The sequence below is a fragment of the Blautia sp. HCP28S3_G10 genome, from assembly GCF_052065235.1.
Taxonomy (GTDB): Bacteria; Bacillota; Clostridia; order Lachnospirales; family Lachnospiraceae; genus Blautia_A.
In genome coordinates, this window is record NZ_JBQHUL010000025.1 from 1 (window position 1) to 54,221 (window position 54,221).

Here is a 54,221-nt window from a genome sequence, read left to right on the forward strand (position 1 = left end):
TGGAAGCGGAACTGTTCTGTATATGATTCTTGTGCAGACAATATTCAGATAGAAGTTTTAATGGAGAACCAGTATGATTACTTTAAATGATTATCTGTATTCGGGAGATACTATGGTATACCGGAAGCAATTGCGATTGTTTTTATTATTCTGATCCACAAATGGAAAAAAAGCACTTTGTTAAGTATTGGAAGCGGAACTGTTCTGTATATGATTCTTGTGCAGACAATATTCAGATAGAAGTTTTAATGGAGAACCAGTATGATTACTTTAAATGATTATCTGTATTCGGGAGATACATTGTTTCGGATACTCAGAAAGTACACAAATGATCTGCGGGAAGATGCAAAAAAAAATCATAATGAAATTGATCTTGTGCACTGCAATTTTTTGATACAGATCCGTGAGCTGCTGGAACATAATGATTTCCTTACTGCGCAGTCACAGAAAATCCGTGAATTTTATAAATATATGGCAAAAGAATATCCGTTTCTGGCTTTTACTTTTAAGGGTCGGATAAAATCACTGATACGTGCGGAAGAAAAGTTTAACGGTTATATTGTAGAATATATTTATGATTATTATATGGAACATGGAGTCTGTCCCCTGGTTTCAGAACTTAAGACAAAGCTCAGCTGTTTTCGTGATTTTATTGCATACAGGATTGTGATAGCACTTCCGAAATGCCATCTGAAACCTGACGAAAACAGGGAGGAAGAAGAACTGAAATACCTGTACAGGATCGCAAATGAACTTCCTGGATTTCTTGAAGAGAGAGGATTTACTGCAGAATCTGCACATGGAATAAAAGAAAGCACGTCCCCTCTTCTGAACAAAGATGTAAAGCCATATTACAGAGACTACATATGCAGTCAGGGTGCCCTGGGCTATCAGTCACTGCACATTACATTTTATGATAATTCTTCCAGAAGTTTTATGGAAGTACAGATTCGTACAAAGACAATGGACGATGTTGCTGAGATTGGAACTGCCAATCATCAGGGATATGAGAAACGTCAGGAAAAAGAGCGCGCAAGACGAGATGCTATTCCTGAAGGAGCGAGTGTTTATTTTGATGAGGCTTACGAGCGGGGGCTGAAACTTCTGAACCTGAATCTGGCAGATCTTGATGTAAATATGTTTGCAGCAGCAGACAACAGCCTGATCAATGATGGATGCGGACTGTACAGAGGAAGACTGATTCTTCCATATGAACATCTTTCAAGATTTCAGAACGATCTGATTGACTAATATTTGAAAATACGTATTAATAAAAAAGACGGAACTCCTTTTTTACAGGGAATTCCGTCTTTTGTTGTGCTGTATCAGCCGATTACCTTTTTGATTGCTTCGAGAAGTTCATCATAAGTTTCGTATGCCGGGATTTCCGGATGTTCTGCTTTGATTTCTTCAGTACTTTTGAAAAGAAATCCTGCTTTGCTTGCCTGGATCATACCGAGATCATTATGGCTGTCACCGCTGGCAATCGTATCATATCCAATGGACTGAAGTGCTTTTACAGTAGTATATTTGGATTTTTCACAACGCATTTTGAAGTCTGTGATTTCTCCATTATCGGCAACAACGAGAGAGTTACAGAAAATCGTAGGATATCCAAGTTTTTTCATAAGTGGTCCTGCAAACTGTGAGAAAGTGTCACTGATGATAATAACCTGAGTCATTTCCCTGAGTTTGTCAAGGAATTCTCTGGCACCAGGAATAGGATCGATCTTTGCAATTGTTTCCTGGATTTCCTTCAGTCCAAGACCGTGCTCTTTCAGAATGTTGAGACGGTATTTCATAAGTTTGTCATAGTCAGGCTCATCTCTGGTTGTTCTCTTCAGTTCCGGAATTCCTGATTCTTCTGCAAAAGCGATCCAGATTTCCGGTACCAGTACACCTTCCAGGTCTAAACAAACAATTTCCATTTTTTCCTCCGTTCTGATGCAGCTTATAGTAAGGTTACTGCTCACAATAATGTAGTCAGGCTGCGTCGTGTCAAATTATTTTCAGGTTTCATTATAACGGAAAAAGGGCAAAACTGCCAGATAAAATTTCACCACAGTGAAAAACAGTAACGAATAAGTTATTGTCTTATGGATTTTGCAGAAGAACTTTGATAAAATAAAAAGAAGCTAATTGCTACTGTGCATGGGTGAGTAGTAACGCTAAATTAGTATTGAACAAAATAACAGGAGGTCATAAAGTGGGAAAATCAACCGTTTATTTTACTGATTTCAGATGCAAACCAGGCATCAACCAGCTGGACAAACTGAAAAAACTCTGTATAGCAGCTGGAATCAAAGACATTGATATGGAAGGAAAATTTGTTGCAATTAAGATGCATTTTGGTGAGCTTGGAAACCTTGCTTTTCTTCGTCCGAACTATGCAAAGGCAGTTGCCGATCTCTGCAAAGAGCAGGGTGGTATGCCATTTCTGACAGACTGTAATACTCTGTATCCGGGAAGCCGCAAAAATGCACTGGAACATCTGGATTGTGCAAACCTTAACGGATTTAATCCAATATCTACAGGATGCCAGATTATTATCGGTGACGGACTTCGTGGAACTGATGAAGTAGAAGTTCCGGTAGAAAACGGAGAATACTGCAAAACAGCATTGATCGGACGTGCGATCATGGATGCAGATATTTTTATCAGTCTGACTCATTTCAAGGGACATGAACTGACCGGTTTTGGCGGTGCACTCAAAAATATCGGTATGGGATGTGGAAGCCGTGCAGGAAAAATGCAGCAGCATGCCAGCGGAAAACCTTCCGTAAATACAGAAGCCTGTCGTGGCTGTCGTCGCTGTGCAAAAGAATGTGGAAGTGATGCAATTACATATGTAAATAAAAAAGCAGTAATTGATTATGACAAATGCAAAGGCTGTGGCCGTTGTATTGGTGGCTGCAGTTTTGATGCGATTTATTGTGAGAGTGACAGTGCCAATGAAATGTTGGATCGTAAGATGGCAGAATATGCACAGGCAGTCTGTCAGGAACGTCCGTGTTTCCATATTTCCCTGGTGCAGGATATCAGCCCAAACTGTGACTGCCATGGTGAAAATGATGCGGCAATCCTTCCTGATATTGGAATGTTTGCAAGTTTTGATCCTGTTGCTCTGGATCAGGCCTGTGCAGACGCATGTCTGAAAGCAACACCGATCGCAGGCAGTCAGCTTGGCGACAATCTTTCCCAGCCGGGATGGCACTGCCATCACGACCACTTTAAAGATTCCAATCCAAACATTGAATGGAAAGCTACTCTGGATCAGGCAGAAAAAATCGGCCTTGGAACCAGAGAGTATGAACTGAAGAGAATTAAATAAAATTAGGACAAAAATGCAGGTCGTAGCTGACCTGCATTTTTTATACCTTATTCCATGGGAGTGGAATCAGTAGTTATTATTTCGACTCCTTTTTCAATGAACCCCCGGCGGTTACGTTCATCAATCTGATTGATAATAAGCTTATTGATTGCTGAGATATCACACAGATAACAGAAAACTTTGCGATCCAATTTGCTGTTATCGGTTACCATAATAATTTCATCAGCTGCTTTTATCATGGCAGTTTTGATATCGACTTCGCCGTATGTACGGTTTGAAATACCAAAATCCAGATCTACAGCATCGCAACCAAGGAATGTTTTGTTTACGTGAAGTCGTGAGAAAAAATCTACAGCTACATTGCCAGTCAAAGTGTAAACAGGATCACTGAGTGTTCCTCCACATACAATGGCTGTCACATTGGGTTTGCCGGATAATTCCATGGCTATTTTTATGTCATCAGTTACAACAGTGATGTTTTTCTGAGTAATGTTCTTGGCAATTTCCAGAGTGGTGGAACCTGAGTCGAGAATGATGATATCTCCATCATTAATGTATCTGGCAGCAGCGATTCCGATACTTTTTTTGGCGGACTGATTGCGTTCTGCCTTGTAGGAATAAGGTATCTCATGAATGAGACTGGTATTGGTTGCCACTGCGCCTCCATGCGTCTTGACAATCAGACCGGAGGCAGCCAGAGCTTCGATGTCGCGCCGGATCGTAACCTTAGATACATTGAATTTCTGGGCAAGCTCAGCAGTGTTTGCTTTCTGAGTCTGATTGATATACTCAAGAATCTGTTCCTGACGTTCGATTTGAAACATAGTGATTTCCTCCTGAGGATACATAAAGATTCATGCTACTGTGAGACAGTAATATATGTATCCCTTCCATTGTAATAATTAGTCTAGGTATATTTTAGCATAGAAAGAAAAATAAAAAAAGGGGTAAGGAATATAAAAACGACATAAAAATAAATAAAAGAAATATTTTGACGAAAAAACATCGTTATAATTGATTGAATATGGAAAAAATAATAAAAATTATATATAAATTGTACAATTTAAGAACAAAAAGATTCATAAAAGAAAGAATAAATACATAAAAAAACATTGACAGATTAAAAATTAAAAGATATAATACAATCATCAAAAGAAAAGGACATAAAAAAACAAAAAAGAAACAAAACAAAACAGGAAAAGGAGGAAATGTAAATGAAAAGAAAGAGTGCTATGCTCACAGCAGTTTCTGTTGCAGCTGCTATGCTGGCCAGTACAGCAGTTCCGGTACTGGCTGATGGCTACACAATTGCAAACACTCCGAAGTGTATTGGTATTTCGTGGTGGGACAGAATGGAAGCTGGTAACGAGAGATATGCAGAAGCGTCAGGAAACGAAGTGTATCAGTCAGGTCCTACTGGTGATGCTGATACAGCAGTGCAGATTTCCAGTATTGAAGATGCAATTGCATCAGGTGTTGATGCAATTACAGTAATTCCATCGGACCCGTCTGCAGTAGAGACAACATTGGCCAAAGCCCGTGAAAATGGAATCGTTGTAATCTCTCATGAAGCAGAAGGTCTTGAAAATGTAGATTACGATATGGAAGCATTTGTAAATCAGGAATATGGTGCACATATGATGGATCTGCTTGCAGAAGAAATGGGAGGCAAAGGCGGATATGTCATTATGATGGGTACTCTGACAGCTGCGTCTCATCAGCAGTGGACAGAGGGTGCTATTAAACGTCAGGAAGAGAAATATCCGGATATGTATCAGGTATGTGACCCAGTTGAGGGTTCCAGCCAGGAAGCTGCTTACAGTGCTGCTAAAGAAGTAATTGCAACTTATCCGGAGATTGGTGGATTTATAGGTTGTGATACTAACGACCCGCCAGGAATTGCAATGGCAGTTGAAGAAGCAGGAAAAGCAGGAGATATTGCTGTAACAGGTACATGCCTTGTATCTCAGGCAAAAGATTATCTCAACAGTGGAACAATTAAAACTTTCACATTCTGGGATCCGGCAGATGCAGGTGAAGCAATGTGCTCACTGGCAGAAAAAGTTCTCAAGGGTGAAACAATTGAAGATGGCGTTGATTTAGGTGTAACAGGATACGAAAAATGTACAGTAAAAGATAACACTGTATATGGTGCTGCATGGGTAGATGTAACTACAGACAATATGAGCGATTATGATTTCTGATAAACTTTGAATATTGGAAAATGGAATAGGGGCTGTGCTATACAGCCCTTTGCTTATCTTAATAACTGGGTGGTGATAATTTGAAGAGTATTGTAAAAATTAAAAATATGTATAAATCCTTTTATGGTGCAATGGCATTAGATGGAATGGATTTCAGTATGAACGAAGGAGAAATTCGCTGCCTGATCGGAGAAAATGGCTGTGGGAAGTCTACAATGATTAAAGTAATTTCCGGTTTTCATCCGTTTGACAGTGGAGAACTGTATATTAATGATAAGCCATATAAGAAAATTACTCCTTCGGAATCAATTGCAGAAGGTATACAGGTTATTTACCAGGATTTTTCGTTGTTCCCAAATATGACAATTGCAGAAAATATCATGATGTATTCTACAGTTGCAAAAGGTGAAGTTGTAATTCATTGGAAAGAAATACGAAAAAAGGCAGAAGAAATTTTAAAAAAGGTTCAGTTTGACATAGATCCTGATATGTATGTGGCAGATTTGAATGTGGCCCAGAAACAGATGGTGGCTATCTGCAGAGCGATAGTTCAGAATGCACGGTTACTGATTATGGATGAGCCAACAACAGCATTGACAACCAGAGAAGTTGAACGTCTGTTTGAAATTGTCAGAAAGCTGAAAGAAGAAGGCGTTTCGATTTTGTTTGTAAGCCATAAGCTGGATGAGATTGCAGAAATCTGTGACAGTTACACAATTATGAGAAACGGAAAAAATGTGTTCCAGTCAGAAGTGGGAGAAGGCAAAATGTCAAAGGAAGAGATGGTGTACTATATGACAGGTAAGAAGTTCACCAGTGAAACTCATGTCTATATAGAACAAAGCCCGATCCCAGCACTGAAATTAAACAACCTGACATTAGACGGAACATTCGAAAATATTGATTTTTCACTATATAAAGGTGAAGTATTAGGCATTACAGGACTTCTGGGCTGTGGAAATGCCGAACTTGTAGAAACATTGTTTGGAATCAGAAAAGCCACAGGTGGAAGTATTGAAATTGCAGGAAAGAATGTAGGAATTTTTGGAAGTGTAGATGATGCATTGAATAATAAGATTGCATATGTACCAGAGGATAGATTGACAGAAGGTCTTCACTTAGATCAGAGTATTGCGGATAATGCAATTGCACGTATTGTGCGAAATTATACAGGACATTTTGGACTTCTGAATATGAAGGCTTTGAGAAAAAAACAGAAAGAAAGTCTTGGTTCTATGAGTGTGGCTGGAATGGTACCTAAAAATCCGGCAAATTCATTGTCAGGAGGTAACCAGCAGAAAATTGTTCTGATCAAATGGCTTGCATCGAACCCGGATATTCTTATTCTGAACAGTCCGACAGTAGGTGTGGATGTCGGAGCTAAAAGCGACATACATAAAATAATACGTGATCTGGCAAGAGAAAAAGGTGTGGCAGTGTTGGTGGTATCCAGTGATATGTATGAAATCATGCAGATATGCAATCGCGTACTTCTAATGAAAGAAGGTAAAATATCACAGGAAATTGACATAAAAGATACGTCAATGGATGAACTTGAAGAATTAGCTGCTTCAGATTGAAAGGAGGACGGGATATGAAAAAATTACTAAAAAACAGTCAGTTTGCTCTGTTCCTTCTGCTGGTAGCTACAGTCATAATATTCGGAATCATAAATCCGGATATTTTATCAGCGGCAAGTTTATTTGCGCTGGCAAGAACATGTGCGGTTCCTGCAATTTTTGCCCTTGCTATTATGCTGGTAATGATTCTGGGCGAGCTGGATATGTCATTCTGTATGATTGGAGCATTTGCTACGTATGCAACAATGTATTTTCTGACTACTAAGGGATATATGGATGTTCCAATCATATTGATATTTGTAATGTCGATTGGTATAGGTGTGGTTCTTCAGCTGCTTAACTGGGTTCTGATAGATAGGTTGAAAATGAAGTCCTTCATTGCAACACTTGGTACGCAGACCTTCCTGAAAGGTGCAGTACTGGCATTTGTAAGCTCGTCTTACATTTATACACTCCCCAATTCAGCAGTTAAATTTGGATCCACTTATATGGCAACGGCAAAGTACAAAAGTGGTGTTGAAAGTCAGCTGCCCAGAGCGATTCTTCTGACAATTGCAATGTATGCAATTCTTTATCTGGTGCTGGAGCACACAAATTTTGGTCGTAAATTATATGCTATAGGTGGAGATGCAGATGCGGCGAAACGTGCAGGAATTGCTGTTTCACGTACAAGATTTTTCGCATTTATTATTGTAGGAATCATCTGCGGAACAGGAGGAGTAATACATAACTGTCTTGGAAGATGCTCACTTCCAATGCCTACAGATCTTGTAGGACAGGAACTGAATGGCATGGCAGCAGTAGTTCTTGGCAGAGGAGCATCTATGCGGGCAAAAGGAACTGTGGTAGGAACTTTTCTTGGTGTTCTGCTTCTGCAGTTTATATCAAATAATCTGATCATGATAGGCGTGCCTTCTTACTATCAGGATTTTGTAACAGGAGTTATTGTTTTCCTGGGACTAGTTTCACAGTCAAGACAGAGAAGCGGTAGCAGTAAAAAGAAAGAAAAGAAGGAGGCGATGGCGTAATGAAAGAAAAGAAACTTCGATTCAAAATGGACGTAGACGTTGCGAAGATGACAGTCATTACCCTTCTGATTTTTGTAATAATGGTTTCCATAAACGGTAAATTCCTGAATCCCATGAATTTAACTTCCATGTGCTTTCAGCTGCCGGAACTGGGACTTTATTCTCTGGCGATGATGATGGCAATGCTTTCCAACGGCATTGATCTGTCTGTAGTATCTATAGGAAACCTGTCTGCCATATGTGCAGCAACAATTATGAAACAGGCTGTAGATAAAGGAATGACAGGTGGAGCTTTAGTTGGATTTATTATCCTTGGAATGCTGGCAGCGCTGGCAGTTGGTGCGTTTTTCGGATTCTTTAATGGATTTGTAATTGCAAACCTGAATCTGGCCCCGATGTTATCTACGATGGCCACACAGACTTTTATCAAAGGAATTTCAATCATAATCACACAGGGAAAAAGTGTTTCAGGAGCACCGAAAGAATATGTATATTTTGGTTCAACTACTCTTCTGGGAATTCCCTATACAATGTGGCTGCTTATTATTGTGTTTATAATAACAGGAATTTTATTGTACAGAACCAGATTTGGTTTTGAAGTAAAAATGGTAGGAGCAAATCCAAAAGCCAGTCATTATACAGGAATAAATGTTAAAAAAGTCTACATAAAAACATATTTGTATTCAGGTATTATAAGTTCTGTCTGTGGTCTTGCAATTCTGATGAGAACCAACACAGCAAAAGCTGATTATGCATTTACATATGTAATGCAGGCGATTTTGTGCAGTGTACTTGGAGCAACAAATCCAAACGGCGGTACAGCAAAAATATCCTGTATGATTCTTGCACTTCTGTCATTACAGTTCCTGTCTTCAGGTTTTAATATGATGCATTTTGACAGTTATTTCAAGGAATTTACATGGGGACTGTTGTTGATTGTGGTTCTGAGTATCAATTTCTTTACAGCTTATTTCCGCCAGAAACGGGGACAGCATAAAGCGTAATGCAGGAGGTAGATATGCAGAAAAAATATTTGCTGGGATTTGATGCAGGAACATCCGAATCCAAAGGAACTCTGACAGATCTTGAAGGCCATGTGCTGGCAACTACTTCTGCAAAACATGGAATTATTTCACCATATCCTGGATTTGCAGAACATGATCCGATTGCAGATTGGCTGGGTGATCTGAAGAAAATAATCAGGAGTCTTCTTGACCAGGTAAATGGTCAGGCGGAGGAGATTGCAGCAATAGGAATCAGCACGATCATGGCAGCGGTAACATTCGTAGATGAAAACTGTGAACCACTGCGAAATGCAATTTTGTATGGCATTGATACACGCTGTATGGAGCAGGCTGAAGAAATCAATCAGAAAATAGGGCCTGAGAGGATGCTGCAGGAGTTTGGAACATTATGTACAGTAGAGCATTTTGGAGCAAAAATCTTATGGGTAAAAGAAAATGAGCCAGAGATTTTTTCAAGAACAAAACATATCACATTTGCTTCAGGATTTCTGACAGCCCGTCTTACTGGCAACTATTATGTAGATAAGTATTCCGCAAGCAGTGCACTGCCAATGCTGGATATAAAAACGCAGCAGTGGAATGATGAATTCTGTGAATTGATTTGCCCGAAAGAAATGCTTCCGACTATTGCCGAAAGTACATATTCCATAGTAGGTACAGTTACTGCAAAAGCAGCCGAAGAAACCGGACTTGCAGAGGGAATAACTGTTATCTGCGGGACGACAGATGCAGGTGCAGAGGCAGTCAGTGTAGGAGTTGTCAAACCGGGAGATACCATGCTGATGTATGGCTCTACAGCATTTTATATTGGAGTAACAAGCGAGAAAGTAAATGGAACAAAGATGTGGAGCAATCCATATACCATAGATGGCAAGTATTGCTGTACAGGAGGTATGGCAACCACGGGATCTCTTACCAGATGGATTAGGGATGAGATGGCTAAGGAGCTTGTCGCTGGTGAAGAATTAGGGGGAGAAAATGCTTATACTGCACTTTTCAGAGAGGCAGAAAGTGTTCCGGCAGGAAGTGACGGACTCATTGTTCTTCCGTACTTTCAGGGAGAAAGAATGCCGATTCAGGATCCGAAGGCAAAAGGCGTCTTTTTCGGATTAAACCTACAGCACACAAGAGGTCATATCATTCATGCTGCATTTGAAGGAATTGGATATGGGATTTCTCAGAACCTTCAGCTGTTTGAAGATGCAGGAGTACCAGTTGGTCGTGTCACTGCTGTAGGAGGTGGAACAAAATCATTGCTCTGGTTACAGGTAGTAAGTGATATTTGTGGAATTATACAGCAGGTTCCAGAAGTTACAGTAGGTGCTTCTTATGGAGATGCTCTGATGGCAGGTCTTGCAATTGGAACGATAGAAAGTCCTGAAGCCATAAAAAATCTGATAAAGATAAAGTATGTTATAGAACCGAATATGGAGAATAATAAAGAATATAAGAAATATAAAGAGTTATTTGCGGAACTTTATGAAAATAATAAAAATATAATGCACCAGTTATGGTAATAAGAAAAGAATGGAGGAACGCACTATGAAATGGATTAAGGAAGTATTTGGAACGGAGAAACCAATTGTTGCAATGTGTCATCTGCAGGCAATGCCAGGGGATCCATATTATGATAAAGGAAAAGGAATGAAGGATGTTCTGGATAAGGCAAGACATGATCTGCTTGCACTCCAAAAAGGCGGAGTAGATGCAGTTATGTTCAGTAATGAATTCAGTCTTCCATATCTGACAAAAGTTAAGACAGAGACAGTTGCAAGTATGGCTCGTATTATCGGTGAACTGAAAGATGAAATTGAAATTCCGTATGGTGTAAACTGTTTATGGGATCCAATTGCATCGTTGAATCTTGCTGTGGCTACAGATGCAAAGTTTGTACGTGAAATTTTTACAGGTGTATACGCAAGTGATTTTGGTCTCTGGAATACAAACTGCGGTGAAGTGGTACGTCATCAGAGAGAAATAGGTGCTGAAAATGTGCGTCTGATGTTCAATATTGTACCAGAAGCAGCACAGTACCTTACAAACAGAAGTATTGAATCTATTGCAAAGACAACAGTGTTTAACTGCCGTCCGGATATCTTATGCGTATCAGGAGCTACTGCCGGATCTGCAACAAATCCGGAAACACTGAAACGTGCAAAATCTTCAGTTCCGGAGACACCTGTTTTTGCAAATACCGGCTGTCGTGTTGATACAATTGAAGGAATTCTTCAGATTGCAGACGGAGCGGTTGTAGGAACAACCTTCAAAATTGATGGTAAGTTTGAAAATCTGACAGACGAAGCCCGTGTAAAAGAATTCATGGATATTGTAAAGGATTTCCGCAAGTAAGACAGTTGCTTAAGGGGGCACATAAATGAATACTGATAAAAGATGGAAAGCATTAGGAGAATCTCTGGTTAATTATTCACTGGAAATGAAACCTGGAGAGAAACTGATGATTGCAATGTATGAAACAGAATCTTATCCGCTGGCATTGGCAGCATATGAAGCTTGCATAAAGGCAGGCGGATATCCCCAGATTCAGTTTATGAGTGAAGCATTGAAACATGCAGTGCTGAAATATGGAAATGAAGATCAGATATCATGGGTTCCAGAAATTGAAAAATATGGTATGGAATGGGCTGACTGCTATCTTGCTTTGCGAGGTGCATTTAACCTTAATGAGTGTTTCGACATTCCTGCAGACAAAGTTGCAAAATACCAGAAAGCAATGGGAACAATTTCGGGACTGAGATGGAAAGAAACCAGATGGGCGTTGGTACGTGTCCCGAATGAGCGGTTTGCTCAGCAGGCAAATGTAAGCTATGAGTATATGATGGATATGTTTTTTAATGCATGTTCCATAGATTGGCCGGCTCATGTAGAACAGTGGCAGAAGGTTGCAGATATTCTGGATAAGGGAAAGCATCTGCACCTGAAATCCAAGGGAACAGATTTCTCTTTCGATTATGAAGGAAAAAAATGGATTGTATCAGACAATAAAACCAATATTCCTGATGGAGAGATAAATGTATCACCAATTTGGGATACAGTAAAGGGTGTGGTTACATTTGATTTTCCTGCAACGATTGGAGGAAAAGTAATTCATAATCTGAAATTGACTTTTGAAAATGGCATTGTTTCAGATGTACAGGCAGATGATAATGTGGATTTCGTTAAAAGTATTATAGCATCAGATGAGGGTTCTAACAGAATTGGAGAATTTGCGTTTGGAACAAATCCGTACGTGAATGTCTGCACTACAGACATCCTGATCGATGAAAAAATTTTCGGCACTGTGCATATGGCACTTGGAAGACCATATGACAATGCCTATTATTCTTCCATTCACTGGGATATCATAAAAGATATGAGAAATGGAGGAACCGTTGAAATAGATGGAAAAGTTATCTACAAAGACGGAAAGTTCCTGATTTAAAATATTGAATAAAAATAAGACAGAATAGTTAAACAAAAGCCGTAGATTGTGTAATCTGCGGCTTTTGTTTATGCTTAGGTTCATCTTCCATAGTATAACCTCTATCGCAAACTTAGAAAATTCTTGTAAAATAATGTCGAAAGAACATTCTGGACTCTATATAAATAATGTGGTAGAATTAAAAAAAGAACATAAAGTTCCTAAACTGAAAAAGGCTGGTGGTCAATGACAAGGGAAAATATTTTATCACAGACAATATCTACAGCAGTACAAAGTGAAAGTGCGGTGTATGATAATGTATGTAAGAAACTGCTTGCGAACAAGGATATTCTTGCATGGATTATGAAGAGCTGTATGGAAGAATACGAGGATTGTTCCATTGAAGAGATTACGCAGAAGTATATTGAAGGTGAACCGCAGATATCAGATACGGCGGTGCATCAGGATGAGGTACTGGAACAATCAAAGATAAAAGGTTTAAATACAGAAGATAAAAGCATTACAGAAGGAACTGTAGTTTATGATATACGATATCAGTCAACTGCGCCGGAAGCAGGGGGGATAATCCGGTTAATAATCAATGTAGAAGCACAGAATGATTTTTATCCGGGATACCCAATTATTATGAGGAGTATGTATTATTGTTCGAGAATGATATCAGCGCAGTATGGGACAGAGTTTGAGAAGTCTGAGTACGATAAGATAAAGAAAGTCTATTGTATATTTATATGTGTAAACTGTCCAAAGAAAAGGAAGAACACCATTAATCGGTATTCGATTCATGAAGAATATCTGAGAGGAGATTTTCATGAAAAAAAGGAACGTTACAATCTGCTGACATCAGTGATGATCTGTCTGGGAGATGCAGATGATCCGGAGGGGACGGGAGTGCTGAGACTTTTGGAAGTATTGCTGTCACCGGACAGATCAGTGGAGAATAAGAAGAAAATATTACAGGAAGAATTCGGAATAAAAATGACAGAAGAGCTGGAAGAGGAGGCGAAAGAAATGTGTAATCTCAGTAAAGGATTGATAGACAGAGGCAGAGCAGAAGAAAGACAGCAGGCGTTCATAAAAACAATACAGATGATTACCAATTTGATGGCATCAATGAACTGGTCAATTAAGCAGGCTATGGATGCACTTGGAATTCCAGAGGGAGAACGAGCGAAATATACAGCTGGCCTAAAATAGAAGTCCAAGAACATAAAGGTGCAAAAACGAAAAAGGCTGGTGGTCAATGAAAAGGGAAAATATTTTATCGCAGACAATATCTACAGCAGGACAAAGTGAAAGTACGGTGTATGATAATGTATGTAAGAAACTGCTTGGGAACAAGGTTATTCTTGCATGGATTATGAAGAGCTGTATGGAAGAATACGAGGATTGTTCTATTGAAGAAATTACACAGAAGTATATTGAAGGTGAACCGCAGATATCGGATACGGCGGTGCATCAGGATGAGGTACTGGAACAATTAAAGATAAAAGGTTTAAATACAGAAGATAAAAGTATTACAGAAGGAACTGTAGTTTATGATATACGATATCAGTCAACTGCACCGGAAGCAGGGGGAATAATCCGGTTAATAATCAATGTAGAAGCACAGAATGATTTTTATCCGGGATATCCAATCATTATGAGGAGCATGTATTATTGTTCGAGAATGATATCAGCGCAGTATGGGACAGAGTTTGAGAAGTCTGAGTACGATAAGATAAAGAAGGTCTACTGTATATTTATATGTGTAAACTGTCCGAAGAACAGGAAGAACACCATCAACCGGTATTCGGTTCATGAAGAGCATCTGAGAGGAGATTTTCATGAAAAAAAGGAACGTTACAATCTGCTGACATCAGTGATGATCTGTCTGGGAGATGCAGATGATCCGGAGGGGACGGGAGTGCTGAGACTTTTGGAAGTATTGCTGTCACCGGACAGATCAGTGGAGAATAAGAAGAAAATATTACAGGAAGAATTCGGAATAAAAATGACAGAAGAGCTGGAAGAGGAGGCGAAAGAAATGTGTAATCTTAGTAAAGGATTGATAGACAGAGGAAGAGCAGAAGGAAGAGCAGAAGGAAGAGCGGAAGGCAGAGCAGAAGAAAGACAGCAGGCGTTCATAAAAACAATACAGATGATTACCAATTTGATGGCATCAATGAACTGGTCAATTAAGCAGGCTATGGATGCACTTGGAATTCCAGAGGGAGAACGAGCGAAATATACTGCGGGTCTAAAATAAAATGGAAAAACACCATCAACCGGTATTCGGTTTATGAAGAATATCTGAGAGGAAATTTTTATGAAAAAAAGGAACGTTACAATCTGCTGACATCAGTGGAGAGCAAAAGAAAATATTACAAGAAGAATTCGGAATAGAAATGACAGTAGGATTGAAGCTGAGGATTCATCGGAAAGGTGCAGATTAATGTCTGCATCTTTTTTATATAGTGTTTGCCTGAAAAGTGAATCCATGTTATCATAAAAAAACAGCTGGATTATGCTGAACCTGTTTATAATAATGTGAAATTGGGTATATCAGCATTAAAAGAAACTATAATGGGGAAAGGGAAACTTATGGAAAAACACAAACATGAAAGAAGTACATTTTCGGGCAAACTGGGATTTGTACTGTCTGCAGCCGGTGCTTCAGTAGGCCTTGGAAATATATGGAGATTTCCGTATCTGGCAGCGAAGTATGGCGGTGGTATTTTTTTACTGGTTTATATTATTCTGGCACTTACTTTTGGTTATACAATGATTATAGCTGAAACTGCTTTGGGACGAATGACGAAAAAAAGTCCGGTAGGCGCTTTTCACAAGTTTGGAAAGTCTAAGTGTTTATCTTTTGGCGGTTGGATCAACGCCATTATTCCAGTACTGATTGTACCGTATTATTCCGTTATTGGTGGCTGGGTAATTAAGTATCTTGTAGAATATGTAAAAGGAAACAGTCAGAGACTGGCAGCGGATGGTTATTTTTCAGGATTTATTTCCAATGGAATATCGACAGAAGTCTGTTTTATTGTATTTGCACTGATCACATTACTGATTATTTATGCGGGTGTACAGAATGGCGTTGAGCGTGTTTCAAAATTTATGATGCCAATTCTTGTAGTTTTATCTGTGATCATTGTAATTTATTCAGTTACGAGACCAGGTGCAATGGAAGGGGTAAAATATTTCCTTATACCGAATCTGGCTAATTTTTCCTGGATGACAGTTGTGGCAGCTATGGGACAGATGTTTTATTCTTTGTCTATCGCAATGGGAATTCTTGTTACTTTCGGCTCTTACATGAAAAAAGATGTTTCTATTGAAGGCTCTACCCAAAATGTAGAAATTTTCGATACAGCAATTGCTATGATGGCTGGTCTGATGATTATTCCTGCAGTTTTTGCATTCTCAGGTGGAGATCCGGATACTCTGCAGGCAGGTCCCTCACTGATGTTTATCACTATTCCGAAAGTTTTTGCAAGCATGGGAATGGGAACTTTTGTGGGAATTATGTTTTTTGTACTGGTTCTCTGTGCTGCACTTACAAGTTCTATTGCTCTGACGGAAAGTGCAGTATCCACATTCCAGGATGAACTGGGATGGGGACGTAAGAAAGCTACAGTTATTGTTGGTGTGATCATGGTTATTCTTGGAAGTCTTTCCTCGTTGGGATATGGTCCGCTGGCGTTCGTGAAGATTATTGGAATGCAGTTCCTGGATTTCTTTGATTTCCTTACCAATTCTGTAATGATGCCGATTGCAGCGATAGCTACCTGTCTTCTGGTATCCAGAGTTATTGGTGTTAAGAAGATTGAGGAAGAAGTTATGCTGGAAGGTGGTACTTTCAACAGAAAAAATATTTTTAATTTCATGATCAGATATCTTTGCCCGATTTTCGCAGCAATCATATTGTTCAGTTCCGTGGCAAATGCCTTCGGATGGATTTCCATGTAAAATAAAATTCCGCAGCACTTCAGATATTGAGGCGCTGCGGTTTTGTTATACTTTTGGCTGATATCTCATATCAGATACATTGTAGACAGTAATAAATGCTTTGGAATCAAGTTTGTTAATGAAATTCATCAGCTTCTGATATTCAGTTTTGTCTACGATAGTGATAATTTCGTTGCGTTTCTGCATATTGTAGGCACCATATGCTTCATAAATTGTAGCACCACTGTGGAGTTCATGGATAATGAAATCACGGAGTTCTTCTTCTTTCTGGGTGATGATACATACCCGTCGCTTGATATTATGATCAAAAATAAAATGATCCAGAACAATTCCATTAAAATAAGTACCAAGGATACTTAGGACTACAGTTTTTTTGTCGTAAACAAGTGCTGCAGACAGGGCAACACACATGCCGGACAGAGACATGGCTTTGCCAAGTTCCATATGCAGATACTTGTTCATGATTTTTGCTACGATATCAAGCCCACCGGAAGAAGCGTTTCTGTTAAAAAGAATGCTTAAGCCTACACTGACTACAAGAATGTAACACAGAACATCAAGTTCCTGACTGTCTGTCATGGATCCGAAATTTGGAAAAATCTTTTCAAAAAGGCCAAGAAAAACAGGAAGCAAAATACTCGTGTAAACTGTTTTTACTCCAAATTCTTTTCCACAGGTAAAAAATCCAATGATCAGAAGTATAACATTCAGGATCATGGTAATAGCGGAAAGAGGTAGTGGTACAAAATTTGATAATACGATACCCAGGCCGGAAATACTACTGACAGAAGTATGACTTGGTACCAGGAAAAAATAGACGGCTGCTGCGATGATGGCAACAGCCACTGTCAGGATCAGGGTTTCCAGCAGGATTTTGGTATAATTAAGTTGTTTTTTCATAGAAATAATTCTCCGAATATTATTTTTCATAAACAGGAAGGTCAACGATGATCGGTTCATGCTCCATTGCCGGGATAATTTTATCTGTCAGATCACTGGTAAGGAACTTCAGACTCGAGGTATTGATGCATGGATGACATCCGAAGTACTGATCTTTAAGTACATCTTTATCAATCAGAAGCTGAACTTTTTTTTCAGTATCATTCATCAGCCCCATGACGCTGACAGAACCCGGAGTAATATCCAGATACTTTTCCATATATTCCGGTTTTGCGAAAGATAAACGAGCTGAATGGATCTGTGCTGACAGATCTTTGGTTTTGAATGGCTTGTCTCCCGGCATCAGGAGCAGGTAGAAATTTGTTTCCTGACGGTTGCAGAGAAAGAGATTCTTGCAGATGGCGGTATCATCGCCAAGTGTACGGTCAATTTCTTCGCAGGCTTCCATGGTCATGGCCGCCGCATGGTCTACTCGCTGATAAGATATCCCCAGTTTATCCAGGAGATCATAGACTCTGATTTCTTTTTCAAGCCTTCCGGCTGTATCTATCGGTCTTCCATTTACTAATCCCATTTTATAAACTCCTTTGTAATGTTTTACAAGATGATAATTATTTTAACGGTATTTCAAAGAAGTGTAAACCCTTTATGTGATTATCAAAGTACAAAATAAGTTGCAATAGTGTTGGATTGTGTTATAATATTTCAAAAATGAACTATTCAAAAATGTATGAAATGAGGAATGAATATGCAAATATTATGGACAGTCGTAGTTACATTTTTTGCAGGCATGGGAGCGGGGCTTGGGACTGGTTTTGCAGGTATGAGTGCTGCAGCCGTTATAAGTCCTGTGCTGATAACATTTCTGGGCATGGATCCTTACATGGCAGTAGGAATTGCATTGTCATCAGATGTTCTGGCAAGTGCAGTATCCGCTTATGTTTATGGAAAGAATAAAAATCTCGATATTAAAAACGGACTTATAATGATGGGAACTGTGCTGATATTTACTGTGTTTGGAAGTTATATCTCAAGCCTGGTTCCGTCAACAACAATGGGTAATTTTTCTGTATTTATGACATTCCTTCTGGGAATTAAATTTATCGTAAGACCGGTTATGACCACCAAAGAAAGCATGCAGAGTGTTTCAGCGAAGAAAAGGGCAATACAGTCCGTGATATGTGGAATGATCATTGGTTTTATCTGTGGTTTTATCGGTGCCGGCGGTGGTATGATGATGCTTCTTATTCTTACATCTGTTCTTGGATATGAACTGAAAACAGCAGTGGGAACAAGCGTATTTATTATGGCATTTACAGCTTTTACAGGTGCTGTATCGCATTTCGCAATAGGTGGAATACCGGATATAACAGTCTGGATCCTTTGTATCATATTTACATTTATCTGGGCACGGATCGCAGCAGTTTTTGCAAACAAAGCATCCACAAAGACTCTGAACAGAGCGACCGGTATAATCCTTGTGATATTGGGTATTGTAGTAATGATGTTTTCTTTACTGGCAAAATAAAATATATAAAAAGGCGGAATTCTGAAATAAGATCAGGTTTCGCCTTTTATAGTGCAATATAAAATTATTCAGACTGAAGAATTATGTTCAGATTTTTCTCTATGGAATCAAGTATCTCAGTAAGAAGAGCACGCTGGTCGTAGCTGATTCCTGTCAGAGTCTTTTCCATAAAATCATGCTGAAGTTTTTTGCCCTGTTCGATGACTGGCAGGGCTTTTTTTGTGCAGAGAAGTTCAGTTTTTCGTCGGTCACCCTCCACAGAATTTCTTTCAAGATATCCGTCCCGGACAAGCTTATCCACATTTACAGAAACAAGATTGGCTTTCAGTTTGCGGACTTCTACAATATCTCTGGCAGATTTATAATCAGGATTATTTGCCAGAAACATGAGAATATCAAATGCAGTCTGAGGGATATTCAGTTGCTGGCACAGAGATTTGCAGGTTTTATTATATGCCAGAGACATTTTTCTGGCGAATTCTATATTCATATGCATAAAAACTCCTTAAGTTCATTCGCAGTAATTTGAATTATTCTTTTTTTGTATAGTCTATATTTGAATAAAAATTTATTTTAATTATAAATTGTTGGCAAAAACAAAGCAAGTATGAAAAACATTACTTCCCTGTCTGAGTAAATATCTGTTATAATAAGTAATACGGCAAAGTGATATTTGCTGTAATTTTTACAGGATGAGGAAAAAATATTGGAAGGGAATTTAACAAAAGGGCCTATTCTAAAGACTCTGACGAAGCTTGCACTTCCTATCATGGCGTCTTCTTTTCTTGGAACGCTTTATAATATTACAGACATGGCATGGATTGGTCTGCTTGGTTCAAAAGCTGTGGCGGGAGTTGGTGTAGGTGGAATGTTTACCTGGCTTTCCCAGGGACTTGCATCCATGTCCAGAATGGGAGGGCAGGTGCAGGTTGCCCAGTGCATAGGCCGCGGTGAGAGAGAAAAGGCTCATAAATTTGCGCAGGCAGCAGTTCAGCTGTCTACTTTTACGGGATTGCTTTTTGCGGCAATCTGCCTTATTTTTACCAGACCGATGGTAGGATTTTTCCAATTACAGGATGCGGAAGCTCATGCGGCAGCAATGTCTTATACCAGGATTGCCTGCGGACTGATCGTATTTTCATTTCTGACGGTAACGCTGACAGGAATTTATACTGCGCAGGGGGATTCAAGGACACCTTTTCTGGCAAACCTGGTCGGACTGGGACTGAATATGATCCTGGATCCGGTGCTTATCCTTGGTGCGGGACCTTTCCCCAAAATTGGAGCAGCCGGTGCAGCTATTGCAACAGTTACTTCACAGGCAGTTGTTATGAGTATTATGATGCTGGGTGTCATAGTGCAGAAAAAGGAAAATGTACTGAAAGGTATTAGATTATTTACAAAGATTTCGCGGGAATGCCTTGAAGGGATCTGCAGGATCGGTATTCCTACAGCAATTCAGGGAATGGCATATTGTGTGATTTCTATGGTACTTACGAGAATGGTATCCGGTTATGGGGCAGAAGCAGTTGCTACACAGAGAGTAGGTGGTCAGATAGAATCTATTTCCTGGAATACAGCAGATGGTTTTGCCTCTGCGCTGAATGCATTTACGGCTCAGAACTATGGAGCAAAAGAGATGGGACGTGTAAAAAAAGGATATCGGGCGGCTCTCTGGACAGTAGGTATCTGGGGGCTTCTGATCACAGCTGTGTTTATTATGTTCCCGCGCCCGATTGCTGAGATCTTTTTCCACGAACCGAAGGCTGTTTCTATTGCAATAGGATACCTGATCATCATTGGATTCAGTGAAGCTTTTATGTGTGTGGAACTGACGACAATAGGTGCACTGTCAGGTCTTGGGAAGACACGTCTCTGCAGTGTTATCAGTATTGCGTTTACCAGTGCGAGAATTCCGTTGGCGATCATTCTTGGCGGTATCATGGGACTTACCGGTATATGGTGGGCATTTTCCGCAACATCTATTGCGAAAGGAATTATTTTTGCAATTACATTCTTCTGGATTACAGGGAACAACCGGTAACTGTTCACAGGTAATATCCTGAGACAACAATCGGGTTGTTAAAAAAAATAAAATTTTGCTTGCATTTTCTATGAAATATGATATTATAGTTTGTGCATTGCAAATGCGGGTGTAGTTCAATGGTAGAACACCAGCCTTCCAAGCTGGATACGTGGGTTCGATTCCCATCACCCGCTTTTTTTGTGTCTTTTTTTCTATGATATCTTAAATGATTTCCAATAAATATTTTCCCAATTAAAATATATAAAGAAAGTTTGAAAAATGTTGATTAAAAATTTCATCTAATTTATACTTTAATAAGTATATGCTAAGCAACGTAGAAAACAGGAGAAAAAGAATGAGTGAGAATAAAAAATCCGGTTTTCCGGTGGATTTTGCATGGGGTGCAGCAACCAGTTCTTATCAGGTTGAGGGAGCAGTAAATGAAGATGGCAAAGGCATGCATATCTGGGATGTATTTACGAAAGAAGAAGGAAGAATCTGGGGCAACCATAATGGAGATATCGCCTGCGATCATTATCACAGATTCAGAGAAGATGTTCAGTTAATGAAGAAAATGGGACTGAAAGCTTACCGTTTTTCTATCGACTGGTCAAGAGTTCTTCCAGAAGGCAGTGGAAAAATAAATGAAAAAGGAATTGCATTTTATAATGCACTGATCGATGAACTTCTGAAAAATGATATTGAACCGTATGTTACCCTGTATCACTGGGAACTTCCATATGAGCTGTACAAAAGAGGCGGATGGATGAATCCGCAGATTGTTGAATGGTTTGGTGAATATGCGAAACTTGTGGCAGAACAGTTCAGCGACAGGGTAAAATATTTCTTTACACTGAATGAGCCTCAGTGCTTCGTGGGACTTGGATTCGTGAACGGAGATCATGCACCTGGAGTGCAGGCACCGATTCGCGACACGTTTGAAATGGCACATAATGCTCTGAAAGCACATGGCCGGGCTGTTCAGATGCTGCGGCAGTATGGAAAACAAAATCTGGTGATCGGATATGCACCGACAGCTTCGATGTGTTATCCGGAGACAGAACGTGAAGAGGACATTGCAGCAGCCAGAGAAGCTTTGTTTTCCCTTCCTCCTGCTGGCAGAGAGTGGACCTGGAATGTGAGCTGGTGGTCTGATCCGGTGCTTCTGGGCCATTATCCTGAAGAGGGGATTATGAAATATGAAAAATATCTTCCGAAAATTACGGAAGAAGACCTGAAACTGATTTCTGAACCAATTGATATGTATGGACAGAATATATATAACGGTCGATGCATACGTATGGGCAAAGATGGTAAACCAGAGGAGGTAATGAGATACGAAGGATTTCCGAAAACCGCTATTGACTGGCCGGTGACGCCGGAATGTCTTTACTGGGGACCACGTTTCCTGTATGAACGCTACAGAAAACCGATTTATATAACAGAAAACGGTCTTTCCTGTCATGACGTAATATCATTGGATGGCAAAGTACATGATCCTAACAGGATTGACTTTACGGCAAGATATCTGGGGCAGCTGAAAAAAGCCTGTGATGATGCAGATATCAGAGGATATTTTCACTGGTCCCTGATGGATAATTTCGAATGGTCCAAAGGCTATTCTGAAAGATTCGGCATGATATATGTGGATTACAGAACACAGGAAAGAATATTGAAAGATTCGGCATACTGGTACAAAAACATTATAGAGACAAACGGACGGGAACTCTGATACAGATAAAATAATGAAGGGACGTGGAACGAATGAGAAAATTTGAAAAATGCAAACGTATTCTGGCATTTCTACTGGTTTCTCTGCTGATGGTGCAGCAGTGCAGTGTTGCAATTTTTGCTGACGGACAGACTGTGAATGCAGTGGAAGTACCAGGGCAGGAAAACAGTGCCGCTGAAAATTCAGAAGAAAATGAAGAAGATGTTACATCAAAGGAGGCAGATGCGGAACAGGCAGAACCGACGCAAACGCCGGAAGCAACGGTAACGCCGGAAGCAACGGTAACACCAGAACCAACGGTGACACCGGAGCCGACAGAAATGCCTGAGGTAACAGAGACACCTGAGGAAGCAGAGACAACAGAGACACCTGAAATAACAGCAACTCCGGAAGTAACAGTAACGCCGGAAGTTATACCAGAAGAAAAGAAAGATACAGAAGAAGAAACAGATCAGGATAAAGCAGGTGTAGACTGGAGTTATTCTACGAATTTGAATGATTTTGTAACAAAGGCTGAGGTTGTTGGCGTCTCTGTTAAAGATGGCAAATATCAGCTTGAAGAGAATGAAGATTATACAATTCGACTATCATTTGCTGAGAACAGACAGCTCCAGTTCAGTGACAATGATGAAGATAATGGGACTTTATATTATGCATTGCCAGAAGGTCTGACGTTGCCGGAAAGTTTCAGTGGACAGAGTCATCCATTTAATATTGAAACTTCCGCAGGCACACTGGAGAATAATACTTTTGAATATGATGCTGCAAATAATCGGATAGTTGTGCATCTTAATACAACGCATGTTAATTATGAGGCTTTTAAAGGATCTCCGGATGCAAAATTCAGCCTCGATATGCAGGTGCATTTCAGTAAAAATGTAAAAACTATTGATTTTGGAAATGACATTATAGTGGAAGTCAAAATTAATTCAGAACATAATCTGGATGTTACCAAAAAGGCAACTTATAATCGAGAAGGCGGTTATATTGAATATCAGATTAATATCACATCAACAGGAAGCAACTCAAATGTACACGTTACAGACACACTGACCGGAGAACTCCTGAAGATGTATGATGCATCAGATATTACAAAGATTTCTTCAAGCGTAAAAGGTAATCTGAAAGATGGAGAATCGAAGCTGGAACCTTCTTTTGACAGCAATAAAATGATGTTTACCATTCCTTCCATGGAATCCGGTGAAGTAATTACAATTGTATATCGTGCAAAGATTGATTACAGCAAGATTACATCTGGTGTAAAAGCAACTACAGAAAATACTAAAAATACAGTTACGGTAGAGGGCGATGACGTACAGGATACTGCCAGCGCAGGAATCAAAGACAACAGAATTTATTTTCCAATGATCCGGAAAAATGTCAATTCAGATAATCAGGTCAGTGGAAGTACGTACACCTATACGATTATTGTAAATGAAGATGCAAAATATAATCTTTCCGGACAGACAATTGTGGATTCCATTACGGAAAACAGTGATTTTATGATATTTACAGGTGACGGAATCACAGTAGTGAAATACAACGGTAACGATCAGATTGGAGATCCAATAAGTGTTTCATGGGAAGATCTTAGAATTGACCCGCAAAAGGATAAAACCTGGAAATATACTCTGCCATCAGATACCGAAAAATACATATATAAGATTACTTATACAGCACAGGGGACAAATGATACCCTGGAAAATAAAAAGGTGCGGAACAGAGCATCTTTTGAAGATGGCAGTAATGGTTGGAACAGAGATGTCACAGTGAGACCTGTTAATGGAGTTCTCAGTGTTGATAAAAGTGGTAAGATCATAACCGGCGCAACTGCCCAGGATAAACAGATTGAATGGACAGCATCATTTAATGTGGTAAAAAATAAAGAATATACAAACTGTGTACTGGAAGATATACTTCCGAGTGCGAAGATTGATGGTAAATATTATTCAGATTCTCTTGTTGAAAATTCTGAGGATGTCAAAAAATCTGTGACTATATCAGGACTTAGTGACAATGAGGATTATGAACTGGAAAAATATACGGATAATAATGGAGTAAACTGCTTCAGAATAAAATTTTATTATGAAGAAAACGGACAGAAAATATATGGTCTGCAAACATCTGAAAAAGAGCGAACAATTACAGTTACTTATCGTACAGATGTGGATAAGACATGGATTGGAAAATCAGACGAAAAGAATTACAGAGAGCATAAAAATACAGTCAGAGTGTCTGCTTCAGGTACAACAGCAGATAAAGATGCAACGGTTGTCGTACATACAAGAACTCTTAATATAAAAAAATCAGCGAAAACGGTGTTTACAGATGATAATGGACTCAGTGTGATCCGATACGAAGTCGTTATTACTGGAATAGACAGTGACAGTATTACAATTGATGATATTTTTAAAAAAGATCAGCTGATTTATTATGAAGATAATAATTATAAATCCTCCATCGGTTTTGACAGCAAAAATAATTATAAAACAGACAGAGGTGGTAAACTGTCCTATACTGTGACAAAAACAGGTACTCAGTTTACTATAAGTGAAATCCCGAAAACAACTGTCGGTGATTACTATCCAAACTGTAAACTGACCTATTATATGAAAGTAAACGGTACAGACGGCCTGGAAACCATCAAATCAACTGAACAGGGTGGAAAAGTTACAAACACAGTTAAACTTGGTGATCTGGAATCTTCTGTCAGTACAGAGGTTGCCGGAGATGATACTCCGATCCAGAAGGATATGACAGAGGGTACTGCATCAAACGGATTTACAGCAACTTATACTCTGACTGTTAATAAAGATAAGAGAAAATATGGCACAGAAGATACACTTAATGTAGATGATGTGATGCAAAATGCATGGCTTACAAATATAGGCGAAATGAAGATTACGACAGATCCGGAAGAAAAAGCGGGTCAGGTGACAACAACAATGGATGAAGCGACCAAGACACTTCATTTCATAATTCCTAATGAGACAAAAGTGGTTATCCAGTACAAGGCGAAATGGTTCGGACAGGGTAATGTTGATCACAGAAATACAGCAAGTGTGTATGGATATACAACAGAGACAAGTGAAAACTGTGATGCATCTTACGGAGGAAGCGGAACAGCCAGTCAGTATAAATTATCTGTCTATAAGTATGACAGTGCAAACTTCCGTAAAGGACTGGATGGAGCGACATTTGAACTTCAGGAGTATTTTAAAGATGGCTGGGAAGATGTAAAGGCAAATGATGGAAAGACCGTATCAGTCACCACTGATGATAAAGGAGTGGCAACTCTTTATGGACATCAGGGTAATAATGGCTGGGCACTTAATCCGAATGTAAAATATCGTCTGGTAGAAACTAAGGCACCAGATGGATATACACCTATAAGCGAGCAGGATTCGCCTGTGTTTACAATCTCCACAGATGGTAAACATGGTGCAGCAGATGGAACTTACTATTATTATAGTGGAGAGGAAATTCAGATTGCTGACCAGCAGACTTCTGTAGAAATCAGCAAGTATGATGCGACTGAGAAGAGAGAACTTGAAGGAGCAAAACTGCAGATCCTTGATGAAAACAAAAATATTGTCAGTATTGATGGAGAGCCTGCAGAGTGGACAACCTCAGATAAGGGTAGCCATACTGTTAAAGGTCTTATAGCAGGAAAGACATATTATCTGCATGAGGAGACAGCACCGGAAGGATATACGGTAGCGCAGGATATCCAGTTTACGATTGAAGCAGATGGAACTGTAAAAGTGATCAGTGAAGCCGGAGAAAAAGAAACTGTTGAAAAGATTGTGATGAAAGATGTGCAGACATCACTAAAAATAAGGAAAACAGATATCGTAGATGGAACAGTGCTTGAAGGGGCAAAACTGCAGATCCTTGATGAAAACAAAGAACCAGTGAAACTCGGAGAAGTCGTACTTGAGTGGATATCAGGAAAAGAAGACAAAGTTATCGAGGGCCTTACAACCGGAAAGACATACTATCTGCATGAGGAGACAGCACCAGAAGGATATACGGTAGCGCAGGATATCCAGTTTACGATCGAAGCAGATGGAACTGTAAAAGTGATCGGTGAAGCCGGAGAAAAAGAAACTGTTGAAAAGATTGTGATGAAAGATGTGCAGACATCACTAAAGATAAGGAAAACAGATATCGTAGATGGAACAGTGCTTGAAGGGGCAAAACTGCAGATCCTTGATGAAAACAAAGAACCAGTGAAACTTGGAGAAGTCGTACTTGAGTGGATATCAGGAAAAGAAGACAAAGTTATCGAGGGCCTTACAACCGGAAAGACATACTATCTGCATGAGGAGACAGCACCGGAAGGATATACGGTAGCGCAGGATATCCAGTTTACGATTGAAGCAGATGGAATTGTAAAAGTGATCAGTGAAGCCGGAGAAAAAGAAACTGTTGAAAAGATTGTGATGAAAGATGTGCAGACATCACTAAAAATAAGGAAAACAGATATCGTAGATGGAACAGTGCTTGAAGGAGCAAAACTGCAGATCCTTGATGAAAACAAAGAACCAGTGAAACTTGGAGAAGCCGTACTTGAGTGGACATCAGGAAAAGAAGACAAAGTTATCGAGGGCCTTACAACCGGAAAGACATATTATCTGCATGAGGAGACAGCACCGGAAGGATATACGGTAGCGCAGGATATCCAGTTTACGATTGAAGCAGATGGAACTGTAAAAGTGATCAGTGAAGCCGGAGAAAAAGAAACTGTTGAAAAGATTGTGATGAAAGATGTGCAGACATCACTAAAAATAAGGAAAACAGATATCGTAGATGGAACAGTGCTTGAAGGAGCAAAACTGCAGATCCTTGATGAAAACAAAGAACCAGTGAAACTTGGAGAAGTCGTACTTGAGTGGATATCAGGAAAAGAAGACAAAGTTATCGAAGGCCTTACAACCGGAAAGACATATTATCTGCATGAGGAGACAGCGCCGGAAGGATATACGGTAGCGCAGGATATCCAGTTTACGATCGAAGCAGATGGAACTGTAAAAGTGATCAGTGAAGCCAGAGAAAAAGAAACTGTTGAAAAGATTGTGATGAAAGATGTGCAGACATCACTAAAAATAAGGAAAACAGATATCGTAGATGGAACAGTGCTTGAAGGGGCAAAACTGCAGATCCTTGATGAAAACAAAGAACCAGTGAAACTTGGAGAAGACGTACTTGAGTGGACATCAGGAAAAGAAGACAAAGTTATCGAGGGCCTTACAACCGGAAAGACATACTATCTGCATGAGGAGACAGCGCCGGAAGGATATACGGTAGCAGCAGATACGAAGTTTGTATTGAATGAAGACGGAACGATCAATGTTGAGGAAACAACTGCAACGGTGAAAGACGGAGTACTTGTGGTTGATGACAGCATGATCAAGAGTGAAAAAGCTTCCATCGAAGTAACCAAAACTCTTGATTACAACGGAACTGAACTGGGCGCAAATGATCAGACATTCTATGCAGCACTGTATGGTGACGAAAACTGTACAGTCAGACTTACAGATGTAAAAGCGCTGGAGTTTAAGAAAACAGCTTCTTCCACAGTGAAATTCACAAACCTGGAAGTTGGAAGAAAATATTATGTATCAGAATGTGATGCAGAAGGTAATGCTCAGAATTCCGGAATGCTTGCAGATTCCGACAGAACGGCTTACAGTGCAAATTTCCAGAATGGAAACACTGTGACAGTAGATAAAGCAGATGACAGTAAGGAAATCCGGTTCCAGAATGAATTTTTGAAAATCCCGGACGGTTTCTATAAAGTAGGAAAACTTAAACTTACAAAGAAGCTTCTTGGAGCAGATGGAAAAGCAAAAAACAGCACGGACACATTCTATGCTGGAATTTTTGATGATGCAGGATTCACAAAGCTTTCCGAAAATGTATCACAAAATGTGGTTGCGCTGGATATGAATAATGGTTCTTCAGCAGAGACCACCGTTGATGTGTCAGTTGTTGACGGAAAGATGACTACATTGTATATAACAGAAGTTGATGCAAATGGAACTCCTGTAATGAACAGTAGCAGTTTTACGTATGAAATGACAGTAGATACGGATAAAATTGAATTTACTGCGACAAATACAAAGGGCAGCATTACAATTACAAATCAGGAAAAGAGTAACGAAGAGACACCAGATGATGAAATTACCCCATCTCCAACACCTGAAATAACAAAAGCGCCAACAACAGCATCACCAACAAGTGTGCCGGCAACTACAACAGCGAATGCAGCAAAAACGGTAAAAACCGGTGATAATACACCAATTGCGGTATTTGTTCTTTTGCTTGCAGCAGCAGTAGCAGTAATTGCCTTCATATTTATAAAACGGAGAAAAAATAAATAAAGACTGAAACACAAAAGGCCATGGTTGATAATATGTCAACAGTGGCCTTTTCTGGTAAATAAAAATCGTTAAATGGTTGACAGACTAAAGGATTTACCATATAACTGAGTATAGGTTTGTTACATTTTTATGCGGATAATGATCAGGGAATGATTTTTCCTGAATACAAAAAAAGAAGGAGAGGTAATGCAATGAGGAACAAGAAATATGGAAAACAGTTGCTCAGTATGCTGCTTGTTGGTCTGTTATCTTTGAATACACCGATGATCGCACTAGCAGAGTCCGAAGAACTTCAGATATTGGAAGAACCGACTCAGGAAGCAGACATTACAGATAGCGAAGAATCTGATGAATCAGAAGTGACACCAGATTATGAAGATGCAGCTGACAGTGAGGAAATAACTGACGAGACAGCAGGAGGAGAGCAGTTTCAGGACGAAGCGGAGACAGAACTGTTTGAGGATGAGGAATCAGCACAGGAAGCGGGTGCTGCTGATTTCCCAACGGAGATTCCGGCTGGAGAAACCTATAGACTGACAGAGGATATCACATTAACAGAGGGTCAGCAGATCACAAATCTGGCAGGAACACTGGATGGACAGGGACATACTATCACTCTGTCAGGAACTTCACTGGCAACAAATGTATCCGGAACGATCCAGAACCTGGGTGTGAAGGGAACGGTAAATGTAACAAGTGGTTATGGCGGAAGTATGGCATGGACGCTGACAGGAACAATCCAGAACAGTTATTCAACAGCAAAAATAGATGCTGGCTGGAACACAGTTGGAGGTCTGGTTGGAACAATATCAGGAGGAACTATTCAAAACTGTTATTACGCTGCGGAACTGGAAATGATGAACGGCGGAATGGCAGCATATGCATCAGGTGATGCAAAATCTACAGTATCCAACTGTTATTATCAGTCGGGAACGATGATCGAAACCATTGCCATGAGTGCATCTAATGCAGATACAGACATCACAAACTGTGCTGCAAAATCAGCAGAAGAACTGAAATCAGATGCAACTGTTGCACTTTTGAATACTGGTATCACAGATACTGGTTATATATTTGCAGTGAACTCAGATGGTGGTTTTCCGGTTCTGACAGCCGGATCAGCAGAGATCAGCTGGAAACCCCTTGAAGATGCACTGAAACAGGCAGAGTCTTACGACGATACAGTGGCCGATACTTATACAGCAGATACCTGGAAAATACTGACAGATGCAGTTGCAGCTGGAAAAGCGTTAAAAGAAACTAAGAATGCAACCCAGGCAGAAATCAATCAGGCTGCAAAATCAATTACAGATGCAATTACAGGTCTGAAGAAAGCACCAGTTGAGAAGCCGGTAGCTGTTCCAAAAGATGCAATTCAGATTGCTTCGCAGGCAGATTTTTCCAAAATGGACCCATCTAAGGGAAAATATTTTGTACTGACACAGGATATTACCATTGACAGTAATTATGCAAGCGAAAGTTCCTATATGAATCTCGCCCCATTTGCAGGTGTACTGGACGGACAGGGACACACCATTACATTTGATAATGCCGGAGCATTATTTTCCAAACTGGATGCAGGCGCAGTAGTTCAGAATATAAGTCTGAAAGGTTCTATGACCGGAAGCAGCACTAATGTGACAGGACCGTTTGGTACTACAGCTTATGGAGCTTCTATCGTGAACTGCAGAAGTGAGATCAGCGGAAGCAATGTGGCAGGTTTTATCGGAAAAACCGGAGTTAATATGGGAGCAACTGCCGCACAGGATACTACAGGTGTAATTGCAAACTGTATTGCTGTAGGTGATACTGGAAAAGGTGCACTCTGTAATAGTAGCAGTAACCAGACCGGAGCAGCCATCATCAAAAACTGCTATTGGGTTGACACCCTTGGCAGTGGTTCTGGTGCCATGTCCGAAGAGGATATGAAGACTTTGGATCTGGTAGGTAATTTAAATGCCAATAAAGGTGACAATGGAACTTCATGGGGACAGGGAAGTGATGGTTATCCATATTTCGGAGCGAACCAGTCTTACACACCAGGAAGTTTTGAATGGCCGGAAACCGGCGAGAACAAATATCCGATGGCATTTCAGGCTTATAATGGCGAAGAAGCTGTTACATTAGAGGACAGCCGCCTGGAAGTATCTCCTGATTCAGTAGGTGCGGCAAATATTGCAGGAACTTTCTCAGTGCAGGGTTATACAGCACCGGAAGGAAGTGAGATCAGCTGGAGCCTGACAGATGCGACCAAACCGGCAAAATCTTTTGCAATCTACCCGGATGGTAAATTCTGTGTCAATGGAACCGGTGTAGCAGTAGTACAGGCGAAGGACGAGAATGGTAAAGTGCTTGCCACAGCAGCAATCCACTCTTCCAGACAGCAGATGACAGACATCAAACTGTACATTGACGGAGAAGATGTAACAGATGGTAAAGTTACTGTACAGGGATCAGATTATAAGAGAATTACTGTAAAAGCACAGTACCAGGAAAATGGTGATTACCAGGAAGTATCTTACGCTTCCTTTACTTATACACCAGATGAAGAAGGCGCAAAATTACTCAGTAACCGTGTAAATACATCCAGTGGATTTTCCTTTAAAACTCCGGGAACTGCAACTTTCACTGTAGCTGCAAAAAGCCAGCCGGCAATGAAAAAAACCGTAACCGTAACTTCCAAATACGTTCCGGTAGAGTCAGTTGTTCCGGCAATTTCAGGAACAAAAGAAATTCACAGCAGAAATGCAAACAGTGACGGACAGGAAACAGATGGAAGAGTTGCCTTTAACCCGATTCTTGGATCTGCGATCGTCACACCGGCAAATGCAACTAATGCAGATAAAGTAACAATTACCAGTGATGATCCCGATGGAACGATTGCTTATTACACAAGCGGTGAAAAAGGATATGTACCGAAACAGGCTGGTACTGTAACTTTCACTGCAACTATTGAAGATACAAATCCGCTGACCGGAGAAACAAAAACAGTTTCCGGTGACAGCACTGTAACCTTTGTATATAAAAATAATGTTAAATCTGTCGAACTTGCAGACGCAGACAAAAATATCACTGTAGAAGCAGGAAAGAGCAGTGAAAAATTTAAACCGGTAGTAGCAGGTGAACTGGACGAACAGGGATATGATGTTACAGAGCCTGCACTGAAATGGACTTACAGCAAGAAGGGAATTGCCCAGGTAGTAAGAACAGGAAGCGGTTACTGGAAGAAGAATGGCGATTACAATGTAGATGCTCCGGATTATGGTGATTATCTTCCAGTGGCAGAATACCAGGTAATGGGTCTGTCAGAAGGTACCGTAACTGCAACCGGAACACCAATCGATAACAAAAATAACGTAGCACCGGTTACAATTACCATCACTGTAACAAAAGGCAGTGGAACCGGCGTAGACGTAAGTGCAAAAGCAAATGAAGGTGCAGATAATGCACTGAATTATATTGATAACAAGCATAGCGAGAACGGATATGCCTATGGTAATGAATGGCTGATCTATGCCATGCTCCAGGGCAACAAAGAACTGAGCGAAGATGTAAAAAATGCGTATTATACATCTGTCGCAGCAGAAGTTAAGAAATGGGACGGAACGAAGAAACCGACTGATATCGAACGTACTGCCCTGGCTCTTACCAGACTTGGAAAAGATATTACCAATGTAAATGGTGTTAATCTGGCTGCCATGATTTACAATTCTGACAGACTGGCAGATGGCTCAAACGAGCTTGCATATGCACTTCTGGCGCTGGATGCAGCCAATATCACAATCCCATCAGATGCAAAATGGTCAAGATCTGCTATCATCGCAGAATTGTTGAAATTCCAGAATCAGAATGGCGGATTTGGATTAACTGACAATGAAGTTGCCAGCGTAGATATGACTGCTATGGTATTACAGGCTCTGGCACCGTATAAGAACCGCGCAGGTGTAAAAGAAGCAATTGATAATGCTCTGGTATATCTTCAGAATCAGATGAGAGATGATTTTGGATATGGTACTTCAGAATCTACTGCACAGGTACTGCTTGCGCTTACCTGCCTTGGTATTGATCCGACCTCTGTAGAAGCAGGATTTGGTACACCTGACTTCAATATGATCACTAATCTGATGAAATATCAGAAAGATGACGGTGGATTTTCTCATAATATAAATGATACAAAATCACAGGAAATGTCTACCGTGCAGGTATTGCAGGCTCTGGATGCATACCGTAGCGGAAAAACAACTTACTGGGTTGTAAAAGGCGAATATGTGAGCATCATGGTGTCCATCCTGGGTGATGATGTACATAACAGTGATAAAGATGGACAGATTCATGTATTATCCAGAAACAATCTGAAAGTATGGTCAGCACAGACTGAGTATCGTATGAAAAAAGCATCTACAGCTATGGAAGCAATTGATGCAGCACTGGCGGCAGCAGGAATGACTGCTGAAAAAGAATATAATGATACTTATATTTCATCAGTAACTACTAAAGACGGTGTGAAACTTGGTGAGTTCACTAATGGAAAGAAATCCGGCTGGCTTTACAGCGTAAACGGAAAAGATCCGGATGTTGGAGCATGCGATTATGAATTAGCAGATGGAGATGTAGTTGTTTTCCATTATACAGATAATTATCTGAAGGAAAATCTGCCGGCAGATCATCAGCACAACTGGGGCAAAGGTATTGTGACCAAAAATCCGACCTGTACAACAACGGGAAGCCGCAGATTTATCTGTGAATGTGGAGATACAAAAACAGAAGTTATTCCGGCAACAGGACACCAGATCAAAAACTGGAAGAAAATATCTGATGCGACTGTATTTGCACCAAAGAAAGAAGAAGGTGTATGCAGTATATGCGGAGCCAAAGTAACAAGAGACAGCGGTAAGAAGCTGAATGCAACCATTAAAGTAAATGCAACAACACTTCCGCTGAAAGTAAAACAGAAGACTAGTGCTCTGAAGGTAAGTGGTCTGGCAAATGGAGATTATGTAAAATCCTGGAAGTCAGGCAACAAAAAAATCTTTACTGTATCTAACAAGGGCGTTATCAAAGCAGGTAAGAAGACTGGAAAGGCAACACTGACCATCACACTTGCCAGCGGACTGAAAAAGAAAGTTACAGTTAAGGTACAGAAAGGCAAAGTAACTACCAAAAAGATCAGTGGATTAAAATCCAAAGTAACTCTGAAAAAGGGTAAAAAGCTGACACTGAAACCGGTACGTACACCAGTCACATCTACACAGAAATTTACTTACAGTACTTCTAACAAGAAGGTTGCAACGGTAAACAGTAAAGGTGTGATCACAGCGAAGAAAGCCGGAAAAGTTAAGATTACAGTTAAATCCGGTAAAAAGAAATTTACGGTAACCGTAATAGTAAGATAGTATTGAATTTTGTATTAAAGGCAGTCTTTCCGTTATAGAAGACTGCCTTTGGAATATGTCTGCTAAAGCAGACTGCATCTATAGCGCTTTACATTTTCTTTCCAAAAGTTCATGCATATATACCATCAGTGCAAGTAAAATCAGTAAATATACTGGCAACAATCTGACAGATATATGATTTGCGATCAGGCCAAACAATGGTGGCATAAGGCATGTCCCGACATAAGCACTGGCCATCTGCACACCGATAATTGCCTGTGAGCGTTCCGCACCAAAATGTGACGGTGTGGAGTGGATAATACAGGGATAGACAGGGGCACAACCCAGTCCGATCAATGAAAAACCAATTAGTGAAATTATTTTTCCAAAAGGAAGTATCATTACGACAATACCTGCAAGGATGATGGTCTGTCCCATTCGGATCATCTGGCAGTCTTTTAATTTCATGGCAATAAAACCATTGATTCCACGGCCAATGGTAATGCCGATACAAAACATACCGGCAAAGGAAGCCGCTGTTTTGGCATCTACGCCTTTCGACAGGTGCAGGTAACTGCTTGCCCATAACATGGTTGTTGATTCAATGGCACAATAGCAGAAGAAGCAGAGCATAACTGCCTTTGCACCCGGAATTGCGAGGATTTCTTTCAGAGAAAGAGTTTTTCCATGGACTGTTTCACCAGATGATGTGTTTTGTTCTTTCCATTTCGGAAGACTGAATACCAGAACCGCTGTAAGCGCGATCTGTAATACAGAAATGATTCGATATCCTTTATTCCATGTGGCACCGCCAGTCAGCACGGCACCCATGATATAAGGACCAAGTGTGGCTCCGACGCCCCACATACAATGAAGCCAGCTCATATGTTTGCTGGAATAATGCAATGCAACATAATTGTTTAAAGAAGCGTCTACACTTCCGGCACCAAGACCATAAGGAATCGCCCATAAGCATAAGAGGATAAAACTGTGGCTGATGGAAAATCCCCACAGGGCAAGTGCAGTAATACCAACACTTACGGCAGTTACTTTGCCTGTTCCAAATTTTCTTGTGAGGTGATCGCTTTGCAGACTGGAAATAATAGTTCCCAATGCAATGATCATGGAGATTATTCCCGCGTAAGACACCGGAACCTGAAATTGTGGATACATATTCGGCCATGCTGCACCGAGCAGAGCATCAGGAAGTCCGAGGCTGATAAACGAAAGATAAATAACTGCTAATAAAAATACCATTTTTTTTACTCCTGTTTCTTTGTGTGATGATATTATATATCATAATGTCCTTTTTGGATAGTTTTTTACACATTTCGGATATAGAATGCATTCTGGAGCTTGGCGGAGAACTTAAGAGGATATAAATCCATGTAACGACGAATAATACAGTAAATGACATTGCTCAAGGCAGAACAGTCAGTAAGTTAACTGTTGTTCCAACAAAAACAAAAAATCAATAGTTTTTGGAACACAATCCAAAAACTATTGATTTTTTTGTTGCTTTTGGAATATAATTAGTAAAAAAGAAGGGAGCATTATTATGGTTATAGAAAGAAAAGAATATTTAGAAAAACTGATAGCCTGGAAAGATAAGCAATTGATTAAGATTGTTACAGGTGTGCGACGCTGTGGGAAATCTATGCTTCTGGAAATTTATCGTAATTATTTACAAGAACATGGGATTGAGAAAGAACAGATTATTTCTATTAATTTTGAAGATCTTGATTATGAAGAACTGACAGATTACAGGAAATTATATAAATATTTAAAGGAACGTCTGATTGATGGAAAAATGACATATATTTTCCTTGATGAAATTCAGAATGTAACAGATTTTCCGAAAGTGTTAGACAGTCTTTATATTAAAAAAAACATAGATATTTATGTGACCGGTTCCAATGCATATATGTTGTCCAGTGAGATTGCAACTATGATTTCGGGAAGATATATTCAGATTGAAATGCTACCGTTGTCTTTTAAGGAATATATGGAAAGTACTGGCAATATGAATGACAGAGGAATCAAATATGCAGAGTATTTGCAGAATAGTTCATTTCCATTTACACTGGAATTAAAAAATCAGCCGGCTGAAATTAGAGATTATTTGGAAGGAATCTATAATACGATTGTTGTAAAGGATATTATAAGCAGGAAAAAAATCACAGATACTATGATGCTTAAGAGTGTTTTAAGATTTGTGTTTAATAATATAGGAAATCCATTGTCATCAAAAAAAATTGCAGATACGATGACCTCGGAAGGGCGAAAAATTGATACAAAAACGGTGGAAAAATATCTGGAAGCTTTCACCGAGAGCTATATTATATATCAGGCGAAACGTTATAATATAAAGGGAAAACAATATTTAAAAACCCTTGAAAAATATTATATAGTTGATATCGGAATGAGGTATATGCTTTTTGGCTCGAGGCAGGCAGATGCAGGGCATGTTCTGGAAAATATAGTTTATCTGGAATTATTACGTCGAGGGTATGATGTGTATGTTGGAAAAATCGATTCATATGAAGTGGATTTTGTGGCACAGAATAAAAAGGGAACAATATATTTCCAGGTAGCATTGACTGTACGGGATGAAAATACACTTTTGAGAGAATTAAGACCATTACAGGCAATACGAGATCATTATCCAAAGATTATCTTAACAATGGATGAAGATCCAGAAGAACAATATGATGGAATTCGACGTATTAACGCCCGAGACTGGTTATTGGGGATTGCAGATTGAGTAATGTAAATTTATGGTAATAATATCTAAAAACAGACGCTGAATTTTTGGTAAAAATCACTTTTGAAAGAAAAATAAAATAGTTTTATAATAATCATAACGGCGAGTAGCGTAATCATGCAGCAAAGCAAAAAATACGTTACTCGCTTTTATAAAAATATTTTCAGGAGGAAGCGCATATGCATGAGTATGAAATTTTTATTGAGGATATAAATCCATGTGGAGGAGAACAATACAGTAAAAAAACACTGATCGAGGCAGAAGCAGCCAGCCCGGAAGCTTATGTAAAAGAAAACGGAAGATTCCCAATCCTGGAAACCAGCTGTAACGAGAATGGAGACGTTGTAATAGTAACAGGTGATAATAACGGCTCTTTTGTACGATATACATTTACGGAATAAAAGTGCCGGTCAGTAAGGAGCGAGTTTTGTGAATTCAAGAATGCCTCGGCATTCTTGCTGCGAGATGCGATCACAGAGATTTTCCCTGGAGCATTCCCAAAGAACATGTGGAAACTTTTTCGTGACAAACGTAACTATTAGTGATATCATAAAACCATATAAACGAAAATGACTTTTGCAGAAGCAAAAAGAAGTCAGAAGCAGGAGAACAGTTCGAATATATACTTAGACATATATATCAACTGTTCTCTTTTTTTCTTTTCGAATATCAATGCGGTGAAGTTTTGCATACACATAGTGAGATGTTAGAAGATTATAGAATTATCTTTTTGTAAAAGCTGTAATAGAAAATAATCGGCAAAGCAGACGAAAGTCTGTGACGCAAAGCTATAGGGCCTGTAAAATGGCAGCCAGTTGCACGAAATGATGATGTACACTGTCTGCGGGACAGTGTTTTTTTGATTTTAGAATAACTTAAAGTATCTACAGGAGATGTAAGGAAAATGAAAGGGAAAAGAGTGATTGCAGGCATTCTGTTTGCTGGAATTTTAGCAGTCACCCTGGCAGGGTGTAAAAACACAGATAACACGAAAGAAGAAACCGAAAAGCCGGTCATCACGCTCGGGAGTGACAGCTATCCACCATATAATTATCTGAATGAAGATGGTGTACCGACGGGAATCGATGTAGAACTGGCTACAGAAGCTTTCAAAAGAATGGGATATCAGGTGGAGGTTGTCCAGATAGACTGGGAAGAGAAAAAAGAACTGGTGGAGAGCGGGAAAATTGACTGTATCATGGGCTGCTTTTCCATGGAAGGACGCCTTGATGATTATCGCTGGGCAGGACCATACATTGCAAGCCGTCAGGTAGTTGCTGTAAACGAGAGTAGCGACATCTATAAACTGAGTGATCTGGAGGGAAAGAATCTTGCAGTCCAGTCCACAACCAAACCGGAAGGCATTTTTCTGAACCGGACAGATGAGAGGATCCCCAAGCTGGAAAATCTGATCAGTCTTGGACACAGGGAACTGATTTATACGTTTCTGGGGAAAGGATATGTGGATGCAGCTGCCGCACATGAAGAATCTGTCGTACAGTATATGAAAGATTATGATGCAAGCTTCCGTATCCTGGAAGAACCTCTGATGATCACAGGAATAGGAGTTGCTTTTGCAAAAGATGATGATCGGGGAATCTGTGAGCAGATGGACCAGACCCTGGAAGAGATGCGTCAGGATGGTACATCCCTGAAAATTATCGGAAAATATCTGGATGATCCGGAGAAATATCTGGAGGTGGATGATCTTGGATATTAAGAAAAAGACAAAAGAAAAACGGATCCAGTTGGTCGGTGGTCTGATTGGAATTTGTGTGGTAGCAGGCGCTTTGCTTTATTTTTTCCACGCAGAAAAAGTGGAAGCAGAGAAAAGAATGGTGGAGATTGTAAACTATGTGAAAGTGCAGTGTTCAACCTATACCCATTATAATGAATCTTCAGAATCCAAAAGTCTTCTCCGTGCCATTGAAAGTGCCAGACAGATGAGTACAAATATTAACATGGAAACAGAAAACGGAAGTCAGTTAAGCCGGGATTTCCTAAAAGAAAATCTTCAGACTCTCTGGGTGGATGGTATCCTTGTACTGGATGCAGAGGGAAAGATGGACTGTGAATATAGCATGGATGAGTCTCTGACCAATGAGATTACGGAGTATCTGCAAAGAGATATTATCATGGATTTCAGTGGCTATGAAGAAAGAAGCTATTCGGAACGGTTTACCAGGGAAGACGGATCACATATCGACATTGCAGCCTGTGCCAGAAAAGATGCACCGGGTATCGTTGCAATTTACTATTATACATCCCCCGAATTTGCCAGAAACTATACCTTGACGATACAGACTCTTTTAAATGGCTATAGTACTCAGAAGGATGGAACGATTATTGTTGCAGATAATGGGATTGTTGTTGCCAGCAATGATGAGAGTCTGCTGGGACAGAATACAGCCGACAATGAAGTTGTTCAGGCAATGAAAAAGCATACAGACAGTCAGCATATCTATCATTTGAGGAAGGAAGGAACCGGATGTTATGGAATCATGCTGAAGCAGCGGGATTATTATATTTATGCATATCTTCCGGATACAGAAGTATTTCATAACCTTCCATTGAGTGTAGCAGGGGTTATTTTTCTTTATTTCCTGATATTCAGTATATTCTGGTTCTGGACATATAAAACAAATCTGACACACCGGAAACTGGAACAGGAAAAAGATGAAAAATATAAAGCAGAACTTCTGATAGCAGCAAAAAAGGCAGAAGCCGCCAATGAGGCAAAAACCGAGTTTCTTCAGCGAATGAGCCATGATATCCGGACTCCAATCAATGGAATCTGCGGCATGGTCAATATGGCAGATCATTATGCAGACGATATGGAGAAACAGACGGAATACAGAACAAAGATTAAAGAGGCCTCCAATCTGTTGCTGGAACTGGTAAATGATGTCCTGGACATGAGTAAGCTTGAGTTAGGTGAAATCGTTCTGGAAGAGATCCCATTTAATCTGAGCAGTATTTCCAGGGAAATATTTGTTGTGATCGAGCAGATGGCTGCAGAACAGAATATCCGGATCGCGTGGGAGAGAAAAGAAATCACACACCGGAATTTTATTGGAAGTCCGGGGTATGTGAAACGTGTGATGATGAATATCCTGTCGAATGCGGTGAAATATAACAGAGAAAACGGACATATCTATATCAGCTGCATGGAAATTCCATCTGAACAGCCAGGAATGACAACAATGGAGTTTGTCTGTCGTGATACAGGAATCGGAATGACTGAGGAGTTCCAGAAATGTGTGTTTGAACTATTTGCACAGGAACATACAGGAAGCCGCACAAAATTTGCAGGAACAGGCCTGGGAATGGCGATCGCAAAGAATCTGGTCGAGAAAATGAGTGGAAGCATTACCTTTGAAAGTGAAGAAGGCGTAGGGACGACATTTGTGATCCGGGTTCCGTTCCGGATTGATACAGACAGGGACAGCAGAGCTGAAACTGGAGAAAAAACAGAAGTTTCCATTCGCGGGCTGCATATTCTTCTGGTGGAAGATAATGAACTGAACATGGAAATCGCTGAATTTGTGATTCAGAATGAAGGCGCTGAGGTGACTAAAGCATGGAATGGACAGGAAGCTGTTGAGTTATTCAGAAAAAGTGAACCAGGTGAGTTTGATGTTATTCTTATGGACATTATGATGCCGGTCATGAATGGTTATGAGGCAACAAAAACGATCCGTTCTGTGGACAGAGAGGATGCAAAGACAATACCGATCATTGCAATGACAGCAAATGCATTCACGGAAGACAGGCTGAAAGCTAAAGAAGCGGGAATGAATGAGCATATTACCAAGCCTGTTAATGCAGAATTACTGGTAAAGGTAATTCATAAATTGGTGGGGTGATGAAATAATATGGACAAAAAACAAAAAATACTGATTGTAGATGATGCGGAATTAAACAGGGAAATATTGAAGGAGATTCTCGGAGAAACTTATAATTATCTGGAAGCTGAAAATGGAAAACAGGCAATCCAGATCATGGGAGATAATCTAGGAATTGATCTGATGCTTTTAGATATCAATATGCCACAGATGAATGGTTTTGAAGTTTTGAAATGGATGAATTAAAGTCAGTGTATCGATGAAACTCCGGTAATTATGATCTCTTCTGAAGATGCTGTTGATACTATGCGTGAAGCATATGAGATGGGAATCACAGATTATATCTCACGACCGTTTGACTCTGTTATTGTAAAGAAAAGAGTTCAGAATACGCTGAGCCTTTATGCAAACCAAAAGCATCTGATCAATGCAGTTTATGATCAGGTTTACGAAAAAGAAGAAAATAATAATATCATGATCAGGATTTTGAGTAATATATTGGGATCCCGTAACAGCGAGAGCAGCGAACATATTCTACATATCCGGACAGTGACGGAAATACTGCTGAGAAAACTGGTAAAAATAACAGATGCTTATCCTATGACAGAGACAGATATTTCTTTAATTACAACTGCTTCCTCCCTTCATGACATTGGTAAAATTCGTATTCCGGAAGAAATACTGAATAAACCGGGCAGGCTGACCGATGAAGAATTCAAGATCATGAAAACTCACAGTGAGATTGGCGCAGATATAATCCAGAATATGCATTTTCCAAAAGACAATCCATTAGTACGTGCTTCGTGGGAAATCTGCAGATGGCATCATGAAAGATGGGATGGAAAAGGATATCCGGATGGCCTGAAAGGAGAAGAAATACCAATCTCTGCACAGGTGGTATCGATCGCCGATGTTTATGATGCACTTACAAGTGAAAGATGTTATAAGAAAGCATTTGATCATGACACAGCGATTCAAATGATCCTGGATGGGCAATGCGGACAATTTAATCCCATCCTGCTTAAATGTTTGAAAGAACTGAGTCCTCAGTTTTCAAAAATGCTGGATAAAGAGATGGCTGAAAACAGCTATTACCATGAAGTACAGAGACTTTCGAATGAAATACTCAGCGACAGATCTTTACCGAACCAAAACTATTCACAGAGTGTTGTCAGGATCATGCAGGAAAAGATTGATTTCTTTAAATCAAACAGTGGCATGAATTCGATTGATTACAATGCAATTTCAGGTCAATTAGCTATTCTGAAAGAAAAACAGCAGATATTATGTCAGAGAGATAATCCGAAATTTGATCTGTTCAAAGAATTCGGAGTTAATGAAGAAGATGTTCAACATATTCAGGTTTTGTTACATCAGACATCTGTGCAAAATAAAGAAATCTCAGTGCAGATAAAAGCGATGGTAGGAAATGACAGTCAGATATATAAACTGAAACTGCACACGTTGTGGTCGCCGTTGAAGAAGGAGGGATACATAGGAATCGTTGGATATTTTGATATTGTAAAATAGAAAAATACAAAAGAAACTCGAGGATGTACAGGCTGCTTTGAATGCCGGAATGGATGACCATGTGGCGAAGCCGGTTGATATGGAGATTTTAACATCTGTCATCACAAAATATATAGAACAACGATGCATTTGTTAAAAAATGGAATCAGGATTGTGCATCTGGCAGATTCTGGTGTTGGTGGTAGCAGACAGTGTTTTTAACCGAACCAAGTAAGACCCCTGCTTCAATTGCGAAAAGCAATAAGCAGTGGGTGGGGACTTGCTTGTATCAGGAAAAATAAACTATTGTGTTGTACTACGGCGGATCAATACAGGTGTGATTTGTTTGTGGATGGGTTCGCCCAATGGTTTGGGAGCACGTTTTTTCTGTTCATCCATCTGCCGGACCAGAAGATCCATGGCAGTTTTTGCAATTACATCAATCTGCTGACCAACGGTTGTGATTGGAAGGATTGCCTCGCTGGCAATCGGAGAATTGTCAAATCCAACAATCTCATAAGTTGAAGGAAATGTTCCGTGTTTTTGGAAAATTAAATTCAGAAACATATTGGCATAGGTATCATTCGCAAGAAAGATACCTTTTTTTTGATCAGGGTATTTGGCTTCTATCTTATCGAAAATCTCCCGAATCACATTTAAAATCTCATGATAAGACTCACCTTCTACACTCAGATCGATATCATATGGAACATGATATTCTTCACAAGTTTCTTTAAAAGCCCGGATTCGGTCATAAGCAGGGGTGGATTTATCCACATTGACATTTATATGAATTAATATGTCACATTTATCCCGGATCAACAGAGAAGTAGCCTGAAGTGCTCCCATATAGTTATCAGTATTGACGCTGCTGATATGTTCTGCTTCACGTTCAATTGCGATAACAGGAATCTGATAGGAAGCGAGCTTTTCGGATGGAAGCGTGTGACTTAAAACAATCAGTCCCTCAATCTGATAAGATAGAAGCTCTTCAATATATTGTTGCTCTTCTTCAGCCCCATGTTCGCTGGCGAAAACAAGAAATTTATAATGATAATCTCTGTAGCTGGAAAGAAATTGTGCCAGCATCTCAGAATAATAGTGCAGGTAGAGGTTTGGAACAATGATTCCGATAAATTCACTTTTTCCATTCGCCAGGACCTTTGCCAGCTTATTCTTTTTATATCCAAGTATGTCAAGAGCCTGTGAAATCTTTTCCTGATTTTCTAAGGTAAGAGAATCAGGATGATTGAAGTATCTTGATATTGTAGTCTTTGAAAAATTTGTGTATTCTGCAATATCCGCAAAAGTTACTTGTTTTTTACTCATAAAAGTTGAATCTCCTTCAATATGACGGCTGATGGTTAATAATATCTTTTAGTATAGCAATTCTCATGGAAAAACACAATGCTAAAATAACCGATTACGTAACCGGTTATTTTAGTATATAAAAGTATTGACAGAAAGAGATGAATATAGTAATATCAAACTATAAAGTAACCGGTTACTTAACCGGTTTTGTTCGAAGAGTTAAGGGAATGGAGGAAGTAATGCATGAAAAGAATGCAAAACCAAACAAAGTCTGTAAGCAAGCGAACCTGGAGAGAAAAGATGACTTATGTGAAGAAAAACTGGCAGTTATATCTTTTCTTCCTGATGCCGGGACTTTTGCTGACAATTATTTTTAAGTATTTACCGATGGGCGGTCTTCTGATTGCCTTTGAAGACTACAATGTAATCAAAGGAGTTCTTGGAAGTCCCTGGGTTGGACTTGAGTATTTCAGACGATTTTTATCTTCACCAGATTTCATGAACTATCTGATGAATACATTAAAAGTGAGTATCTACGGATTGCTGTGGGGATTCCCGGTTCCGATTATTCTTGCATTGCTTCTGAATCGTATCCAAAAGACAGGAATCAAGAAGAAAGTTCAGCTTTTGATCTATATGCCGAACTTTATTTCCGTTATTGTACTTTGTGGTATGGTTCGTATGCTTTTATCGCCTGTAGGACCGCTGAATAAAGTACTCGGAATCAGCACAAACTGGATGACAATGCCTACCGCATTTCGAACAATCTATATTGCAAGTGGAATCTGGCAGACGGCAGGATGGGCATCTATCATGTACACAGCAGCATTGGCGAATGCCAGCAAAGAGCTGGAAGAAGCAGCCATCATGGATGGAGCGAATCTTCTGCAGCAAATCTGGTATGTAGAGTTGCCTGCAATTAAAAATATTATTGTAATTCAGTTTATTTTACAGGCCGGAAATATTATGAGTATAGGTTTCGAAAAAGCTTATGCGTTACAGACAGATATGAACCTGCCGGCATCGGAAATCCTGTCTACATATGTATATCGTATCGGACTATTAAATGGAGATTATGGATACTCTACAGCAGTAGGTCTTTTCAATTCTGTTGTAAATGTTATCTTGCTGATTTTTGTAAACTGGGTTGTTAAGAAAATGAATGATGGAGAAGGATTATAGGAAAGAGGGAGAAAAGATGGAAATAAAAAAGAAGAGAAAATATTCAAGGACAGACAGAATAATCCTTGGAATCGGATTTACCATTCTTGGTTTATTCGTCCTTTCTATAGCGATACCGATTGCTTATGTGGTACTTGCATCCTTTATGGATCCGACTGTTTTGAATAACCAGGGATTGAGTTTTAATATTAAGGACTGGACATTAGATGCCTATCGAAGAGTATTAGAGAATGAAATGATCTGGCGTGGATTTTTAAATTCTTTCCTGTATTCACTTGCATTCACAATTATTTCCGTTTTTGTGACATTGCTGGCAGCGTATCCGATGTCAAAAAAAGAATTTGTAGGAAGAAAATTTTTCAATATAATTTTCCTGATCACAATGTTTTTTGGCGGAGGAATGATTCCTACATTCATTTTGATCAATCAGCTGCACATGGTTAATACGGTGTGGGCAATCCTGATTCCGGGGGCATTTAATGTATGGAATATGATTCTCGCAAGAACTTATTATCAGTCAATTCCGACAGAATTAAGAGAAGCATCTGCGATCGACGGGGCGAATGAGGTCCAGCATTTCTTTAAAATTATGATTCCGGTATGTAAGCCGATTATTGCAGTTCTGGCGCTCTGGTCTTTCGTTGGAATGTGGAACAGTTATTTCGATGCAATGATTTATTTGAATGATGCAAATCTGCAGCCATTGCAGTTAGTGCTCCGTTCTATCCTGGTACAGAATACACCACAGCCGGGAATGATCGCCGATATTCAGAGTACGGCAGAAATGGCAAAAATAGCAGAACAGCTTAAATATGCAACCATTGTAGTATCAAGTTTACCACTGTTAGTAATGTACCCATTCTTCCAGAAATATTTTGATAAAGGAATTATGGTCGGATCGGTAAAAGGCTAATAAGAAAGGAACGATACAGATATGAAGAAAAGAAAAGTAAATACATTACTTGCAATTGGACTATCCCTGACGATGATGGTGGGAATTGCAGGATGTGGAAAAGAGCAGCGGCTTGCAGCTGAAATTGATCCGGATACACCTGTATCGGAAGTGCAGTTTCCATTGAAGGAAACCGCAGAACTTTCCTTTATTACAAGTGCACCGGCTACATCAACACAGGAGCCAAATGAACGAGTGATCTTTCAGAGAATGGAAGAGCAGACGAATGTTCATATTGACTGGACTTGTTTTGTATCGGATCAGTTTTCTGATAAGAAAAACCTGGCACTTGCCCAGTTTGGAAATCTGCCGGACGGATTATTCAATGCCGGAATGAGTGATTATGATTTATTACGTTATGCAAAGCAGGGTATCATTATTCCATTGGAAAATCTGATAGATAAATATATGCCGAATTTGCAGGCGGTATTTGAAAAATATCCAGAATATAGGACAATGTGTACAGCACCAGATGGACATATTTATTCATTTCCATGGATTGAGCAGCTGGGAGCTGGGAAAGAAGCCATTCAGGCAATCGGAGATATACCGTATATCAATAAAAAATGGCTGGATTATCTTGGCCTTGAGATTCCGACAACAACAGATGAACTGGAACAGGTATTAATTCAATTCCGTGATCATGCAGATGAACTTGAAAAAGAATTTTCCATTGAAGGTGATGTAATCCCAATGTCATTTATCATAAATAATGGAGATCAGGATCCTGCAATTTTGATCAATGGATTTGGAGAAGGTTATGGAGATACAGGGGATCATTTCGCTGTAACGGATGAAGGAAAAGTTATTTACACATCGGTTCAGGAGGGTTATAAAGAAGGTATTGAATGGTTACATCAGCTTGTAACAGAGAATCTGGTCGACCCGGAAGCATTTACACAAGAGTGGTCCACCTATGTGGCAAAAGGAAAGAATCATAGATATGGTCTCTGCTTTACATGGGATATTGCAAATATTGATAACAATGAAGATTATGTTATGCTGCCGGCTTTGACAGGGCCGGATGGAATGAGAAATATCACAAGACAGAACAACAGCGAAACAAGCGGATTCGATCGTGGAAGATGTGTCCTTACATCCAGCTGTCATGACACAGCACTTGCTGCCGCATGGATCGATCAGATGTATGCACCCCTTCAGTCACCACAGAATAACTGGGGAACTTATGGAGAAAAGGATTCTTTTAACATTTTTGAACTGTCCAAGAATAAAGATGGCGGAGAAATGCTGAAACACATGGATCTTGGAACTCAGTCGCCGGTAGAAGTACGTGAGGCACAATCTGTAAATGGTCCGCTTGCAGTACTGAATGAATATTATGATGTATATGTGACACAGCCAGAAGATGCAAAATGGCGTTTGGACAATATGCATGAAACTTATCTACAGGATATGAACAGCAAGTATGTTTATCCAAACGTCTTTATGAGCATTGATGATACCAATAAAGTATCTCAGTACGATACAGATATTAAAAAATATGCAGAGCAGAAGAAAGCAGACTGGATCCTGAATGGCGGAATTGAAAAAGAGTGGGATTCCTATCTGAAGAAAATGGAACAGTATGGACTTTCTGATTATCTTTCAATTAAACAGAAATATTTTGATCAGTATCAGAAGTCATTGAGTGAAGAAAAATAACGATACGAACAACAGGAGAATTTGCATGAGCGAGATGTTAGAAAAGGCTAGAAAATATGAAGATGAACAGGGAAAGCAGATAAAAGCAGAAGATAGACCGGCTTTTCATGTGAGTCCATATGTCGGATGGATGAATGATCCGAATGGTTTTTCATACTATCAGGGAGAGTACCATTTATTTTATCAGTATAATCCATATGGTACACATTGGGACAGTATGCATTGGGGGCATGTGGTTAGTAAAGATCTGCTTCACTGGAAATATCTTCCGGCAGCTTTGGCACCGGATGAAGATTATGATAAGATCGGATGCTTTTCAGGAAGTGCAACAGAGTTAGAAGACGGCAGACAACTGCTCATCTATACTGCAGTGGATCAGGAGAAAATGGAAGATGGAACTGTAAGGGATATTCAGACACAGGCAGTAGCTGTTGGCGATGGAAAAGATTATAAGAAATATGAGAAGAATCCGGTTCTGACAGCCAAAGATCTTCCGGAAGGTGCAAGTAAAGTGGATTTCCGTGATCCAAAGATCTGGAAAGGAAAAGACAGGAATTTCTATTGTGTTATCGGAAGCAGACCGGCAGACGGAAGTGGACAGATTCTTCTTTATAGAAGCAAGGACGGATTTGAGTGGGAATTTGTTAGCATCCTTGCAGAAAACAAGAAACGTTTTGGAAAGATGTGGGAATGTCCGGACTTTTTCGAATTAGATGGAAAACATGTTCTTCTGACAAGTCCACAGGACATGTTGCCGGAAGGTCTGGAGTTCCATAATGGAAATGGGACATTATGTATCATCGGAGAGATGGATCCGGAGACACATACCTTAAAAGAAGAGACAGTACAAAGTGTCGATTATGGAATGGATTATTATGCAATGCAGACTTTGCTTGCACCGGATGGCCGCAGAATTATGATTGCCTGGATGCAGAACTGGGATACGACTGCTCATCGTTGTAACAACTCAAAATGGTTTGCACAAATGAGTCTGCCGAGAGAATTGTCTGTGAAAAACGGAAGACTTTATCAGACTCCGATCAAAGAACTCGATGCAATGCGTAAAGACAGAGTTGAGTACAACGATGTAGTAATTGATAATGATGCAATCACATTAGACAAAATCGAAGGACGAACCATAGATATGGAACTTGTGATACGTCCGGAAGATAAAGAAAATGTGTATAAGAAATTTGTATTACGTTTTGCACAGGATGAGAAGTTTCATACAGAATTAAGTTTCCGCCCGGATGAATCTGTCCTGAAAATTGACAGAAAATTTTCAGGAACTGAACGAGCATTAGTTCATCAGAGAAGGTGTCTGGTAAATGGAGATGCCGATGAATTAAAGCTTCGTGTGATTTTGGATAGATTTAGCGCAGAGATATTTATTAATGATGGCGAGCAGGTTATATCGACTGTCATATTTACAGAACAAGAGGCAAAAGGAATTTCATTCTTTGCTGAAGGTGCAGCTAAAATAGATGTAGTGAAATACGATCTGGTTTAGGACATATACGATAAAACTTACATGGAGTTTGAAGACACATGGATAATGATAGGGGGATTCCTAAAACAGGAATCCCTCTTTGCAGTACAGATGGTGTATGAAAAAATAAGAATCTTATGAAAAAAAGCAATGTCATTTTTGGTGGCAGAATGGAGAATATGATGAAAAAATATGATGTAGTGGCACTCGGAGAATTGTTAATTGATTTCACAGAAAACGGAAAAAGTAATCAGGGAAATCCGCTTTTTGAGGCAAATCCGGGAGGAGCACCATGCAATGTACTTGCAATGCTGACGAAACTCGGACATAAGACGGCATTTATCGGAAAAGTAGGTGAAGACTTTTTCGGAGAACAGCTGAGAGATGCAATAACAGAAGTAGGGATTGATGCAAAAGGATTATGTACAGACAAGGAAATCCATACAACACTTGCTATGGTACATACTTATCCGGATGGAGACAGAGATTTTTCGTTTTATCGTAACCCGGGAGCAGATATGATGCTGAACAAAGAAGAAATTTGTGAAGACATTATTAAAGACATCATTAAAGACACGAAAATCTTCCATTTTGGAACATTATCCATGACACATGAAGGGGTACGAGAAGCAACAAAAGAAGCAATTCGTATTGCAGAAGAATCCGGTGCGATTGTTTCTTTCGATCCGAACTTACGTCCACCTCTTTGGAATTCTTTAGATGAAGCAAAGGAACAGGTATTATATGGCCTTAAGCATTGTCATATTCTGAAAATCTCGGATAACGAAATTCAGTGGCTGACAGGAGAAGAAGACTACACTGCGGGGGTAAACTGGATTAGAGAAAGATATCAGATTCCGCTGATCCTTGTATCTATGGGTAAAGAAGGAAGTCGTGCATACTATAACGGAACGATGGTAGAAGTAAAACCGTTCCTTCAGAAAAATACAATTGAGACGACAGGCGCAGGAGATACATTTTGTGGTTGTGTATTACATTATATCTGTGAACACGGAATGGAAGGTTTAGAGGAAGAAAACCTGAAGGAAATGCTGACTTTTGCAAATGCGGCAGCATCTGTGATTACAACAAGAAAAGGGGCACTGCGTGTAATGCCAACCAGAGATGAAATTCAGAATCTGCAGAAAAATTGACAGGTAAAATTGTAGGATTAGAAGCAGATTTATAAGTGTCACAAAATAATTAGCACTCACCTCCTGATAATGGAAGTCGATTTTTGTCCTGTCTTTGGGGAATCACTAAAGTCTGACAAGTTGTTCTTTTCTGTATTATTTGTCATTGTATGCCTCCATTCGAAAAAAAGAATTCTTGCATAAAAACGCAAATTACTCGCAAATTATATTGACCAATACCGAATAAAAGTGTACAATGCGATATTGGCAAGGAACAGTAACGGTTAATCTGTAAGGAGAAAATAAATTCGATGAAATTTTGTTTATCTCATAAAAAATATCTTTTAGCAGGCATTTATATTATCTGCATCATATTTACCTGCTTTAATGCCAGATTTTACCATACTCCTCTGGCAAAGATATGTTCTGTATCAGAAAAGGAAACGATGAGCAGAGAGGGAACCAGAGGCGCAGAAGAACATTACTATACTCAGGAAATTACAGCCCGGATATTGAACGGTGCATATAAAGGTAAAGAAGTTGCGCTTTCTAACGAATACACTTCTTCACAGGTTCAGACGCAGAAATATCATAAAGGAGACACGGTTCTTCTGAATGGGTCAAAAGACAGACCTGGGAGAACCATACGTTCTGTAAAACGCGACATTTATCTGGTTATACTGGGCGGTGCTCTGGCTTTTTTTCTGATCTTTATTACGGGGAAACAGGGATTTTATTCGATTGTATCAGTGGTATTGAATACAGTGATATTTATGTATGGATTTCATTTTTTGGAAGATGGAAAGAATATTCTGAAGATATGTAATGTAATCGTACTTCTTTTTTCACTGACTACATTAATTTGCCTGAATGGAATCCACAGGAAAACATGGGCCTCTGTTCTTTCGACTCTTTGTGTCCTTTTTCTGATTATGACATTGTTTGATTTTTCCACTCACAGGTATGGAGATTTGGATTATTCTAACCTGGAATATCTTGGAAGTATGAGTAATTCAGCGGATATATTCTGGATGGATATTATGCTGACAGGGCTTGGAGCGATTATGGATGTAACAGTAACCATCAGTGCGGCGACAGGCGAAATTGTTCGCAAAAATCCATCGGTTTCTATAAGAAAGCTGATACATTCGGGAAGGGAAATTGGATATGATATTATGGGAACCATGATAAATGTACTGTTGTTTGTTCTGGCAAGTGGCATGATTCCAATGTTTATACTTAAAATGAATAATGAGATCAGATTTATAACGCTTGTAAGATACCACATTTCATATGATATCTGCCGTTTCCTGATAGAAAGTATTGGAATAGTACTGGCAATACCGGTATCTGTTTTGATTGCTTCGATTATTATGAAAATACCATCACTGAAAAGGGGTGGAAAAAAATGATTCTTTTTCTTGCATTAGTGCTTTTTTTTCTGATGATTATAAAATGGAGTATAGTTTATAGTAGTGTATAGCGTGTATCAAGTTATAATTATGAGGTTGAAAACTACGGTATACACAGATAATGCAGAAAAATGTGTATCACGTTTATATAGAGAATAACGTAGAAAAGGAGATGCTGAAAATGAGGAAACACATAAGTTGGATGTTACTTGCCGTTTGTATATTAGCAGGAGTTTTACTGACAGGATGCGGATCGAATAAATCAGATAATCAGAGCAGTGAAACCGCACAGAATACAGAGACTGAACAGGAGAGTTCAGCAACAGAAAATTCTGATGAAGCAGAAACAACAGCAGCAGTGACAGAAGCGGAAGCAACAGGAACACCTGCACAGGATGGCACAGAAAAAACAGGTAAAGTACTGGTTGTATATTACTCCGCAACAGGAAGTACAAAAGCAGTCGCAAATTATATTGCAGATACAACAGGTGGAGATTTATTTGAGCTGGAGCCTGTAGAGCCTTATACAGATGAGGATCTTGACTGGACAAATGACGACAGCCGAGTATCAAGAGAGCATGACGATGAGAGCCTGAGAGATGTAGATCTGGTTTCTACGACAGTTGATAATTTCGGTGAGTACACGGAGCTTGTCCTCTGTTACCCCATCTGGTGGTCAGTTTCAGCGTGGCCAGTAAACCAGTTTGTTAAAAGTAATGATTTTACAGGAAAAACGATAATTCCTGTATGTACATCAGCTTCCTCTGGAATTGGAGACAGCGGAAAACTTTTAGAGGAAATGGCAGGAACCGGAGACTGGCAGGAAGGAAAGAGATTTTCTTCTAATGCATCAGAAGAAGAGGTTCAGGACTGGGTAAAAAGTTTGAATCTGAACTAAATATAAAGAATGCTATGAGCAGCAGGAACAACGATAAAAAGTCGAGATTCCTGTTGCTTTTCTAATATTTGGTAACAATAGGCTGGTTGCACAGTATCTGCCCGGTCATTTCAGTAGATCTGCTGAATAGCTTTCTCCCGGAAGTGTGGTATAGTCTTGTGCTTGGAACAGAAAAACTACACAGAAGGGAGAAAACAATATGACAGTACAGCCAGATATCATCTGGAACGAACAATGTCTGGGGATACGGATAGGAGAACAGGTATGTATCTATCTGAAAAAGCATAATGCGGAATACCAGAGAATGCAAAAGAAAATACTGGAATTTATAGAAAAGTATCCAGTGATAGAAACATTTATGGAGACGAATCAGTCAATCAGCCTAACGGAAGAAGAGCATAAGGCAGTACATCGATATTTCCAACTGGAGAGCGAAAAGGAAATGATAGAAGAAGAGTACCATTTTTATATGGGACAGGCTCAAATGATTTCTTATGGAGCTATGCTGGGGAAAATAAAAAAAGCAATACTGGGAAAGCACACAGAAACTGCTAGAGTTGCTGATGGATACCTGGATTGATGAGATAGAAGAACAGCTGAAAGAAAATGTAGCGTACCAGGAAATGCTGGAAAAAATATCAAAATATGAAGAACAGGTTCAGACAATGGGATTATCAAAAGAAAAGCGAAAAACGATAGACGCATATGTTACTGAAGTCAGTGAAAGATGGATATTATATGCGGAATCTTTATATCAGGCCGGTATGCAGAAAATCTTAGAACTACTGAATCTGTAATAAGGACGAATAAAATGGGGAAGCACGAAAAGAACTTCCCCATTTGTCACTTCTATTCGTCTTTGCCATCAATGAGAAATATGTATGAAACCTGAAAGATTTCAGCAATGGCTTTTAATTCAAGATCAGTGACATAACGCTTGTTTGTTTCGATTCTGGTGATTACATTTTTATCCATATCGTAACCAGCTAACTGGAGTTTATAGGCAAGATCACGCTGAGACATATTGTGAGTCCTGCGAAGCTCAATCAACCGTTGGCTGATCAGATTCTTTTCACCAGACTGTGTCCTTGGCTTTGGCATTTTAAATCTCTTCCTCTCTGGTAAAAGGATGGCTTGTCTCACTTTTTGCACCATCTGTATTGATTTTAACGATTGGACAAGGTAGAATCGGTTGTAAAAGTGAGACAAAGCAGAAGAGAAGGGAGAAATATATGGAGCAGGCAAAGATAGAACAGCTTGCATTTTTATATCTATGCAGCGAGCATGATAAAAGGTTATTGCTGAAAAAAGAAAAAATGCCGTTAGCTGATTTTGACAGGTTGACCTATTTGATTTATCATTTGGGTTTTAAGGAATATCATATAAAAGTATGGATGGAATTTGCCGGAAACTTCAAAAAGGAATGGGCTTGCCTGGAAGCACTTCAGTGTTGTCCGGCAAATTAAATGATGTCCCATACGGCAGATTATTTCGCACCGATTTTGGATTTCTACAGATGTGTCAGTCACTTTAAAAGTAACTGTTTCTGCGAATTGTTT

Annotated in this window: 40 protein-coding genes, 1 tRNA gene, 1 pseudogene and 1 riboswitch; of the genes and pseudogenes, 34 read left to right on the top strand and 8 right to left on the bottom strand. The window is 39.6% G+C overall.

Features of this window, described 5'->3' with window-relative positions:
* Nucleotides 1-117 precede the first annotated feature (117 nt).
* Together ACTNB8_RS10835 and ACTNB8_RS10840 are read left to right on the top strand one after the other, a co-directional pair.
* Nucleotides 118-240, top strand: coding sequence for an AzlD domain-containing protein (locus tag ACTNB8_RS10835; RefSeq protein WP_441054648.1), 123 nt, complete (start codon nt 118-120; stop codon nt 238-240).
* A gap of 21 nt (nt 241-261) precedes the next feature.
* Nucleotides 262-1,251: a guanosine polyphosphate pyrophosphohydrolase gene (locus ACTNB8_RS10840; RefSeq protein ID WP_441054583.1), complete on the top strand. Its 990-nt coding sequence runs from the start codon at nt 262-264 to the stop codon at nt 1,249-1,251.
* A 74-nt stretch (nt 1,252-1,325) separates the two neighbouring features.
* On the opposite strand, the gene thrH is transcribed toward ACTNB8_RS10840, so the two are convergent.
* Nucleotides 1,326-1,928 carry a bifunctional phosphoserine phosphatase/homoserine phosphotransferase ThrH gene (thrH, locus tag ACTNB8_RS10845; protein WP_441054585.1) on the bottom strand — a complete coding sequence of 201 codons (603 nt, stop codon included), beginning with the start codon at nt 1,926-1,928 and terminating at the stop codon, nt 1,326-1,328.
* Nucleotides 1,929-2,206: 278 nt separating this feature from the next.
* Between thrH and ACTNB8_RS10850 the strand changes: the two genes are divergently transcribed.
* Nucleotides 2,207-3,331: a DUF362 domain-containing protein gene (locus tag ACTNB8_RS10850; protein ID WP_441054587.1), complete on the top strand. Its 1,125-nt coding sequence runs from the start codon at nt 2,207-2,209 to the stop codon at nt 3,329-3,331.
* A 47-nt stretch (nt 3,332-3,378) separates the two neighbouring features.
* On the opposite strand, the gene ACTNB8_RS10855 is transcribed toward ACTNB8_RS10850, so the two are convergent.
* Complete coding sequence (locus ACTNB8_RS10855) at nt 3,379-4,155, bottom strand: DeoR/GlpR family DNA-binding transcription regulator (protein ID WP_441054589.1); 777 nt, start codon at nt 4,153-4,155, stop codon at nt 3,379-3,381.
* A gap of 390 nt (nt 4,156-4,545) precedes the next feature.
* On the opposite strand from ACTNB8_RS10855, the gene ACTNB8_RS10860 reads away from it, so the two are divergent.
* The 10 genes from ACTNB8_RS10860 (at nt 4,546) to ACTNB8_RS10905 (ending at nt 16,561) form a co-directional block, all read left to right on the top strand.
* Complete coding sequence (locus ACTNB8_RS10860) at nt 4,546-5,535, top strand: autoinducer 2 ABC transporter substrate-binding protein (RefSeq protein WP_441054591.1); 990 nt, start codon at nt 4,546-4,548, stop codon at nt 5,533-5,535.
* A gap of 80 nt (nt 5,536-5,615) precedes the next feature.
* Nucleotides 5,616-7,115 carry a sugar ABC transporter ATP-binding protein gene (locus ACTNB8_RS10865; RefSeq protein WP_441054593.1) on the top strand — a complete coding sequence of 500 codons (1,500 nt, stop codon included), beginning with the start codon at nt 5,616-5,618 and terminating at the stop codon, nt 7,113-7,115.
* A gap of 14 nt (nt 7,116-7,129) precedes the next feature.
* A complete protein-coding gene (locus tag ACTNB8_RS10870; RefSeq protein ID WP_441054595.1) occupies nt 7,130-8,143 on the top strand; it encodes an ABC transporter permease in 1,014 nt (337 codons plus the stop codon).
* Complete coding sequence (locus ACTNB8_RS10875) at nt 8,143-9,147, top strand: ABC transporter permease (protein WP_441054597.1); 1,005 nt, start codon at nt 8,143-8,145, stop codon at nt 9,145-9,147. Before ACTNB8_RS10870 ends, ACTNB8_RS10875 begins: the two co-directional genes overlap by 1 nt.
* A 14-nt stretch (nt 9,148-9,161) precedes the next feature.
* The gene (locus ACTNB8_RS10880; RefSeq protein WP_441054599.1) at nt 9,162-10,685 is read left to right on the top strand and encodes an FGGY-family carbohydrate kinase; all 1,524 of its coding nucleotides are present in this window, start codon (nt 9,162-9,164) and stop codon (nt 10,683-10,685) included.
* 25 nt (nt 10,686-10,710) lie between these two features.
* Entirely contained in the window at nt 10,711-11,517 is an 807-nt protein-coding gene (locus tag ACTNB8_RS10885) for a BtpA/SgcQ family protein (RefSeq protein WP_441054601.1), read from the top strand.
* 25 nt (nt 11,518-11,542) lie between these two features.
* Nucleotides 11,543-12,607, top strand: a complete 1,065-nt coding sequence (locus ACTNB8_RS10890; RefSeq protein WP_441054603.1) for an aminopeptidase — start codon at nt 11,543-11,545, stop codon at nt 12,605-12,607.
* Between the two features lie 225 nt (nt 12,608-12,832).
* Complete coding sequence (locus tag ACTNB8_RS10895) at nt 12,833-13,801, top strand: PD-(D/E)XK nuclease family transposase (protein WP_441054605.1); 969 nt, start codon at nt 12,833-12,835, stop codon at nt 13,799-13,801.
* A gap of 46 nt (nt 13,802-13,847) precedes the next feature.
* Nucleotides 13,848-14,852: a PD-(D/E)XK nuclease family transposase gene (locus ACTNB8_RS10900; RefSeq protein WP_441054607.1), complete on the top strand. Its 1,005-nt coding sequence runs from the start codon at nt 13,848-13,850 to the stop codon at nt 14,850-14,852.
* 335 nt (nt 14,853-15,187) lie between these two features.
* Nucleotides 15,188-16,561 (top strand): sodium-dependent transporter, encoded by a 1,374-nt coding sequence (locus ACTNB8_RS10905; protein WP_441054609.1) that lies wholly within the window; start codon nt 15,188-15,190, stop codon nt 16,559-16,561.
* A 45-nt stretch (nt 16,562-16,606) separates the two neighbouring features.
* On the opposite strand, the gene ACTNB8_RS10910 is transcribed toward ACTNB8_RS10905, so the two are convergent.
* A complete protein-coding gene (locus ACTNB8_RS10910) occupies nt 16,607-17,461 on the bottom strand; it encodes a YitT family protein (protein WP_441054611.1) in 855 nt (284 codons plus the stop codon).
* Between the two features lie 19 nt (nt 17,462-17,480).
* Nucleotides 17,481-18,035, bottom strand: coding sequence for a prolyl-tRNA synthetase associated domain-containing protein (locus ACTNB8_RS10915; RefSeq protein ID WP_441054613.1), 555 nt, complete (start codon nt 18,033-18,035; stop codon nt 17,481-17,483).
* Nucleotides 18,036-18,209: 174 nt separating this feature from the next.
* Between ACTNB8_RS10915 and ACTNB8_RS10920 the strand changes: the two genes are divergently transcribed.
* Complete coding sequence (locus ACTNB8_RS10920) at nt 18,210-18,989, top strand: sulfite exporter TauE/SafE family protein (RefSeq protein WP_441054615.1); 780 nt, start codon at nt 18,210-18,212, stop codon at nt 18,987-18,989.
* 64 nt (nt 18,990-19,053) lie between these two features.
* Here ACTNB8_RS10920 and ACTNB8_RS10925 read toward each other — a convergent pair whose 3' ends face one another.
* Entirely contained in the window at nt 19,054-19,485 is a 432-nt protein-coding gene (locus ACTNB8_RS10925) for a MarR family winged helix-turn-helix transcriptional regulator (protein WP_441054617.1), read from the bottom strand.
* A 210-nt stretch (nt 19,486-19,695) separates the two neighbouring features.
* Here ACTNB8_RS10925 and ACTNB8_RS10930 point away from each other — a divergent pair, with 210 nt between their 5' ends.
* The 5 genes from ACTNB8_RS10930 (at nt 19,696) to ACTNB8_RS10950 (ending at nt 34,526) form a co-directional block, all read left to right on the top strand.
* Complete coding sequence (locus ACTNB8_RS10930; RefSeq protein ID WP_441054618.1) at nt 19,696-21,033, top strand: MATE family efflux transporter; 1,338 nt, start codon at nt 19,696-19,698, stop codon at nt 21,031-21,033.
* 105 nt (nt 21,034-21,138) lie between these two features.
* Nucleotides 21,139-21,209: transfer RNA gene (locus ACTNB8_RS10935), tRNA-Gly, on the top strand.
* 161 nt (nt 21,210-21,370) lie between these two features.
* Nucleotides 21,371-22,747, top strand: a complete 1,377-nt coding sequence (locus ACTNB8_RS10940) for a GH1 family beta-glucosidase (protein WP_441054620.1) — start codon at nt 21,371-21,373, stop codon at nt 22,745-22,747.
* Nucleotides 22,748-22,779: 32 nt separating this feature from the next.
* A complete protein-coding gene (locus ACTNB8_RS10945; RefSeq protein WP_441054622.1) occupies nt 22,780-29,133 on the top strand; it encodes a SpaA isopeptide-forming pilin-related protein in 6,354 nt (2,117 codons plus the stop codon).
* A 191-nt stretch (nt 29,134-29,324) separates the two neighbouring features.
* Nucleotides 29,325-34,526 carry a DUF4430 domain-containing protein gene (locus ACTNB8_RS10950; protein ID WP_441054624.1) on the top strand — a complete coding sequence of 1,734 codons (5,202 nt, stop codon included), beginning with the start codon at nt 29,325-29,327 and terminating at the stop codon, nt 34,524-34,526.
* Nucleotides 34,527-34,604: 78 nt separating this feature from the next.
* Here the strand turns inward: ACTNB8_RS10950 and ACTNB8_RS10955 are convergent, their stop codons facing one another.
* A complete protein-coding gene (locus ACTNB8_RS10955) occupies nt 34,605-35,762 on the bottom strand; it encodes an MFS transporter (protein WP_441054626.1) in 1,158 nt (385 codons plus the stop codon).
* A gap of 301 nt (nt 35,763-36,063) precedes the next feature.
* Between ACTNB8_RS10955 and ACTNB8_RS10960 the strand changes: the two genes are divergently transcribed.
* From ACTNB8_RS10960 to ACTNB8_RS10980, 5 genes and pseudogenes are all read left to right on the top strand, one after another.
* Nucleotides 36,064-37,269 (top strand): ATP-binding protein, encoded by a 1,206-nt coding sequence (locus ACTNB8_RS10960; protein WP_441054628.1) that lies wholly within the window; start codon nt 36,064-36,066, stop codon nt 37,267-37,269.
* A 179-nt stretch (nt 37,270-37,448) separates the two neighbouring features.
* Nucleotides 37,449-37,670, top strand: a complete 222-nt coding sequence (locus ACTNB8_RS10965) for a hypothetical protein (protein ID WP_441054630.1) — start codon at nt 37,449-37,451, stop codon at nt 37,668-37,670.
* Nucleotides 37,671-38,016: 346 nt separating this feature from the next.
* Nucleotides 38,017-38,092, top strand: a riboswitch (cyclic di-GMP riboswitch).
* 81 nt (nt 38,093-38,173) lie between these two features.
* A complete protein-coding gene (locus tag ACTNB8_RS10970; protein WP_441054631.1) occupies nt 38,174-38,989 on the top strand; it encodes a substrate-binding periplasmic protein in 816 nt (271 codons plus the stop codon).
* A complete protein-coding gene (locus ACTNB8_RS10975; protein ID WP_441054633.1) occupies nt 38,973-41,135 on the top strand; it encodes a response regulator in 2,163 nt (720 codons plus the stop codon). Before ACTNB8_RS10970 ends, ACTNB8_RS10975 begins: the two co-directional genes overlap by 17 nt.
* Before the next feature lie 9 nt (nt 41,136-41,144).
* Nucleotides 41,145-42,644, top strand: a pseudogene (locus ACTNB8_RS10980) (HD domain-containing phosphohydrolase).
* A 282-nt stretch (nt 42,645-42,926) separates the two neighbouring features.
* On the opposite strand, the gene ACTNB8_RS10985 reads toward ACTNB8_RS10980, so the two are convergent.
* The gene (locus tag ACTNB8_RS10985; RefSeq protein WP_441054635.1) at nt 42,927-43,952 is read right to left on the bottom strand and encodes a LacI family DNA-binding transcriptional regulator; all 1,026 of its coding nucleotides are present in this window, start codon (nt 43,950-43,952) and stop codon (nt 42,927-42,929) included.
* A 225-nt stretch (nt 43,953-44,177) separates the two neighbouring features.
* On the opposite strand from ACTNB8_RS10985, the gene ACTNB8_RS10990 reads away from it, so the two are divergent.
* The 9 genes from ACTNB8_RS10990 to ACTNB8_RS11030 all read left to right on the top strand — a co-directional run bounded on the left by ACTNB8_RS10990 (nt 44,178) and on the right by ACTNB8_RS11030 (nt 53,459).
* Nucleotides 44,178-45,116 carry an ABC transporter permease gene (locus ACTNB8_RS10990; protein WP_441054637.1) on the top strand — a complete coding sequence of 313 codons (939 nt, stop codon included), beginning with the start codon at nt 44,178-44,180 and terminating at the stop codon, nt 45,114-45,116.
* Between the two features lie 16 nt (nt 45,117-45,132).
* Nucleotides 45,133-46,029: a carbohydrate ABC transporter permease gene (locus ACTNB8_RS10995; protein WP_441054639.1), complete on the top strand. Its 897-nt coding sequence runs from the start codon at nt 45,133-45,135 to the stop codon at nt 46,027-46,029.
* A 21-nt stretch (nt 46,030-46,050) separates the two neighbouring features.
* Nucleotides 46,051-47,730: an ABC transporter substrate-binding protein gene (locus ACTNB8_RS11000; protein WP_441054641.1), complete on the top strand. Its 1,680-nt coding sequence runs from the start codon at nt 46,051-46,053 to the stop codon at nt 47,728-47,730.
* A 25-nt stretch (nt 47,731-47,755) separates the two neighbouring features.
* Entirely contained in the window at nt 47,756-49,240 is a 1,485-nt protein-coding gene (locus tag ACTNB8_RS11005) for a glycoside hydrolase family 32 protein (protein ID WP_441054643.1), read from the top strand.
* A 161-nt stretch (nt 49,241-49,401) separates the two neighbouring features.
* Entirely contained in the window at nt 49,402-50,373 is a 972-nt protein-coding gene (locus tag ACTNB8_RS11010; protein ID WP_441054650.1) for a carbohydrate kinase family protein, read from the top strand.
* Between the two features lie 290 nt (nt 50,374-50,663).
* Nucleotides 50,664-51,764, top strand: coding sequence for a YibE/F family protein (locus tag ACTNB8_RS11015; RefSeq protein ID WP_441054645.1), 1,101 nt, complete (start codon nt 50,664-50,666; stop codon nt 51,762-51,764).
* 181 nt (nt 51,765-51,945) lie between these two features.
* On the top strand, nt 51,946-52,662 hold the full coding sequence (locus tag ACTNB8_RS11020) for a flavodoxin (protein WP_288788338.1): 717 nt from the start codon (nt 51,946-51,948) through the stop codon (nt 52,660-52,662).
* Nucleotides 52,663-52,861: 199 nt separating this feature from the next.
* Entirely contained in the window at nt 52,862-53,242 is a 381-nt protein-coding gene (locus ACTNB8_RS11025; protein WP_441038846.1) for a DUF6664 family protein, read from the top strand.
* Complete coding sequence (locus ACTNB8_RS11030; protein WP_288788334.1) at nt 53,226-53,459, top strand: hypothetical protein; 234 nt, start codon at nt 53,226-53,228, stop codon at nt 53,457-53,459. Before ACTNB8_RS11025 ends, ACTNB8_RS11030 begins: the two co-directional genes overlap by 17 nt.
* A gap of 52 nt (nt 53,460-53,511) precedes the next feature.
* Here ACTNB8_RS11030 and ACTNB8_RS11035 read toward each other — a convergent pair whose 3' ends face one another.
* The gene (locus tag ACTNB8_RS11035; protein WP_019162211.1) at nt 53,512-53,763 is read right to left on the bottom strand and encodes a helix-turn-helix domain-containing protein; all 252 of its coding nucleotides are present in this window, start codon (nt 53,761-53,763) and stop codon (nt 53,512-53,514) included.
* A gap of 131 nt (nt 53,764-53,894) precedes the next feature.
* On the opposite strand from ACTNB8_RS11035, the gene ACTNB8_RS11040 reads away from it, so the two are divergent.
* Nucleotides 53,895-54,128 (top strand): hypothetical protein, encoded by a 234-nt coding sequence (locus ACTNB8_RS11040; RefSeq protein ID WP_441054647.1) that lies wholly within the window; start codon nt 53,895-53,897, stop codon nt 54,126-54,128.
* Nucleotides 54,129-54,221: the final 93 nt, after the last annotated feature.

Bases quoted from the DNA above. Each gene is read 5' to 3' on its own strand.
- ACTNB8_RS10840 (WP_441054583.1), top strand. From the start codon at position 262: ATGATTACTTTAAATGATTATCTGTATTCGGGAGATACATTGTTTCGG.
- thrH (WP_441054585.1), bottom strand. From the start codon at position 1,928: ATGGAAATTGTTTGTTTAGACCTGGAAGGTGTACTGGTACCGGAAATC.
- ACTNB8_RS10855 (WP_441054589.1), bottom strand. From the start codon at position 4,155: ATGTTTCAAATCGAACGTCAGGAACAGATTCTTGAGTATATCAATCAG.
- ACTNB8_RS10860 (WP_441054591.1), top strand. From the start codon at position 4,546: ATGAAAAGAAAGAGTGCTATGCTCACAGCAGTTTCTGTTGCAGCTGCT.
- ACTNB8_RS10870 (WP_441054595.1), top strand. From the start codon at position 7,130: ATGAAAAAATTACTAAAAAACAGTCAGTTTGCTCTGTTCCTTCTGCTG.
- ACTNB8_RS10875 (WP_441054597.1), top strand. From the start codon at position 8,143: ATGAAAGAAAAGAAACTTCGATTCAAAATGGACGTAGACGTTGCGAAG.
- ACTNB8_RS10880 (WP_441054599.1), top strand. From the start codon at position 9,162: ATGCAGAAAAAATATTTGCTGGGATTTGATGCAGGAACATCCGAATCC.
- ACTNB8_RS10885 (WP_441054601.1), top strand. From the start codon at position 10,711: ATGAAATGGATTAAGGAAGTATTTGGAACGGAGAAACCAATTGTTGCA.
- ACTNB8_RS10890 (WP_441054603.1), top strand. From the start codon at position 11,543: ATGAATACTGATAAAAGATGGAAAGCATTAGGAGAATCTCTGGTTAAT.
- ACTNB8_RS10895 (WP_441054605.1), top strand. From the start codon at position 12,833: ATGACAAGGGAAAATATTTTATCACAGACAATATCTACAGCAGTACAA.
- ACTNB8_RS10900 (WP_441054607.1), top strand. From the start codon at position 13,848: ATGAAAAGGGAAAATATTTTATCGCAGACAATATCTACAGCAGGACAA.
- ACTNB8_RS10905 (WP_441054609.1), top strand. From the start codon at position 15,188: ATGGAAAAACACAAACATGAAAGAAGTACATTTTCGGGCAAACTGGGA.
- ACTNB8_RS10910 (WP_441054611.1), bottom strand. From the start codon at position 17,461: ATGAAAAAACAACTTAATTATACCAAAATCCTGCTGGAAACCCTGATC.
- ACTNB8_RS10915 (WP_441054613.1), bottom strand. From the start codon at position 18,035: ATGGGATTAGTAAATGGAAGACCGATAGATACAGCCGGAAGGCTTGAA.
- ACTNB8_RS10920 (WP_441054615.1), top strand. From the start codon at position 18,210: ATGCAAATATTATGGACAGTCGTAGTTACATTTTTTGCAGGCATGGGA.
- ACTNB8_RS10925 (WP_441054617.1), bottom strand. From the start codon at position 19,485: ATGCATATGAATATAGAATTCGCCAGAAAAATGTCTCTGGCATATAAT.
- ACTNB8_RS10940 (WP_441054620.1), top strand. From the start codon at position 21,371: ATGAGTGAGAATAAAAAATCCGGTTTTCCGGTGGATTTTGCATGGGGT.
- ACTNB8_RS10945 (WP_441054622.1), top strand. From the start codon at position 22,780: ATGAGAAAATTTGAAAAATGCAAACGTATTCTGGCATTTCTACTGGTT.
- ACTNB8_RS10950 (WP_441054624.1), top strand. From the start codon at position 29,325: ATGAGGAACAAGAAATATGGAAAACAGTTGCTCAGTATGCTGCTTGTT.
- ACTNB8_RS10955 (WP_441054626.1), bottom strand. From the start codon at position 35,762: ATGGTATTTTTATTAGCAGTTATTTATCTTTCGTTTATCAGCCTCGGA.
- ACTNB8_RS10960 (WP_441054628.1), top strand. From the start codon at position 36,064: ATGGTTATAGAAAGAAAAGAATATTTAGAAAAACTGATAGCCTGGAAA.
- ACTNB8_RS10965 (WP_441054630.1), top strand. From the start codon at position 37,449: ATGCATGAGTATGAAATTTTTATTGAGGATATAAATCCATGTGGAGGA.
- ACTNB8_RS10970 (WP_441054631.1), top strand. From the start codon at position 38,174: ATGAAAGGGAAAAGAGTGATTGCAGGCATTCTGTTTGCTGGAATTTTA.
- ACTNB8_RS10975 (WP_441054633.1), top strand. From the start codon at position 38,973: ATGATCTTGGATATTAAGAAAAAGACAAAAGAAAAACGGATCCAGTTG.
- ACTNB8_RS10985 (WP_441054635.1), bottom strand. From the start codon at position 43,952: ATGAGTAAAAAACAAGTAACTTTTGCGGATATTGCAGAATACACAAAT.
- ACTNB8_RS10990 (WP_441054637.1), top strand. From the start codon at position 44,178: ATGAAAAGAATGCAAAACCAAACAAAGTCTGTAAGCAAGCGAACCTGG.
- ACTNB8_RS10995 (WP_441054639.1), top strand. From the start codon at position 45,133: ATGGAAATAAAAAAGAAGAGAAAATATTCAAGGACAGACAGAATAATC.
- ACTNB8_RS11000 (WP_441054641.1), top strand. From the start codon at position 46,051: ATGAAGAAAAGAAAAGTAAATACATTACTTGCAATTGGACTATCCCTG.
- ACTNB8_RS11005 (WP_441054643.1), top strand. From the start codon at position 47,756: ATGAGCGAGATGTTAGAAAAGGCTAGAAAATATGAAGATGAACAGGGA.
- ACTNB8_RS11010 (WP_441054650.1), top strand. From the start codon at position 49,402: ATGAAAAAATATGATGTAGTGGCACTCGGAGAATTGTTAATTGATTTC.
- ACTNB8_RS11015 (WP_441054645.1), top strand. From the start codon at position 50,664: ATGAAATTTTGTTTATCTCATAAAAAATATCTTTTAGCAGGCATTTAT.
- ACTNB8_RS11020 (WP_288788338.1), top strand. From the start codon at position 51,946: ATGAGGAAACACATAAGTTGGATGTTACTTGCCGTTTGTATATTAGCA.
- ACTNB8_RS11025 (WP_441038846.1), top strand. From the start codon at position 52,862: ATGACAGTACAGCCAGATATCATCTGGAACGAACAATGTCTGGGGATA.
- ACTNB8_RS11030 (WP_288788334.1), top strand. From the start codon at position 53,226: ATGGATACCTGGATTGATGAGATAGAAGAACAGCTGAAAGAAAATGTA.
- ACTNB8_RS11035 (WP_019162211.1), bottom strand. From the start codon at position 53,763: ATGCCAAAGCCAAGGACACAGTCTGGTGAAAAGAATCTGATCAGCCAA.
- ACTNB8_RS11040 (WP_441054647.1), top strand. From the start codon at position 53,895: ATGGAGCAGGCAAAGATAGAACAGCTTGCATTTTTATATCTATGCAGC.